Annotated in this window: 48 protein-coding genes and 1 tRNA gene (2 of these 49 cut by a window edge); 27 read left to right on the top strand and 22 right to left on the bottom strand. The window is 71.3% G+C overall.

Annotation, left to right across the window (positions count from 1 at the left end):
• From OG496_RS41505 to zapE, 5 genes are all read right to left on the bottom strand, one after another.
• A protein-coding gene (locus tag OG496_RS41505; protein WP_405974526.1) for a slipin family protein crosses the window boundary here: on the bottom strand, positions 1-202 show its start. It extends 602 nt beyond the left edge of the window; 202 of the gene's 804 nt are visible here — the first part of the coding sequence; the start codon lies at positions 200-202; its stop codon lies off the left edge, out of view.
• Between the two features lie 100 nt (positions 203-302).
• Positions 303-1,841 (bottom strand): SulP family inorganic anion transporter, encoded by a 1,539-nt coding sequence (locus OG496_RS41510; RefSeq protein ID WP_405974527.1) that lies wholly within the window; start codon positions 1,839-1,841, stop codon positions 303-305.
• An 8-nt stretch (positions 1,842-1,849) separates the two neighbouring features.
• Positions 1,850-2,431, bottom strand: coding sequence for a carbonic anhydrase (locus OG496_RS41515; RefSeq protein ID WP_366493188.1), 582 nt, complete (start codon positions 2,429-2,431; stop codon positions 1,850-1,852).
• A gap of 87 nt (positions 2,432-2,518) precedes the next feature.
• A complete protein-coding gene (locus tag OG496_RS41520; RefSeq protein ID WP_405974528.1) occupies positions 2,519-2,917 on the bottom strand; it encodes a hypothetical protein in 399 nt (132 codons plus the stop codon).
• 154 nt (positions 2,918-3,071) lie between these two features.
• Positions 3,072-4,175 carry a cell division protein ZapE gene (gene zapE / locus OG496_RS41525; protein WP_399393519.1) on the bottom strand — a complete coding sequence of 368 codons (1,104 nt, stop codon included), beginning with the start codon at positions 4,173-4,175 and terminating at the stop codon, positions 3,072-3,074.
• A gap of 37 nt (positions 4,176-4,212) precedes the next feature.
• On the opposite strand from zapE, the gene OG496_RS41530 reads away from it, so the two are divergent.
• The 4 genes from OG496_RS41530 to msrB all read left to right on the top strand — a co-directional run bounded on the left by OG496_RS41530 (position 4,213) and on the right by msrB (position 7,555).
• Positions 4,213-5,007, top strand: coding sequence for a pyrimidine reductase family protein (locus OG496_RS41530; RefSeq protein ID WP_405974529.1), 795 nt, complete (start codon positions 4,213-4,215; stop codon positions 5,005-5,007).
• 154 nt (positions 5,008-5,161) lie between these two features.
• A complete protein-coding gene (locus OG496_RS41535) occupies positions 5,162-5,635 on the top strand; it encodes an indole-3-glycerol phosphate synthase (protein WP_405974530.1) in 474 nt (157 codons plus the stop codon).
• A gap of 110 nt (positions 5,636-5,745) precedes the next feature.
• Positions 5,746-7,134 (top strand): UDP-N-acetylmuramate--L-alanine ligase, encoded by a 1,389-nt coding sequence (gene murC / locus OG496_RS41540; protein WP_405974531.1) that lies wholly within the window; start codon positions 5,746-5,748, stop codon positions 7,132-7,134.
• Between the two features lie 13 nt (positions 7,135-7,147).
• Complete coding sequence (msrB, locus tag OG496_RS41545; RefSeq protein WP_366493183.1) at positions 7,148-7,555, top strand: peptide-methionine (R)-S-oxide reductase MsrB; 408 nt, start codon at positions 7,148-7,150, stop codon at positions 7,553-7,555.
• A 120-nt stretch (positions 7,556-7,675) separates the two neighbouring features.
• Here msrB and OG496_RS41550 read toward each other — a convergent pair whose 3' ends face one another.
• Together OG496_RS41550 and OG496_RS41555 are read right to left on the bottom strand one after the other, a co-directional pair.
• Positions 7,676-8,035: a hypothetical protein gene (locus tag OG496_RS41550; RefSeq protein WP_405974532.1), complete on the bottom strand. Its 360-nt coding sequence runs from the start codon at positions 8,033-8,035 to the stop codon at positions 7,676-7,678.
• Positions 8,036-8,149: 114 nt separating this feature from the next.
• On the bottom strand, positions 8,150-9,163 hold the full coding sequence (locus tag OG496_RS41555) for a thaumatin family protein (protein ID WP_405974533.1): 1,014 nt from the start codon (positions 9,161-9,163) through the stop codon (positions 8,150-8,152).
• Positions 9,164-9,384: 221 nt separating this feature from the next.
• Between OG496_RS41555 and OG496_RS41560 the strand changes: the two genes are divergently transcribed.
• Positions 9,385-11,283, top strand: coding sequence for a sigma-70 family RNA polymerase sigma factor (locus OG496_RS41560; protein WP_405974534.1), 1,899 nt, complete (start codon positions 9,385-9,387; stop codon positions 11,281-11,283).
• Positions 11,284-11,305: 22 nt separating this feature from the next.
• Here OG496_RS41560 and OG496_RS41565 read toward each other — a convergent pair whose 3' ends face one another.
• Positions 11,306-12,343: a thaumatin family protein gene (locus OG496_RS41565; protein ID WP_405974535.1), complete on the bottom strand. Its 1,038-nt coding sequence runs from the start codon at positions 12,341-12,343 to the stop codon at positions 11,306-11,308.
• 349 nt (positions 12,344-12,692) lie between these two features.
• Between OG496_RS41565 and OG496_RS41570 the strand changes: the two genes are divergently transcribed.
• Positions 12,693-13,253 carry a DUF3455 domain-containing protein gene (locus OG496_RS41570; RefSeq protein WP_366493178.1) on the top strand — a complete coding sequence of 187 codons (561 nt, stop codon included), beginning with the start codon at positions 12,693-12,695 and terminating at the stop codon, positions 13,251-13,253.
• A 94-nt stretch (positions 13,254-13,347) separates the two neighbouring features.
• Here OG496_RS41570 and OG496_RS41575 read toward each other — a convergent pair whose 3' ends face one another.
• Positions 13,348-15,489 (bottom strand): AAA family ATPase, encoded by a 2,142-nt coding sequence (locus tag OG496_RS41575; RefSeq protein ID WP_405974536.1) that lies wholly within the window; start codon positions 15,487-15,489, stop codon positions 13,348-13,350.
• Positions 15,490-15,788: 299 nt separating this feature from the next.
• Here OG496_RS41575 and OG496_RS41580 point away from each other — a divergent pair, with 299 nt between their 5' ends.
• Positions 15,789-17,054, top strand: coding sequence for an alpha/beta hydrolase-fold protein (locus OG496_RS41580; protein WP_366493176.1), 1,266 nt, complete (start codon positions 15,789-15,791; stop codon positions 17,052-17,054).
• A gap of 21 nt (positions 17,055-17,075) precedes the next feature.
• Here OG496_RS41580 and OG496_RS41585 read toward each other — a convergent pair whose 3' ends face one another.
• Complete coding sequence (locus OG496_RS41585) at positions 17,076-19,877, bottom strand: LuxR C-terminal-related transcriptional regulator (RefSeq protein WP_405974537.1); 2,802 nt, start codon at positions 19,875-19,877, stop codon at positions 17,076-17,078.
• A gap of 218 nt (positions 19,878-20,095) precedes the next feature.
• On the opposite strand from OG496_RS41585, the gene OG496_RS41590 reads away from it, so the two are divergent.
• The 3 genes from OG496_RS41590 (at position 20,096) to OG496_RS41600 (ending at position 23,706) form a co-directional block, all read left to right on the top strand.
• Positions 20,096-20,764, top strand: coding sequence for a LuxR C-terminal-related transcriptional regulator (locus tag OG496_RS41590; RefSeq protein WP_405974538.1), 669 nt, complete (start codon positions 20,096-20,098; stop codon positions 20,762-20,764).
• Positions 20,765-20,941: 177 nt separating this feature from the next.
• On the top strand, positions 20,942-21,625 hold the full coding sequence (locus tag OG496_RS41595) for a DUF4255 domain-containing protein (protein WP_405974539.1): 684 nt from the start codon (positions 20,942-20,944) through the stop codon (positions 21,623-21,625).
• Positions 21,622-23,706, top strand: coding sequence for an ATP-binding protein (locus OG496_RS41600; protein ID WP_405974540.1), 2,085 nt, complete (start codon positions 21,622-21,624; stop codon positions 23,704-23,706). The genes OG496_RS41595 and OG496_RS41600 overlap by 4 nt, the downstream gene beginning before the upstream one ends.
• 28 nt (positions 23,707-23,734) lie before the next feature.
• Here the strand turns inward: OG496_RS41600 and OG496_RS41605 are convergent, their stop codons facing one another.
• The gene (locus OG496_RS41605; protein ID WP_366493172.1) at positions 23,735-25,162 is read right to left on the bottom strand and encodes a hydrolase; all 1,428 of its coding nucleotides are present in this window, start codon (positions 25,160-25,162) and stop codon (positions 23,735-23,737) included.
• A gap of 292 nt (positions 25,163-25,454) precedes the next feature.
• Here OG496_RS41605 and OG496_RS41610 point away from each other — a divergent pair, with 292 nt between their 5' ends.
• From OG496_RS41610 to OG496_RS41625, 4 genes are read left to right on the top strand one after another with little or no spacing between them, the layout of a single operon-like run.
• Positions 25,455-27,050 (top strand): phage tail sheath family protein, encoded by a 1,596-nt coding sequence (locus OG496_RS41610; protein WP_405974541.1) that lies wholly within the window; start codon positions 25,455-25,457, stop codon positions 27,048-27,050.
• 58 nt (positions 27,051-27,108) lie between these two features.
• A complete protein-coding gene (locus OG496_RS41615) occupies positions 27,109-27,552 on the top strand; it encodes a phage tail protein (RefSeq protein WP_327400579.1) in 444 nt (147 codons plus the stop codon).
• Positions 27,552-28,064 carry a hypothetical protein gene (locus OG496_RS41620; protein ID WP_405974542.1) on the top strand — a complete coding sequence of 171 codons (513 nt, stop codon included), beginning with the start codon at positions 27,552-27,554 and terminating at the stop codon, positions 28,062-28,064. Before OG496_RS41615 ends, OG496_RS41620 begins: the two co-directional genes overlap by 1 nt.
• Positions 28,061-28,219, top strand: a complete 159-nt coding sequence (locus OG496_RS41625; protein WP_200684736.1) for a DUF6760 family protein — start codon at positions 28,061-28,063, stop codon at positions 28,217-28,219. The genes OG496_RS41620 and OG496_RS41625 overlap by 4 nt, the downstream gene beginning before the upstream one ends.
• An 830-nt stretch (positions 28,220-29,049) precedes the next feature.
• Here OG496_RS41625 and OG496_RS41630 read toward each other — a convergent pair.
• Entirely contained in the window at positions 29,050-29,406 is a 357-nt protein-coding gene (locus OG496_RS41630) for a hypothetical protein (protein ID WP_405974543.1), read from the bottom strand.
• Positions 29,407-30,865: 1,459 nt separating this feature from the next.
• Between OG496_RS41630 and OG496_RS41635 the strand changes: the two genes are divergently transcribed.
• The 8 genes from OG496_RS41635 to OG496_RS41670 are packed head-to-tail and all read left to right on the top strand — an operon-like array spanning position 30,866 to position 39,434.
• The gene (locus OG496_RS41635) at positions 30,866-31,741 is read left to right on the top strand and encodes a hypothetical protein (RefSeq protein WP_405974544.1); all 876 of its coding nucleotides are present in this window, start codon (positions 30,866-30,868) and stop codon (positions 31,739-31,741) included.
• A 56-nt stretch (positions 31,742-31,797) separates the two neighbouring features.
• On the top strand, positions 31,798-32,220 hold the full coding sequence (locus OG496_RS41640) for a phage tail protein (RefSeq protein WP_200691099.1): 423 nt from the start codon (positions 31,798-31,800) through the stop codon (positions 32,218-32,220).
• A 20-nt stretch (positions 32,221-32,240) separates the two neighbouring features.
• The gene (locus OG496_RS41645; protein WP_366493166.1) at positions 32,241-32,960 is read left to right on the top strand and encodes a peptidase M23; all 720 of its coding nucleotides are present in this window, start codon (positions 32,241-32,243) and stop codon (positions 32,958-32,960) included.
• Entirely contained in the window at positions 32,960-34,867 is a 1,908-nt protein-coding gene (locus OG496_RS41650) for a VgrG-related protein (protein WP_405974545.1), read from the top strand. Before OG496_RS41645 ends, OG496_RS41650 begins: the two co-directional genes overlap by 1 nt.
• A gap of 37 nt (positions 34,868-34,904) precedes the next feature.
• Positions 34,905-35,348, top strand: a complete 444-nt coding sequence (locus OG496_RS41655; RefSeq protein WP_019062855.1) for a GPW/gp25 family protein — start codon at positions 34,905-34,907, stop codon at positions 35,346-35,348.
• Positions 35,349-35,351: 3 nt separating this feature from the next.
• Positions 35,352-37,310, top strand: coding sequence for a putative baseplate assembly protein (locus OG496_RS41660; protein WP_405974546.1), 1,959 nt, complete (start codon positions 35,352-35,354; stop codon positions 37,308-37,310).
• Positions 37,311-37,356: 46 nt separating this feature from the next.
• Entirely contained in the window at positions 37,357-37,923 is a 567-nt protein-coding gene (locus tag OG496_RS41665) for a phage tail protein (RefSeq protein WP_365303802.1), read from the top strand.
• A complete protein-coding gene (locus OG496_RS41670; protein ID WP_405974547.1) occupies positions 37,920-39,434 on the top strand; it encodes an NADase-type glycan-binding domain-containing protein in 1,515 nt (504 codons plus the stop codon). The genes OG496_RS41665 and OG496_RS41670 overlap by 4 nt, the downstream gene beginning before the upstream one ends.
• A gap of 27 nt (positions 39,435-39,461) precedes the next feature.
• Here the strand turns inward: OG496_RS41670 and OG496_RS41675 are convergent, their stop codons facing one another.
• The gene (locus OG496_RS41675; RefSeq protein ID WP_405974548.1) at positions 39,462-39,920 is read right to left on the bottom strand and encodes a cupin domain-containing protein; all 459 of its coding nucleotides are present in this window, start codon (positions 39,918-39,920) and stop codon (positions 39,462-39,464) included.
• 175 nt (positions 39,921-40,095) lie between these two features.
• Here OG496_RS41675 and OG496_RS41680 point away from each other — a divergent pair, with 175 nt between their 5' ends.
• Complete coding sequence (locus tag OG496_RS41680) at positions 40,096-40,713, top strand: TetR/AcrR family transcriptional regulator (protein ID WP_405974549.1); 618 nt, start codon at positions 40,096-40,098, stop codon at positions 40,711-40,713.
• Between the two features lie 22 nt (positions 40,714-40,735).
• Here the strand turns inward: OG496_RS41680 and OG496_RS41685 are convergent, their stop codons facing one another.
• The 3 genes from OG496_RS41685 to OG496_RS41695 form a co-directional block, all read right to left on the bottom strand.
• Positions 40,736-43,120, bottom strand: a complete 2,385-nt coding sequence (locus OG496_RS41685; protein ID WP_405974550.1) for a hypothetical protein — start codon at positions 43,118-43,120, stop codon at positions 40,736-40,738.
• Positions 43,121-43,123: 3 nt separating this feature from the next.
• Positions 43,124-43,195, bottom strand: a tRNA-Lys gene (locus OG496_RS41690).
• Positions 43,196-43,246: 51 nt separating this feature from the next.
• Positions 43,247-44,266, bottom strand: a complete 1,020-nt coding sequence (locus tag OG496_RS41695) for a YbhN family protein (RefSeq protein ID WP_405974551.1) — start codon at positions 44,264-44,266, stop codon at positions 43,247-43,249.
• 81 nt (positions 44,267-44,347) lie between these two features.
• Between OG496_RS41695 and OG496_RS41700 the strand changes: the two genes are divergently transcribed.
• On the top strand, positions 44,348-44,488 hold the full coding sequence (locus tag OG496_RS41700) for a hypothetical protein (protein WP_366493158.1): 141 nt from the start codon (positions 44,348-44,350) through the stop codon (positions 44,486-44,488).
• Positions 44,489-44,509: 21 nt separating this feature from the next.
• Positions 44,510-45,988, top strand: a complete 1,479-nt coding sequence (locus tag OG496_RS41705; protein ID WP_405974552.1) for a glycoside hydrolase family 3 N-terminal domain-containing protein — start codon at positions 44,510-44,512, stop codon at positions 45,986-45,988.
• A gap of 3 nt (positions 45,989-45,991) precedes the next feature.
• On the opposite strand, the gene OG496_RS41710 is transcribed toward OG496_RS41705, so the two are convergent.
• Complete coding sequence (locus tag OG496_RS41710; RefSeq protein WP_405974553.1) at positions 45,992-47,293, bottom strand: glycosyl hydrolase; 1,302 nt, start codon at positions 47,291-47,293, stop codon at positions 45,992-45,994.
• 8 nt (positions 47,294-47,301) lie between these two features.
• Between OG496_RS41710 and OG496_RS41715 the strand changes: the two genes are divergently transcribed.
• Both OG496_RS41715 and OG496_RS41720 read left to right on the top strand, forming a co-directional pair.
• Complete coding sequence (locus OG496_RS41715) at positions 47,302-48,312, top strand: N-acetylglucosamine kinase (RefSeq protein WP_405974554.1); 1,011 nt, start codon at positions 47,302-47,304, stop codon at positions 48,310-48,312.
• Complete coding sequence (locus OG496_RS41720; protein ID WP_405974555.1) at positions 48,309-50,546, top strand: glycoside hydrolase family 3 N-terminal domain-containing protein; 2,238 nt, start codon at positions 48,309-48,311, stop codon at positions 50,544-50,546. Before OG496_RS41715 ends, OG496_RS41720 begins: the two co-directional genes overlap by 4 nt.
• A 4-nt stretch (positions 50,547-50,550) precedes the next feature.
• On the opposite strand, the gene OG496_RS41725 is transcribed toward OG496_RS41720, so the two are convergent.
• The 5 genes from OG496_RS41725 to OG496_RS41745 all read right to left on the bottom strand — a co-directional run.
• Entirely contained in the window at positions 50,551-51,435 is an 885-nt protein-coding gene (locus tag OG496_RS41725; RefSeq protein WP_365985515.1) for a carbohydrate ABC transporter permease, read from the bottom strand.
• Positions 51,432-52,448 (bottom strand): sugar ABC transporter permease, encoded by a 1,017-nt coding sequence (locus tag OG496_RS41730; RefSeq protein WP_366493154.1) that lies wholly within the window; start codon positions 52,446-52,448, stop codon positions 51,432-51,434. Before OG496_RS41730 ends, OG496_RS41725 begins: the two co-directional genes overlap by 4 nt.
• On the bottom strand, positions 52,448-53,818 hold the full coding sequence (locus tag OG496_RS41735; RefSeq protein ID WP_405974556.1) for an extracellular solute-binding protein: 1,371 nt from the start codon (positions 53,816-53,818) through the stop codon (positions 52,448-52,450). Before OG496_RS41735 ends, OG496_RS41730 begins: the two co-directional genes overlap by 1 nt.
• A 129-nt stretch (positions 53,819-53,947) precedes the next feature.
• The gene (locus tag OG496_RS41740; protein WP_405974557.1) at positions 53,948-54,577 is read right to left on the bottom strand and encodes a peptidyl-prolyl cis-trans isomerase; all 630 of its coding nucleotides are present in this window, start codon (positions 54,575-54,577) and stop codon (positions 53,948-53,950) included.
• Positions 54,574-57,438 carry the 3' portion of an NEW3 domain-containing protein gene (locus tag OG496_RS41745; protein ID WP_405974558.1) on the bottom strand. It continues 1,380 nt past the right edge of the window, so only the last 2,865 of its 4,245 coding nucleotides appear in the window; the start codon falls outside the window, past its right edge — the gene reads right to left on this strand; its stop codon occupies positions 54,574-54,576. The genes OG496_RS41740 and OG496_RS41745 overlap by 4 nt, the downstream gene beginning before the upstream one ends.

Raw genomic sequence — 57,438 nt, forward strand, 5'->3', positions numbered from 1 at the left:
CGATCTGCATGTTGACCTTGCGGAGCTTGTCCACGAACGGGACGACCATGGTGAAGCCGGGTGCACGGACCTCGCCGGCCACCCGCCCCAGGCGGAAGACCACCCCGCGCTCGTACTGCTTGACGACCCTGGCCGCCGCAGCCACGTAGACCACGCACGCGGAACCGGCCGCCGCGCCCGCCACCAGCAGTTCCTGGAGCATCCTGACCCCCTCGTCGAGAGGCCGTTTTGTCTGCTCCTGTAAGGGTATGCCCGGTGCCTGCTCCGGGGCCACGATCATCCCGGAGCAGGCACCGGCACCGCTACTTCACGGCCGGGGCCGTGGCCTTGATCGCCGTGACCTTCACCGGCTCGGTACCGGCCGCGCTGTGCCGCTCGGCCCAGTTCTCCAGGGCCGTACGGCAGGCGTGGTCGAGGTGGTGCAGGCCGGAGAGGTGCAGTTCGACCGGGCGGTCCTGGGGGAGCGCCTCCAGGCTGTCGAGGATCTTCGGCAGCCGCAGGAAGGTCGCGTTGCCCGACAGATAGGCCTGGACCGGGCCCGCGCCCTTGTCGACGACCTCCAGCTTGATGTGCGAGGCCTCCCACGCCGTCTTCGCGACGGCCAGCGCGAGGCCGATGAGGACGCCCTCGAACATGCTGACCGCGACGATCGACAGCGCCGTGACGACCAGGATCAGCGCCTCGCCCCGGTGCTCGCGCCACAGCGACACGATCTCCCGGACGGGGATGAGCTTGGCGCCGGCGTGCACCAGGATGCCCGCCAGGGCCGGGATCGGGATGTACGCGAGGACGTTCGGCAGCAGCGCCGCGAACAGCAGCAGCCATACGCCGTGCAGCACCCGGGACGCCTTCGTCCGCGCGCCCGCCTGCACGTTCGCCGCGCTCCGCACGATCACCGCGGTCATCGGCAGCGCGCCGAGCATCCCGCAGAGCGCGTTGCCCGCGCCCTGCGCCACCAACTCCTTGTCGTACTCGGTACGTTGACCGGAGTGCAGCCGGTCCACGGCCGCCGCACTGAACAACGACTCGGCGGACGCGATCAGCGTGAACGCGACGATCGTGCCCAGCACCCCGACGTGCGCCAGCTCACCGAACGCACTCAGCGGCGGCGGCTGCAACGAGCCGAGCAGACCCTGCACTTCGACGGTCGCCACCGGCAGCCCGAACACGAGCGCCGCGAGCGTCGCCAGTCCTACGGCGGCCAACGGACCCGGCACCGTACGGACCTTGGCCGGCATCCGCTTCCACAGCACCAGCACGGCGATGGTCGCGGCGCCCAGCGCGAGCGAGGCCAGTGCCTTCGTGTTCCCGGCGGCGTCGACGAGCGCGCCGGGCAGCTCGGCTATCTTGTCCAGCCCCGAGGCGGGGGCCTTCGCCCCCGCCACCGAGTACAACTGCCCGGCGATCAGCACCAGTCCGATGCCGGCCAGCATGCCCTCGACGACCGAGACCGAGATGGCCCGGAAGTAGCGCCCCAACTTCAGGACGCCCATGGCGATTTGAAGGACGCCGGTGGTGAGCACGATGACTCCGAGGGCGGGCAGCCCGTACTCCCGCACCGCCTCGAAGACCAGCACCGTCAGCCCGGCGGCGGGCCCGGACACCTGGAGGCTGCTGCCCCGCATGAATCCGGTGACGAGCCCGCCCACGATGCCGGTGACCAGGCCGAGTTCGGCCGGCACACCGGAGGCGACGGCCACGCCCACGCAGAGCGGGAGCGCGACCAGGAACACCACGAGCGAGGCCGCGAAGTCCTGCCGTAGATAGGGGAACTTGGTCGTGCCGTTGTTCTTCTTCAGGTCGTTCTTCTTGTTCTTCTTGTTGTTCTTCTTCAGGTCCATGGCGCGACTCACAGGGCCTCGAACTGGTCGGTGTCCGCGCTGTGTTCGAGCACGGCACCGGTGTGCACCTCGTAGTACCAGCCGTGCACCCGCAGCCGTCCGTCCGCCAACCGCCGCTCCACACAAGGGTAGGAGCGCAGCCGCAGCAACTGGGCGAGCACGTGGTTCTGCACGGCTCCGGCGACCGTCGGGTCGGCCGTGTCGCTCGGGGCGGGTTCGTCGGCGGCGTGCGCGAGCCAGTCGCGTACGGCCGGGACGGCGGCGAGGTCGTCGCCGCGCACCAGGGCGCCGACGGCACCGCAGTGGGAGTGGCCGCAGACGACGACGTCCTGGACGCCGAGCACCTCCACGGCGTACTCGATGGTGGCTTCCTCGCTGGTGGGGCTGCCGGAGGCGTACGGCGGGACGATGTTGCCGGCGGTGCGCAGCTCGAAGAGCTGGCCGGGGCGGGCGCCCGTGATCAGGGCCGGGACGACCCTGGAGTCGGAGCAGGTGATGAACAGCACCTGCGGGGACTGGCCTTCAGCGAGTCTGGCGAACTCCTCAGGGCGTTGTCCGAACGTACGGGCGTTGTCGATGAGGGGCTGCATGGCGTGTTGGTTCCTCCTGGCGCGCCCTCTGGGCGCGTCGGGCTTGCATGACAGTGTGTGTGGGGGAAGTGACTGCCTGCTCAGCTCTCAGCAGCGGAAGACCTGAAGTGCCGCCGGAGTGTGTGCTGTCGAGGATCTCGGTGTGCGGTGCCGCGCCGTGCCGGGCGCCACAGGTGTACGTACGGCGGCCGGGTCCTCGGTGAGGAGCGGGCGCTCGGGTGTCTCGGGTCCGCAGTCCGCGGAGCGGTAACGGTCGCGCAGGCGCAGCGGGACGGTGGGAGTCCCGGAGGCGCCGCAGTCGCGGAACGTGATCGTCTCGGCGCGCAGGGCCTTGCCGCTGAGCTTGAGCCCGGGCTGTGTCTTGGCCTCCGCATGACGCGCTGTGTGCGCGGGTGCGAAGGATTCCATGGATGCGAAGAACTGGAGGGCGAACAGGACGGCGGTGAGGAGCGTTACGACGGTCCGAGCCGTCTTACCTCGGAACATGCGCCCCCCTTCAGCCCGTTCGTGTTCCTAGTACAGACCAAGGCCAGGTCAATGGCTGGTCAAGTAACACGGTAACCCGGTGAAGTTGTTTGCAGGGTTAACGCAGCGTTTCCGATGCAAGAGAGCGTGAAAAGCGCGCCTGGGCTGGCGTGAACTAAGCGGTTTTGACGAGGCTCTTGGCGTCCCGGGCCAGCGCGGTGAGGCGGGAGATCGCGCGGAAGTACTTCTTGCGGTAGCCGCCGTTCAGCATCTCCTCGCTGAACAGCTGGTCGAAGGGCAACCCCGAGGCCAGGACGGGCACTTCACGGTCGTAGAGCCGGTCCGCGAGGACGACGAGCCGCAGCGCGGTCGACTGGTCGGGTATCGGCTGGACGTCGGTGAGGCAGACGGCCCTGAGGTCGTCGGTGAGGGCGCCGTAGCGGCTGGGGTGGACCTTGGCGAGGTGGGCGAGGAGGTGCGGGAAGTCGTCGAGGGAGGCGCCCGGGGTGGCGTACGCCGCCTTCGTCACCTGCTCGTCGGAGAACGGCGCCGGGGCCTCCGGCAGGCCGCGGTGGCGGTAGTCGTCGCCGTCGATGCGCAGCGAGCGGAAGTGCGCGGACAGGCCCTGGATCTCGCGCAGGAAGTCGACGGACGCGAAGCGGCCCTCCCCGAGCTTGCCCGGCAGGGTGTTGGAGGTGGCGGCGAGCGCCACGCCCGCGTCGACCAGCTTGCCGAGCAGCGTCGACACGAGGACGGTGTCGCCCGGGTCGTCCAGCTCGAACTCGTCGATGCACAGCAGGCGGTGGCCGGAGAGCGTCTGGACCGTCTTCTGGAATCCGAGCGCGCCCACCAGGTTCGTCAGCTCGACGAAGGTGCCGAAGGCCTTGAGCGCGGGCTCGGCCGGGGTCGCGTGCCAGAGGGAGGCCAGGAGGTGGGTCTTGCCGACGCCGTAGCCGCCGTCCAGGTAGACGCCACGGGGGCCGGCCGGGGTCTTGGCCGCCTTGCCCTTGCCGAAGCCCAGGAAGCCGCGTTTGGCGCCGGCGGCATGCGCCCCGCCGAGGCCTGCGGCGAAGGTCTCCAGGACGCCGACCGCCTCGGTCTGGCTGGGCTGGTTCGGGTCCGGGATGTACGTGGCGAAGCGCACCGAGTCGAAGCGCGGCGGCGGCACCATCTCGGCGACCAGCCGGTCCGCGGGGACGTACGGCTCACGGGTGCACAGGGACAGCGGGGCCGCGTCTGCTATCGGGCTGATCCCGGAGGCGGCGGAGGAGGATGACACGGTTCATCAGTCTAGGGGGCGTGCCACACTGCACGACATGCGACGCCTGTTCCCTGTGACGGATGAAACAGCAGCCCAGGCCTCGAACGAGGCCCCCGATGCGCGTGGGGCGGACCGGGAGTGGGGGCTCACGGAGCTGGCGGAGGCGTACGCCTACCCCGCCGGGAGCGCCCCCTGGCTGCGCGCCAACATGGTGTCCACGCTCGACGGGGCCGGTCAGCACGAGGGCCGCTCGCAGCCCATCTCCGGTGACGCCGACATGCGGATCTTCGGCACCCTGCGGGCGCTGGCCGATGTCGTGGTCGTCGGTGCGGAAACGGTACGCCAGGAGGGCTATCGGCCCGCACGTGCGCGTGACGAGTTCGCGGCGGCACGCACGCGTGCCGGGCAGACGCTGGCCCCCGTGATCGCGGTCGTCACCGCGAGCCTCGACCTGGACTTCGCGCTTCCGCTTTTCACCTCACCCCTGGTGCCGACGCTGATCCTGACGGGCGCCCAGGCGGCGCCGGACCGGGTCGCGGCGGCCGAGAAGGCGGGCGCCCGGGTGGTGGTCGCCGGTGACGGCGCCGGAGTGGATCCCGCGCGGGCCGTAGAAGCTCTGGCAGCCCTGGGGTACACCCGGTTGCTGGCGGAGGGCGGGCCGCGGCTGCTGGGGCAGTTCGTGGCCGCCGGGGTGCTCGACGAGCTGTGTCTGACCCTCTCGCCGATGCTCGTGGCGGGGGACGCGCAGCGGATCTCCGGCGGGCCGTCGGTTAAGGTTCCCCAGCGCTTCGAACTGGTGTCCCTGCTGGAAGAGGCCGGGTTCCTGTTCGGTCGCTACCGTCGGTCCTGAGTACGGGCGGAATGATCCGTTCCGTTTGTCTTTCGACGGGCACACTAAATCCGGCAGTACCCGTGCGATCACGGGGCAGGATGGTTTCCGCAGGGCCTCGACGGCCCACGGAGGAGAGAGGGCCCGCGGGTCCTCGAAGGAGAAGGGGCGCCTGGTGTTCACAAGCGTACTGATGATCGAGAAGGCCCTTACGTCCGCCGACGTGGAGTTCGTCACCACCTTGCACGGTGACGAGACCGTCTCCTTCCACGTGTTGCTCCAGCCCCGCGGCGACCAGGCGGACCGCCTGCTGCGGGCCATCGACGACGTCGCCCTCGGCGAACTCGACGAAGCGGCACACGAGCGGGAGACCCCCGAGGGCAAGGACGCGGCGGAACTCGGCACGCAGGCTCTGGAGGTGTCCCTGACGGCCCTGCACGCGGCCGGCAGCGAGGCGCAGGGGCGGCTCATCGAGGACCACCCGCTGGACGCGCTGAAGACCCTCGTGGACGAGATCGGCGCGGACGAGGTGATCGTGCTGACCGATCCCCACTACGTGGAGGAGTTCTTCCACCGGGACTGGGCCTCGCGCGCCCGTCACAAGGTCGGCGTACCGGTGCTGAAGCTGTTCTCGCACAGCAAGGAGTAGCGGTCGGCGGGACGGCCGGCGGGTGTCCGTGATTGTCGGTGGCACCGCATAGGCTTGCCGCTGAACGTCCGCCGTACCCGTACAGAACCAGCACGCACAGGGAGACACGCATGGCACCCGGCCTTCCCACCGCCATGGACCGACCGCACTTCATCGGCATCGGCGGGGCCGGGATGTCGGGGATCGCCAAGATCCTCGCGCAGCGCGGGGCGAAGGTCGCGGGCAGCGACGCCAAGGACTCCCCGACCGCCGACGCCCTGCGCTCCCTGGGCGCCACCGTGCACATCGGGCACGCCGCGGAGCACCTCGCCGAAGACGCCACCTGCGTGGTCGTGTCGTCGGCGATCCGCAAGGACAACCCCGAGCTGGCCCGCGCGGCCGAGCTGGGCATCCCGGTCGTCCACCGCTCGGACGCGCTGGCCCGCCTGATGGACGGCCTGCGCCCGATCGCCGTAGCGGGCACCCACGGCAAGACCACCACGACGTCGATGCTCGCGGTGTCGCTGACCGAGCTGGGCCTCGACCCGTCGTACGCGATCGGCGGCGACCTGGACGCCCCCGGTTCGAACGCGCTGCACGGCGAAGGCGAGATCTTCGTCGCCGAGGCGGACGAATCGGACCGCAGCTTCCACAAGTACGCCCCCGAGGTCGCGATCGTCCTCAACGTGGAGCTCGACCACCACGCCAACTACGCGTCCATGGAAGAGATCTACGAGTCCTTCCAGACCTTCGCCGGCCGGATCGTGCCGGACGGCACCCTGGTGATCTCGGCGGACCACGAGGGCGCCCGGGAGCTGACGCGGCGAGTGTCCGACTCCGTGAAGACGGTGACGTACGGAGAGTCCGGGGACGCCGACGTCCGCATCCTGTCCGTCGTCGCGCAAGGCCTGAAGAGCGAGGTGACCGTCCTCCTCGGCGGTGAGGAACTCACCTTCACCGTTTCGGTCCCCGGACGCCACTACGCGGGCAACGCGGTCGCGGCCCTCGCCGCGGGCGTTGCGCTCGGCATCCCCGCCGCGGAACTGGCGCCCGCGATCGCCGCGTACACGGGCGTGAAGCGGCGCCTCCAGCTCAAGGGCGAGGCGGCCGGCGTCCAGGTGATCGACTCCTACGCCCACCACCCCACGGAGATGACGGCCGACCTGGAGGCGATGCGCGCGGCGGCCTCCTCCGCGCGGCTGCTGGTCGTCTTCCAGCCCCACCTCTTCTCCCGCACCCAGGAACTCGGCAAGGAGATGGGCCAGGCCCTCGCCCTCGCGGACGCGTCGCTGGTCCTGGACATCTACCCGGCCCGCGAGGACCCGATCCCCGGCATCACCAGCGACCTGATCATCGAGGCCGCGCGTGCCGCGGGCGCCGACGTGACCCCGGTCCACGACAAGGCGGACGTACCCGAGGCCGTCGCGGGAATGGCGAAGCCCGGTGATCTGGTTCTCACCATGGGAGCGGGCGATGTGACAGACCTCGGCCCGCGGATCCTGGACCGTCTCGCGAAGTAAGGGGCTGAGCTGCATGTCGTACGACGTCGAAAAGCCGGACGAGGAATGGCGCGCGGAGCTGAACCCGGCCGAGTACGCGGTGCTGCGGCAGGCCGGCACGGAGCCCGCCTTCGTCGGTGAGTACACCGACACCAAGACGAAGGGCGTCTACTCCTGCCGGGCCTGTGGCGCCGAACTCTTCACCTCCACCGAGAAGTTCGAGTCCCACTGCGGCTGGCCGAGCTTCTACGACCCGAAGGACACCGACGCGGTCGAACTGATCCAGGACCGCACGCACGGCATGGTGCGCACGGAGGTGCGCTGTGCGCGGTGCGGGTCGCACCTCGGTCACGTCTTCGAGGGCGAGGGGTACGCGACGCCGACCGATCAGCGGTACTGCATCAACTCCATCTCGCTGCGGCTGACGCCTGAAGAGGGCTGACGCGGGCTAGTCGCCTGGTAGCGGGGTGGTGAGAGCGCTCTGGGACAGTGAACCGGCTCCGCGCATGTGTGCGGGGCCGGCTCTTGGCGTCGGTGCGGTGTTCCTTTGCCTGCTGGTTGATCACTTCGCCTGGGCCGTCTCGGCGACGTCGCTCTCCTTGGTGAACAGGACCTGGCCCGTGAAGGAGTCCATGGTCTTCTTCGCCCATGCTGCATAGGGCGCCGGGACCAGCTCGTCCATCGAGGCGCTCGGTGACCCGTCCTCATAGTCGCCGACCTCGTCGTCGTGCCACGGCGCGTCCACGATCAGGCGGCCGCTCGGTGTGCGGATAGTGGTCATTCGCTCAACTCCCGTGACCACGACCGGTGTTGACGGATCGTCGTACACCGTCCCGAGCTGCGCGCCGGGCGTGAACGCCGTCTCCAGATACCAGGCCGCCTCCGGCCCGACGGCGAGCCGGGCATCCCCGAACCACTCCATGTCCCGTCCCTCCCCTGCCGTCCGGCTGGACGGTCAAGGGAAAAGGTACGGGGGGCCACCGACATCGACCGGTGCACCGACATAGAACCGAGTGCACCGACATAGAACCGCGTGCTACGACCCGGTCGTCCCGAAGGTGACCTTGTAATAGCAGGCCCCCTTGCACGGCATCGTCGCCCCGTCGTCGAAGGCGTACGAATAGGCGTACGGGGCGGCCCGCTTGAAGACCTGGGTGTAGTCGACCGGCCACTTCGAGGGGACGCAGTTGTCGCGGCCCGCCCAGGCGCCGCGGCAGCAGTACGTGTCGCCGCCGAACGCCGCGCAGGGCGGCTTGCAGCCGACGACCTGGCCGCCCGACACCGCCCGCATCGCGGTGGGGCAGTCGACGTCCGATGTGCAGACGCCCTTGTAGCAGCCCGAGGAACTCACCGGGTCGGCCGTCGTGGTGTGCGAGATGTTGATGTACATCGGCAGGTTCGAACCGTCGACCATGCTCACGTCGTAGAAATCCATCCCGGCGTACGCGTCGAACGTGAACTCACCCAGTGTGGTGGGCGGGTTGGCGCCCTCGCACAGGCTGGTGCAGTCGCCGGTCGCGCAGTGGCCGGCGGCCGTGGAGGTGCAGCCCGTGCGGCCCCAGATGCGGCCGCCCCAGTTGTTCGCCACGGTCACCGACAGGCTCTGGCCCGGGGCGAGTTGGCGGCCCGCCGGGTAGACGGCGGTGTTGGTGACGATCGCCCAGACCGTCTTCGGGGTGCGGTTGACGACCGTGATCAGGCGCTTGCCGACCGGGGCCGTCGAGGGGTGCGCTGTCGGTTCAACTGCCTTGGCGGTGGGCGTGCTTGTGCTCTTCTTCGAGACGGCGGTCTTGGGGGACGGAGAAGCCGAGGCGCTCCGACTGGGAGAAGGCGAAGGTGAGGGCGGGAGCGTCGCGCTTCGGGACACGGCCGGACGCGCGGCCGTGTCCTGGTGGGCCGTCGTGCGGGTGCCGCCCGTTCCGGACGGCGTCCACACGCTGTAGGCGATCAGCACGGTGGCGGCCGTGGCGAGGGCGGCCGCCGCGACGTACCACCAGCGTCGGCGGGGCCGCCGTGGGCTCGCGCCGAGTCTTCTGCGTCCTCGTGCCATGGTCCTCGCGCCTTCCTGATGCTCTTCGGATGCGGTTCAGATGTGGTCCAGATGCGGTCCTGCCTATCGGTGACCTGTTCGGCGAGGGCTCGACAACATAAATTCGGATTCGACCGGCTGATTTCTTTTGTTGTCCTGTTTTCTGTAGTCCTTGCGCGCGTCGGCGGTCTCCGAACCAGAGAGATGCCACGGCCGGACCACACGCGGAGGAACGAACGCAGATGACCGAGAAGCCCAGGAGTGGACCCGACGCGGGCGTGGTGACGGCCGCGTGCGCGGGTGACCGGCAGGCCCTGGATCACCTGCTGACGCAGTGCCTGCCGCTGGTCTACAACATCGTCGGCCGGGCCCTGAACGGTCACGCCGATGTCGATGACGTCGTACAGGAGACGCTGTTGCGCATGGTGCGGGGGCTGCCGAAGCTGCGGGATCCCGCCGCGTTCCGGTCGTGGCTGGTGGCCATCACGATCCGACAGGTACGGGACCGTGAGCAGACACGGGCCGCGGATCGCGACCGCAGGGCGCACCTGGAGGACGCGGAGGCGATCACCGACCCCGCGCTCGACTTCGCCGGACTGACCATCCTGCGGCTGGGGTTGACCGAACAGCGCCGCGAGGTCGTCGAGGCCACCCGCTGGCTCGACCCCGACGACCAGGAACTGCTGTCCCTGTGGTGGCTGGAGGAGACCGGCGAACTCGAACGGGCCGAACTCGCTGGTGCGTTGGGGCTCTCCGACCGGCACGCCTCCGTCCGCGTGCAGCGGATGAAGAAGCAGATGGAGGTCTCGCGGGTGGTGGTGCGGGCGCTGGCGGCCGCGCCGCGCTGCACGGAGCTGGAGGAGACGGCCTCGACGTGGGACGGCACGCCAAGTGCTTTGTGGCGCAAGCGGTTTGCCCGGCACATCCGCGGGTGCGGGGTGTGCCAGGGGCTCGACGCGGGGCTGCTTCCGATGGACCGGCTGTTGAGCGGGCTTCCGTTGGTGGCGGTGCCGACGGGACTTGACCCGGCGCGGGTGCTCAACGCCGTTATGGGGGAGGGCGGTTCGTCCTCACCGGCGGACCAACCCGTGCACTCCGCGCACCGGGGATCACGTCGGCGGCACGGGCGCCGGTCCGGTCGGTCCGGTCGTATGGGCAAGCAGGTGGTGGGTGGTTCGGCGGCGGTCGCCGTCGTCGTGGTGGCCGCGCTGGTCGCGCCCCGGCTGACCGGGGGTTCCTCTTCTACGACGGCTGTGGCATCGCCCGCTCCGGTGGTCAGCGTCGCCCCGAGCCCCACGCCCTCGGCCTCTCCGAGCACGTCGCCGAGTCCGTCCCCGACGCCGAAGGCCAAGCCCAGTCCGTCTCCCTCGAAGCACACCGCCGCCGCCCCCGCGCACATCGCCTCCGGTGCCAAGAAGGGGGTCGGGGTGTGGACGTTCGGCGGGGTGAGTCAGGCGCTCGCCGCGAGCGGGGCGAGCTGGTACTACACCTGGTCCACGCAGCACTCGGGTGTCACCACCCCCTCGTCGGGGTCGTTCGTGCCCATGATCTGGGGAGCGAAGTCCGTCACCGACTCCTCGCTCGCCCAGGCCCGGTCGTACGGCCCGTATCTGCTGGGGTTCAACGAGCCGGACATGGCACAGCAGTCGAACATGACCGTCGATCAGGCGCTGCAGCTGTGGCCCAAGCTCATGGCGGCGGGCAAGATCCTGGGCAGCCCGGCGGTCGCCTACGGCGGGGACACGGCGGGTGGCTGGCTGGACCGGTTCATGTCCGGGGCCGAGGCGAAGGGGTACCGGGTCGACTTCATCACGCTGCACTGGTACGGCGGCGACTTCCGCACCCCGCAGGCCGTCGATCAGCTGAAGTCGTACCTGGCCGCGGTGTACGCGCGCTACCACAAGCCGATCTGGCTCACCGAGTACGCGCTGATCGACTTCTCCCAGGGAACCCGTTTCCCGTCCGCGCAGCAACAGGCCGATTTCGTGACCGCGTCCACCAAGGCGCTGGACGGCCTGCCCTATGTGCAGCGCTACGCGTGGTTCGGGCTGGGCGCGGACGCGTCGAAGCCGAGCAGTGGGCTCTTCACGGACGGTACGACGACCACCGCGGCGGGCCGGGCCTTCCAGTCCGCCGACTGATCCGGCCCGGCCGCACGCGGAGTCAGGGGCTCACTCCCCAGGTGATGCGGTACCCGCACTCTCCCGAGCAGGTGAGCACGCTGGTCGCGTCGTCGTTGACGTAGGAGTAGGCGAAGGGCTCGGCCTTCTTGAACACGGCCGCCGAGTCGACGGGCCAGGACGACGGGACGCACTGGGGTCGTGCCGCGTAGGCGCCGGTGCAGCAGGTCTTGTCCGTCTTGAACACCAGGCAGGCGCTCAGGCAGGCCACGACACGGCCGTCCCGGATGCGCTGGAGTTCGGTGGGGCAGGTGGCGTTGGCGTCTCGGGTGCATCCTGCGGCGGAGCAGCCGTTCGCGTCGATCTTGTCGTGGGACGAGCCGCCGTAACTGTTGATCCACATCGGCAGGTTGTTGCCCTCGACCAGGCTGACGTCGTAGAAGTCCATGCCGTTCCAGGCGTTCAGGTTGAACTCGGCCAGCGTGGAGGGGAATTCGCCCCAGGTCGAGCCGCACTGGAAACGGCCGCAGTCGCCGGTCAGGCAGTGGCCGTCGCCGGACGCGTCGAAGGAGCAACCGGTCCGTGCCCACACCCGGACGTCCCAGTGGTCGGGGACCGTGAAGCTGAGGCCGGCCCCGGGCTTCAGCACCCAACCCGTCGCCTCCACAGGGTGTTTGGGGTCCGCCGCGATCGCGGGCCAGATCGTCTGGTCGAGGCGGTTGACGAGGGTGACGGTCCGTTTGCCGGGGGTCGCGGCCTTCGGCTGACCGACCGCGCGGGACGGCGAGGCGCTCGCCTTGGACGGCTTCCGTCCGGTCGGGGTGGGCGAGGGGGAGGGCGTGGCGCGCCGCGATGACGTCGTCGTGGGCGAGGGTCCGGGGCGGGACGGGGTGCCGGCCGCCGCCGTACCGTGCGTGGACGACGGGCCGGCGACCGTACGGTCTCCCGGGGTTCCTGGCTGTGCGCGGGCCAGCAGTACGCCGGTCACCACGGCGAGGCAGGTCAGGACCGCCGAGGCGGCCAGGACGGCCGGTCTGCGCCCGCGGCGGGGCGGGCGGGGCGCGCGGCGGTGGCCCGCCATGGATCGTGCGCGCCCTTGTCGGCGGATGGACAACCGGCAACGAGGCATGTCTCAACACTCCTGTCCGTTCCCACGCTCCGCCGCGCGGCGATCCGGCCGGCGGAGTCTTCCGTAGAGGAGACCGGCGCGGGTCCTGCCGGACAACGGAAACGGGGACGGCAATACGCACTTCGCCGTGGCGGTGAGCAGTGCTGGTCATAAGTCGATCAGAAGTTGGCACCTTGGCGGCGAGTAATCCCCCGTACATTGCGGCAGCGGGGCCGAAGATCATCTGATCGGCCCGGGAGTCCGGATTCCCGCGACCCCGATACCCGCGACCCTGTTCAGAAATTGCTCTGGAGACACACCGATGAAGATCGCCAAACGTCTCATCCTCACCACCGCGGCCGTCACCGCTGTGGCCGCCGGCACGCTCGTGAGCGCCACCGTCGGCCAGGCCGCCACCCCGCAGCCGCCCCTCCGCCTCGGCGTCACCGTGCCCGACGCGCTGAAGGTCCCGGACGGCAACAAGCTCACCGGCGTCTTCTCCGCCGCCGGCGTCCAGACCTACACCTGCACCAACAGCGCCTGGACGCTGCTGGAGCCGGCCGCCACCCTGTGGGCCAAGAACGACCGCACCAAGCGTCCCGTCGCCCTGCACTCCCGTGGCCCGGTGTGGGTGTCCACGGTGGACGGCAGCGCCGTCAACGGCTCCGCGATCGCCAACTCGCCCAAGACGGGCACCATCCCCGAGCTGCTGCTGAAGGCCACCGCCACCCGCGGCACCGGGATGTTCGCCGACGTCTCCTACGTCCAGCGCCTGGGCACGAGCGGTGGCGTCGCGCCCACCACGGCCTGCACCGGCACCAGCACGGACCAGGTCAGCGTGCAGTACACCGCCACGTACGCGTTCTACAAGCCCGCCAAGTAACTCGGCGGGTGGTGCAGGCAGTTGGCCCCTCGGGCAACCCTGAGGGGCCAACTGCTGGAGCAAGTCTGTGAACGGCCCCGCCGTAGACGCCCTCTCAACTCCCTTGCGGAGGCTCCTGTTCGGCCCTGATCCGGCCGTGCACCTCCCAGTCCCACACCGTCTCCCGCACCTCGTCCAGGGCGCGGGCCAGATGCCTGCGGTAGGTGCTGAACGCCAGGTTGAGCTTCCGCGCCACGGCGTCCTGCGTGGACGTCGAGTGGTACGTCAGCGTCAGCACGTCGTGCAGATGCCGGGTGCGCGGATGGGCGTTGAGCCGCTGTACGGCCTTGCCGATCAGGTCGCGGAGCGCGGTCACCGGGTCGCCCTCGCTGAGTTCCTCCACCAGCCGGCTCCGCAGCAGTGGGTTGCCGGCGAGTCCGCCCGGGTCGAGCCAGCCGCGCAGCGCCTCGCGGACGGCGGCGTCCGACTCCTCCCGACTCAGCGGTGTGACACGGGACTTGGGCTTCCCGGCCGACGCGGCCGGTGCCCCGCCGAGCAGGCGGGCATCGATGCCCTCGGCCCACTCCTCCGCCCGCGCCGCCCGCCAGTCGTGGCAGAACAGGCCGTACCCGCGATCGGCGTGGACGGCCCGGCGGGGCGGCTGGAACATGCCCATGTACGTCATCAGCGGCGCCCAGAACTTCGGTTCGGCGCTGACGAAGCAGGACCACGCGCAGTGCTTGGCACGCAGCAGCTCGAAGACGATCCGCATCCGCACCAGGTCCCATGACCGCGAGGGGCGGTGATGGTTCTCCTCGTGCACCATGAACCGTGCCACGCCCAGGTGTTCGCCCTGACGCGGGGGAGTCATCGCGGAGACCAACTCCCACGCCTCCGCCAGCACGGGGTCCGCCGCCCGGGTCTCGTCGTCGAGCGCGTCGATCCTCAACCAGGCCATGAACCCGAGGAGTTGACCCGTGTCGCAGCGCCGGTGGACGTGGAACGCCTCGGGCTGATGCCTCAACCAGTACGCGACCATGCGGGCGTTGTGCTCGCCCTCGACCTTGTGGGTCAGTTCGATCAGCGCGGGGACGTCCTCCGGGCGCATCGGCTGCTCGTGGACGTCGGGTTCGTTCCGGGTGCCCTGGAACTCCCTCAGCCACTGCGCCCTGGACACGATGTGGTTGAACTCCCGTGCCGCGCGCAGGGCTTCCTTCTCCGGTGCGTCGCGGACGCGCTCCACGAGGTGGCGGCGGATCGTGCGGTGCATGGCCTTGTAGCGTTCCGGATCGCGCCAGCGGAAGTCGCTGTCGAGGGCGTCACGGACGACGTCGTAGGGGCACACCCCGAAGGGGCCCGACTTCATGAACGACAACTGCCGTAGCCAGGCGAAGAGTTCGGTGGCGTCCTCGTCCGGGAGTGCCACGCGCAGCAACTCCTCGGTGGTGTCCGCGACATGGCCGCACACCTCCAGTGCCCGCCGGTGTGCGGGCGAGGGCGGTCTGCCGACGATGTGGGTCAGCAGGCGGTCGACGACCGTACGCAGCGGGGCCCAGAAGACCTCGTCCGTCGACGAGTTGTCGTGGGTCGCCGCCTCCGCCACCAGCCGCAGGGCCAGCGGATGGCCCGCGGCGAACCGGAGGAGGGACGCGTGCAGTGCGGGGTCGGCGCCCTGCGTGGTGAGCAGCGCCGCCGAGTCCGCGGGCCCCAACTCCCGCAGGGGCACGACCTGGAGGACCTCGCTCCACGCGAGGTCCGCCTTCCAGAGGGGGTCGGGTGCGTGCCGTCCGGCGACGACGACCAGGGCTCCGGCAGGTAACCGCGGCAGGAAGCGGTCGCGTATCCACTCCTCCATGGCGCGGTAGCGCTCGAAGTCGTCGACCAGCAGGACAGCGTTGTCGCGGGCGAAGACCTCGGCGGTCGCCTCCTCGAAGGCCGACGGCGAGAGCTCGACCGTACGGGCGTCGACGCCGACGACCGGCCGGCCCGCGGCGCGTGCCTCCGCGGCGAAGCGCTGCAGCAGGGCGCTCTTTCCCATGCCGCCCGGGCCGTGCAGCACGATGACCATCGGGGCGCCGGGTTCACCGGCCAACGCCCTCCGGAACAGGGTGAGTTCCTCGCGCCTGCCGACGAAGTTCTGCAGGCGGGCGGAGGCCAGTCTGTCGGCCAGCCGGCCGTTTCCGGCCGATCTGCCGGGCCCGTCCTGCGAGTTGGCGTCGCCGGGGCCGGACCGCAGGGCGGAATCGTCCTTCGCCATGCCGTTCCCTTCCCCGGAGTCGACCGCATCGGACCGCTGCGAAACCTACCGGGTCGGGCCGGACGACGGGGTACGGCGAGACCTTACGTATGACGGACGGACGCCTCGGCCGACCGAAGGAGAGACGCCGACTGGACGCCGAACCGGACGCCGTAAACCTGGGTGGGGGCCGTCCGTGGAAACCCGTACCGACCCGCTTCTTTGTCCTATTCGTGCTCGTTGAGGAACGCAGAAGGGTCCGTAGCCCTCCTTCTGTGTGAAGGAAACAGCACAGGCAAGGAAACCGGGGACTGAGTGGCATGGGTTTGACCAGCGAGACTACCGTTTATGTGGTGGCGGCGGTGGCTGCCGTCTGCGTGGTGCTGCTGGTCTGGGTGTGGCCGCGGCTCGCCAGTCCGGGCGTGCGGCACGTGCTCGGGCGGCTGGCAGCCATTGGAGTGACTCAGGTCACCATCATCGCGGCGTTCGCGTGCTGGCTGAACTCCTCGTACCAGTTCTTCGGATCGTGGGGCGAGCTGTTCGGCAACGTCGACACCGCCCCCGTCGGCGTGACCCAGGCGGCCGACCACAGCGGTGACGGCTCGATCGGCGGCGTCACCGTGAAGGGCGCGCTGGTGCAGCCCGCCGGCGACGAGCAGCTGAGCCGGGTCAGCGGACTGCCCACCGGCAATCCCGCGGTGAACGGCAAGGTGGAGTCCGTCAAGGTCATCGGCCGCCGTACGGGAGTGGTCGATCCGGCGTTCGTCTACCTGCCGCCGCAGTACTTCCAGAAGGCGTACGCGCGCCAGCGCTTCCCCGTCGTCGTCGCGCTCAGCGGCTACCCGGGCAGCATCTTCAACCTCGCGCAGTACCTGCGGGTCTCGCAGACCGCCGGGCAGCTGCAGAGGAGCGGGCAGATGCAGCCGACCATCATGGTGATGATCCGGCCGACGATCGCCCCGCCGCGCGACACCGAGTGCGTGAACGTTCCGGGCGGACCGCAGACCGAGACCTTCCTCGCCAAGGACCTTCCGCAGGCCCTCAAGTCCGTCTACCGGGTGGGCCATGACGCCAGCGCCTGGGGCGTCATGGGGTACTCCTCCGGCGGCACCTGCGCCCTGCAGCTGACGATGCGCAACCCGCACGTGTACACGACGGCCGCCGCGCTCTCCCCCGACTACCGGATCAAGGACGACCCCACCACCGGCAACCTCTTCGGCAGCGGTCTCGGCCGTGTGAACCGGGTCAACGGGCATGACCTGATGTGGCGGTTGAAGCACCTGCCCATCCCCCAGGTCTCCGTCCTGGTCGCCGACAGCAAGCACGGCGAGCGGGGCTATCCGCAGACCCTCGCCTTCATCAAGGCCGTCAAGGCGCCCATGCGCGTCGCGTCGATCCTGCCCGAGTCGGGCAGCCACAACTTCCCCACCTGGGTACGGGAGATGCCCGCGTCCCTGAAGTGGATGAACCAGCAACTCACCTTCCCCCAGGACGTCGTGCCCCGGCACGTCCCCAAGAAGGGCAACAGCACCGTGCGGGCGGAGGGCACCGAGCCCAAGAAGCCGACCGCCGGGGCGCGCAAGTAACTCGCGGCGGGCCACTGCCAGTTACTTGTGCCCCAGCGTCCCGGGCAGTTCGCCCCGCCGCCGGATGCCCAACTTCCGGTAGGAACTGGTGAGATGGGTCTCCACCGTGCGGCGGGCCAGATGCAGCAGATCGGCGATCTCGGTGTTCGTCCGGCCGTCGGCGGCCAGTTCGGCGATCCGCCGCTCACTGGTCGTGAGCGACCGTGAACCGGTACGCGCGGGCGCCGAGCGCCGCGCACCGCTCTCGCCCAACGCCTCCTCAGCCAGGGCCCATTGACGCGTCGCCCCCAGCCGCTCGGCACGCTCGGCGGCCTCCCGCAGACAGGCCCGGGCCCGCCCCCGGTCCCCGGCCGAGGTCAGCCCGCGGCCCCGCACGATCAGCGCCGACACCAACTCGGCCTCCGTGCCCACCGGCCCGTCCCGCAGCAGCCGTACGGCCTCCTCCGCGAGCTCCAGACCGCGCCGGCCGCCGGTCGCCGCGGCCAGGACACGCAGGGAACGGCCCACCGTGCGGGGCGTGTTCCACACCCGGGCCAGCCGCAGCTCCTCCTCGGCCAGGGCGATGGCCTCCCGGGGGCGGGCGAGCGCGAGACGGCACTGGGCGGCGGCCGTGCGCCACGGGGTGACCACCGGGCTGACCACCTCACGGGCCGACTGGCGGCGCCCGCACTCCAGGAAGTCGTGCAGCGCGCCCGCCGTGTCGCCGGTGGCGGCACGCAGCACTCCCCGCGCGTAGAGAAAGCGGTTCAACTCCCAGGAGTCGGGCGCGGACCGCAGGTCGAGGCCGTCCGCGAGCCGCAGCGCCCGCGCCTCTTCGCCGGTTGCCACGAGCGAAAGCAGCACATGGGCCTGCCGGTTGGAGGGCCCGCTGCGCGGCCGGTCACGCGGGCACGGGTCCGCCAGCAGCCGCGCGTGCTCGCCGCGCGCGGCCAGGATGTCGGCCCGTACGTTGGCCAGCGCCTCGTGCATCGGGTGCAGCAGGTCGGGACGCTGGCCCACCAGGCCGCGCTCCACCAGCCGTTCGGCTTCGGGGAGTTCGTCGGCCCACTGGGCGACGGCGGCGGCCGTGCCGATCAGGAACGGCTCGGTCAGTGGATCGGCGGGCTGCGCGAGCAGCGCCCGCAGCCGCCGCATCGCCTCAGCGGCCGAGATCAGCCCGGCCGTGGCCGCATGCCGTACGACCAGCGCGTGACCGGCCGTACCGACCAGCTCCGGCGAGTGCTCGGCGGCGTCGCACAGCCACCGGTACACCTCCTTGCGCACCGTCTGGTCCTGCTCGGACAGCAGCACCGAGGCGGTCTGGAGGGTGCGGATCAGTTGCGGCCGGTCCGTCAACTCGTCCTCCACCGTGCGCAGTACGTCCACTGCGGCCAGGGTCCTGCCCCGGCCGGCCAGCGCCGTGCCGAGGGCGACTGCCGCACGCACGGTGTCCTGCGGCGCCCCCGACAGCCCTAGCGCCTCGCTCAGGCGGGGGATACCGGCCGAGGTGGTCTGTGCCTTGTACTCCAAGGAGCCCAGTTCGGTGAGCAGCCGCTGTCTGCGGGCGTCCGCGAGCGGCTCCTCCAGGACCCGGCGCAGGAAGGCCGCCGCGTCGGACGTGCGGCCGTCGCGCAGCGCGAGCGAGGCCGCCTCCTGGAGCGCGGCCGACGTCCAGGGTTCGCCCACCGGGTCGGACAGCAGCAACTGCCGGGCGACCGTGTCGGGGGAGACGCCGTGGCGCTGCATCGTCTCGGCCGCCGCCGCGTGCGCGGCCCGCCGTCTGGCCACGGGTACGCCGGTGAGCACCGCGTCCCGCAGGAGTGGATGGGCGTAGCGCGGACGTCCGTCGGCGTCCGGGCGCAGCACCCCGAGCCCGCTCATCGCGGTGAGCCAGCCGGCCACCCGGGCCGGGTCGGCACCCGCCAACTCGGCGATCACCGCGGCCAGTTCCTCGGCGGGACAGGTGGCGTGGCCGCTCGGCAGATCCCGCGGGGTGCCCCCGTCCCACCCCTCGTCCAGCGCGGCCAGCGCCCGGGCGACCTCGCCGGTGGCCGGGCCCGCACTGTCCAACCACCAGGACACGGCGGCCGGATACGCGCCCGGGTACAGCGCGGCAGACGTCTTCGGCACGCTCACGTGCCGGCCGGCGCCGAGGTCGTCGAGCAGGGCCCGCAGCAGCAACGGGTTGCCCGCCCCCGCCCGTACGCAGTCCTCCACCCACGGCGTGGGGGCGTCCGGGTGGGCCGAACTCACCAGCTCGGCGGCCGAGTTCGCGGTCAGGGGGGCCAGCGTGAGAGTGCGGACCAGGGCGGGCGACAGGGTGTGGGTCAGGCCCGGAGCCGGTGGGTCGACGTCGTACTGGCTGCGTTCCGTGGCGACCAGCAGGATCCGTAATCGGTCGACGTGCCGGGCGGACTCGACCAGCCAGCGGTGCGAGGCCGGGTCGGCCAGATGGACGTCGTCCACGGCGATCAGCAGCGGTGCCCGGTCGGCGTACGAGTGCAGTACCCGCCGGAACAGATCGGCGCTCGCCCGCTCGTCCCCGGCGAGCCTCGCGTCCCCGAACTCCGGTACCGGAGCCATCAGTTGCAGCACGGTGGCGTACGGCACCGCCTGGTCGCGGGGCGAACAGCGGGCCCGCAGCACCCGCATGCCGTGCGCCAAGGCGTCCGTGACGGCGGCCTCCAGCACGGTGGTACGGCCCGTCCCGGTGGCCCCGCGCAGCAGTACCAGCCGGCCGGCACCGGCCCGGGCCCACGCGGCCTCCGCCGCCAACAGCCGTGTCGCGTCCCGGTGTTCGGGCGGTGTCGCGGACGCTCCGGCGTCAGACGTCGTGCCCGTCATCGCGGTCCTCCTCGTGTCCGTCGTACCCGTCGTGCCGGTCGCTTCCGCCGTCTTGGCCGCTCACTCGCCGTGGTCCGCCGTACGTCCGATCTCGTGGTGCTGCTCGTGGTGCTCCACGATTGCGCCCGCCCCACCCGCCCCGTGAGGGTGAGAAGTACACGGCCGCCACCAGCGCACCTGGGGTGGCACGTAGTTGGATGTGGATTCGAGGGAGAACGTTGCTCAGCTCATCGCGGCCCGCACACCCCGGTACCGCCGACCCCGCCGACCGGATACCCGTGGCGGTGCACGCCCCGGACCCGATCTCCCGCGAGGGAGCACTCAGCCAGCTGCGCAGATACCCGGAGATCGACCTCCGCGAGGAGAACGACACCGGGCCCGGCAGAGTGGCCCTGTTCATCGCCGACACCCTCGACGAGATCGCGCTCACCCGGCTGCGCCGGCTCGTGCGCAGCGAGGGCGGGCGGGCCGTGCTCGTCGTCGGGGCGCTGCGCGAGGCCGAGTTGCTCGATGTGATCGAGTGCGGGGTCGGCGCCATCGTGTGGCGCGGGGAGGCGACCGCACAGCGCCTGGTGCAGGCCGTGGTCGCCGCGGCGCGCGGTGACGGCGACCTGCCGGCCGATCTGATCGGCCGGCTCGTCGAACAGGTGGGGACACTGCACCGCAGCGCGGCCGGCCGGTCCGGAGGCCATCCCTCGGGGCTCTCGCCGCGAGAGGTGGACGTCCTGCGGCTGGTCGCCGAGGGGCTGGACACCGGAGAGATAGCCAGCAAGCTCTCCTATTCCGAACGCACCGTCAAAAACGTCATGCACGGGCTGACCACACGCCTTCACCTGCGCAATCGGGCGCATGCCGTGGCGCATGCCCTTCGGGAAGGCTACATCTGACCGAACGGGCACTCGAAGCCGGACACGCGGGCAACATGCCGTGCCCCGTCCCCGTCCCCAAGGTGCTTGCGGGGACGGGCGGTTGGGACGGCACGATCGGGGGACGGCCGACAGGGGCGTACCGGGCGCCGACGCGTACCGCGGGGCACGACAGCACGGCAGGGCGGGAGTTCGGCGGTGATCCACGAGGTGGACGAGGTTCTCAAGGACCTGATCGGCGGCGGCGCACTGGCCGGTTCGGGCATCGAGGTCTCCTTCGACGCTCCGACCCGCGACTGGGCGGCCCGCCGCAACACCCCCACGATCAACACCTACTTGTACGACATCCGGGAGGACGTGCACCGGCGCCAGCGCGGGCATGTCGCCGTGCGCGACGAGCGGGACGTGGTCGTCAAGCGCCGCCAGCCGCCGCGCTGGTTCCGGCTGTCGTACCTGGTGACGGCGTGGACGAAGCGCCCGCAGGACGAACACCGGCTGCTGTCTGCCGTGTTGTCGACCCTGATCCCGCGCGAGCTGCTCGCGCCCACCGAACTTCCGGGATCTCTCCGTGAGTTGGGCCTGTCGGTGCCGATCTCGGTGGCCGGCATCCAGACCGAGTCACGCTCCCTCGCGGAGATCTGGTCCGCCCTCGGCGGCGAACTCAAGCCGTCCCTCGACCTCGTGGTCACCGCGCCCTTCCCGGCCTACCCCGAGTACGACGCCGGCCCGCCCGTCACCGAGGGCGCGGCGGTCCGCGTGAGCGGCCTCGACGGCACCGGGCCGGGCGTGGAGGAACGCGCGCACCGACCGCGCCAGGTGGCGGCGGTACGGGAGGCGCGGGAGGTCGCTCGGCGCAAGAGGGCGCCGGGGACGCCGACATGACGGTGACGGACGAGGCCGGGGCCGTCGAAGTGTCAGTGGCAGAAGATGCGTCGGCCTTCGCCGCCGAGCCGGAGACCGATGCCCTCCTCGCCCGGCTCGGCCACCTCCGTGAGCGCGTCGCCCTGCTCGTCGACCGGCGTTCCGCCGCCGACCCCACGGCCGGCGACCCGATGCGCGGCCTGTACCTCCCGGAAGAGGCGGTACGGCATCTGCTGCTGCGCTCCCCGGAACCGGACCGGGAACTGGGCTCGCCCACACCGGAGTTGGCGCACAGCCCGGCCGACCGGCTCGCCGCCCTGCACCTGACCGACCTCGACACCGCCCTCCTCCTCGTCGCCCTCGCCCCCGACCTGGACCGCACCTTCGAGCCCCTCTACGGCTACCTCAACGACGACGTCAGCCGCCGCCGGGCCACCGTGGGACTCGCCCTGGACCTGTGCGGCGTACCGGCACACCAGGCGGAGGGCCGGGCCCGGTTCCTCCCGACGGCTCCGCTGTCCGCCCTCGGACTGCTCACCGTGGAGGAACCCGAACGGCCCTTCCTCAGCCGCTCGTTGCGGGTCCCCGACCGGGTCGTGGCTCGTCTCCTCGGCGACGACACCCCGGACGCGACCCTCACCGGGCACCTCCACCCGCTGCCGGTGCCGAGCGTGTCGTACGACGGGCAAGAGCCGGGCGGACAAGATACGGGCGGGCAAGAGCCGGGCAGAGACGGGGAGTTCACCGTCTTCGTGGACCGGCTGGGCGTGCTGCTCGCCGAAGGGCCGCCGCTCACCGTGTATGTGAGGGAGCGTCACGAAGGTGACGGGCTCGTGTGCGTGGCCGCCGCGCTGGACGTGGCGGGGGTGGCCGCTGTGCGGTTCTCCGGGCCCGTGGAACGGGTGCCGGAGCTGCTGCGCGAGGCACGGCTCAGCGGTCGTGCGGTCGTCGTGGGTGGGCTGTCCGACCAACCCGGCGCACTGGTAAGGGCGTTGACCGACGCCACTGATGTCTCCGTGCTGATCGCCGGTGCGCGGCCGTACGATCCGCAGTGGTGCGAGAGCGATCCGCTGATCCTGGAGGCGCCCCGGCAGCGGGCCGCGGCGGTGCGGGCCTGGACGGACGCCGTCGGCGAGCAGAGCGGCTTCGACGTGCGGGCCACGGTCGCGCCGTACCATCTCGGCGCCGACCGCATCGCGCGCGCCGCACGGGCGGCCCGGGGGCTCGCCGCGTTCGACGGCACCCCGATGAGCGCCGCCCATCTGCGGCTCGCGGCGAGGCAGCAGTCGGCGTCCGGGTTGGAACAGCATGCCCGGCGGATCCGGCCCGCCGTCGACTGGCGGGACCTGGTCCTGCCCGAGCGGTCCCTGACCCAGCTGCACGAACTCGCCCTGCGCGCCCGGCACCGCGACCGGGTCCTCGGCGACTGGCGGCTCAGCGCGGGCGGCGGCCGGGGGCGTGGCGTGCTCGGCCTGTTCGCGGGGGAGTCCGGCACCGGCAAGACGCTGTCGGCCGAGGTCGTCGCGGCCGAACTCGGCCTGGATCTCTATGTCGTTCAGCTGTCGTCGATCGTCGACAAGTATGTCGGCGAGACCGAGAAGAACCTCGAACGGATCTTCACGGAGGCCGACCGCACCGACGCCGTGCTCCTCTTCGACGAGGCCGACGCCGTCTTCGGCAAGCGCTCCGAGGTGAAGGACTCGCACGACCGGTACGCCAACATGGAGAGCGCCTATCTGCTCCAACGCCTGGAGTCCTTCGACGGGATCGCGCTGCTCACCACCAACCTGCGCGCCAACATCGACGAGGCGTTCACCCGCCGGCTGGACCTGGTCGTCGACTTCCCGTTCCCGGACCCGGCGCAGCGGCTCGCGCTGTGGCGGCACGGGCTGACCCATGTGCCGAGCGTGCCCGACCTCGAACTCGGGCCGCTGGCCGAGGAGTTCGAGCTGGCCGGCGGTTCCATCCGCAGCGCCGTCGTCACCGCCGCCTACCTCGCCGCCGGACGCGGGGACACGGTGACCGCGGCGGACCTCCTCGAAGGGGCCCGCCGCGAATACCGCAAGGCGGGGCGGCTGGTGCCGGGAGAGGGCACCTGGTAGCCGCCCCGCCAGGGTGGATCGAAAACCGTCAGTTCGGCACCGTCAGCCTGACCGCCACCAGCCAGTGGGCGTTGTCGAGGGTGCCCGAGAAGCCGTACTCGGGGCGCGGTTTGGTGCAGTTCTGCGGGCTCCAGCCCCAGCCGGAGTTGCGGACGATCCAGCAGAGCTGACCACTGCCGATGTTGTTCGCGAAGCCCGTCATGTACGCGGCGCCCGGCTTCGCGGCGCCGATGTAGTTGTCCTTGCCGTCGGCGATGATGGCCGTCCATCCCGAAGGCTGGTACTTGCCGTAGCCGTTGGTCGACGCGGGGTCGTGGATGAAGGCGTTGGCGGCCGAACCGGCGGTCCCGGAGACCGCGATGTTCACGGAGAGGATCTGCTCGTCGTCGGTGGAGGTGGCGGCCGTGGCGCCGTCGCACTCCGGGGCCTGCCAGCCCTTGCCCCCGATGTAGATCCGGTAGCAGACATGGCGTCCGGAGTCCCGCGCGGCCAGCTTGTTCACCGCGGTCGCCGCCGTCACCGGCTTCGGTTTGGCGGACGGCTTGGAGTCTCCGCCGCCGCCCGACCCGCCACCGGCCGCCGCGGCCGTCGAGGTCTCGGCCGCCGGGGGCGCGCTCGTCACGACGGGCGAGGGCGGCGGGGGAGCGGCGCTCAGGGTGGGGCTGGGCGCGAGCGTGCTGACGCCCGCGTCCTTCAACTGCTCGGTGGCGGCGGTCTGCACCTGCGGCTTGTACGCGATCCACAGCATCACGAAGGTGAGCGCGAGCGCGGTGAGGACCCCGAGGAAGGTGGCCAGCCAGCGCGGCAGAAACCCGCGCTGGAGATAAGTCCCCTCCACGGGAAGGGGGTTGGCGCCGGACCGCAACACGCTGAGCGTGTACGGCCGTTGCTCCTTCGGCCCGAACCAGATGATCTTCCGCGGCTTCAGGGACGCCTTGACGAAGGCCGCCCGGCCCGGCTCGATCTGCACATTGCCCGGATGGATGTCGTACGACAGCTGGTCGCCGTTGTCGCTGCCGCTGATCGACGCCGTCAGCTTGGTGTTGCCCAGGTTGTCCACGGCGAGTTGGGGGCGGCCCCGGAAACGTCCCTTGACCGTCGGCGGCACCAGCTCCGCCCGCACCTCCGTGAACGGGGTGATGGTCAGATTGCCCTCGGGGACGGTGACCGCCTCCGGGTGCTCGGTCGGCGTGATCCGGACCGCGTACGGGTTCGGGCCCGCCGTCGCGTCCGGGGTGCGCGGCGGCGCGAACGTCAGGTCGACCGTCCCCGTCGTGCCCGGATAGAGCCGCAGCGTCTGCGGCTCCACAGTGGTCCAGGGCGCGATGCTCCCGACCGGCTCGAAGCGGTACTCGTCCACGACGTCGCCGGTGTTGCGCAGCCGCAGCCGCACGCGGGTACTGCCACCGGGATCGACGGTCGCGGACGCTGGCTCCAGGGAGGTCCACAGACTCATGAGCCGACGCTACGACGGATGGTGAGGGCGCGTCAGGAGTCGCCGGGGCAACAGCAGTTGCCCAAAAGGGCCGCCCGTCAAACCCGGCACTGCCCCCGGGGCGACGGCGTCCACCCCGGTGGAGCGGGCCCGCAGAGGAATCGACGCGGCGGGCTGCCCGCGAACCGTGCGGCGGACTGCCCCTGAGGGCAAGGAAGTTGCCCCAAGGCAGGCACTCGGGGACGTTTCGGCGGCCGGGTCGCGCGCGTGACGCTTGAGGGCGTCCTGTCTCGTACCCCGAGGAGAGCAGAGCATGCCGTCCTATCTGTCGCCCGGCGTCTACGTCGAGGAGGTGGCCAGCGGCTCGCGCCCGATCGAGGGAGTGGGCACCTCGGTGGCGGCCTTCGTGGGCCTGGCCCCGACCGGTCCGCTGAACGAGCCGACCCTGGTGACCAACTGGACGCAGTACGTGGCTGCCTTCGGTGAGTTCACCGACGGGTACTACCTCGCCCACTCCGTCTACGGCTTCTTCAACAACGGCGGTTCGGCCGCCTATGTCGTCCGCGTCGGCGGCACCGCCGTAGGCACCTCGGCGGAGGCCAAGTCCCCGTCCGCCGTTGCCGGTTCGGCGACCCCGGCCGCGCTGACCGCGGGCGAGCCGGCCCAGCTCGGCACGTTCGCCGTGACCGCTCTGGCATCCGGCGACCTGAGCGTCGAGGTGGCCGACGCCGAGGGCGAAGGTCCCGCCGAACGGTTCCGGCTGATCGTCAAGGACGCCGGCAAGGACGTCGAGAGTTTCGACGTGACCGCCAAGAAGGGCGGCCGCAACTACGTCGTCACCCAGGTCAAGGAGCGCTCCAAGCTCATCGCCGTGGCCGAGGCCGCGCCCGCCGCGCAGCTGGCCCGCCCGGAGAACCAGACGGTCGCCCTCACCGCGCCCGCCCCCGCTGCCGCCGCCGCACCTGCCGTACCCGGCAAGGGAAGTGACACCGCGTCACATCCCGGCCCGGCCACCTACCTCGGCGACTCCGCCGACCGTACCGGCTTCGGCGGTCTGGAGGCCGTGGACGAGATCTCCATGGTCGCGGTGCCCGACCTGATGGCCGCCTACCAGCGCGGCGCGATCGACCTGGAGGCCGTCAAGGCGGTCCAGTTGGGCCTGATCGCGCACTGCGAGCTGATGGGCGACCGGGTCGCCGTCATCGACCCCCCGCCGAGCCTGAACGCCCGTCAGATCCGCGTCTGGCGGCAGGAGACGGCCGGCTACGACTCCAAGTACGCGGCCCTGTACTACCCGTGGATCAAGACCTTCGACCCGTCCAGCGGACAGTCCCGGCTGATCCCGCCGAGCGGCCACATCGCCGGTGTCTGGGCCCGCAACGACTCCGAGCGCGGTGTGCACAAGGCGCCCGCCAACGAGGTCGTACGCGGCGCGGTCGACCTGGAGACCCAGATCACCCGCGGCGAGCAGGACCTGCTCAACCCGATCGGCGTCAACTGCATCCGCGCCTTCCCGGGCCGCGGCATCCGCGTCTGGGGCGCCCGCACCATGTCCTCCGACCCGGCCTGGCGCTACCTCAACATCCGCCGGTACTTCAACTACCTGGAGGAGTCGATCCTGATCGGCACCCAGTGGGTGGTGTTCGAGCCGAACGACCACGCCCTGTGGGCGCGGATCCGGCGCAACATCTCGGCCTTCCTGGTCAACGAGTGGCGCAGCGGTGCCCTGTTCGGCCAGCGGCCGGAGGAGGCGTACTACGTCAAGTGCGACGAGGAGACCAACCCGCCGGAGTCCGTCGACGTCGGCCGCGTCGTCTGCGAGATCGGCATCGCGCCGGTCAAGCCGGCCGAGTTCGTGATCTTCCGACTGGCTCAGTTCTCCAGCGGCAGCGGGGAGTTGGAGGAGTAGCCCCCCATTCCCATCAGCCAGCAGTCAGCCGCCGTAACGCCAGAAGGAACGCGAATTCATGAGTCTCCAGCCGGGTGACGCCCTCACCTCACACAATTTCGGCCTGCAGATCGACGGCGTGATGGTCGAGTACCTCGCGGAGGTCAGCGGCCTCAGCATCGAACAGGACGTCATCACCTACCAGCAGAACACCCCCAACGGCCAGAACGTGGTCAAGAACATGCCGGGTGTGAAGAAGAACGGCACCTGCACGGTGATCCGCGGCATGACCCAGTCGGCCTCGTTCACCCAGTGGATCAACGAGTCGATCTCCGGTCAGATGACCACCGCGCGCAAGAACGCGTCGATCATCATGATGGACTTCCAGAACAACCCGGTGAAGCGCTACCACCTGCGCAACGCCTGGTGCAGCAAGATCGACGCGAGCACGGTGAAGGCGGGCGAGGCCGCCGCCCTCACCGAGTCCGTGACCATCGTGTTCGAAGAACTGGTCATCGAATAATGAGGCGTTCGGCGGCTACGGCGGTGGCCGCGTCGGGTGCGGGTGCGGGTGCGGAGACGTTGGCGGGGGTGGGGGCCGGTCCGATAGCGGCTCCGGCCCCGGCTCCGGTCGCCCCGGCGCCCGCACCGGCCGTACGGCAGTCGCTGCGGACCGAGTTCCCCTTCCAGCTGCCGCGCGGTTACGTCGACGAGTCCGGCACGGTCCACCAGGACGGTGTGATGCGACTGGCCACCGCACGCGACGAGTTGGTGCCGCTGCGGGACGTCCGGGTGCAGGAGAACCCGGCGTATCTGTCGGTGGTGCTGCTCGGCCGGGTCATCACGAGGCTGGGCACGGTCCCCATGGTCCACGACGGGATCGTGGAGAACATGTTCGCCTCCGACCTCGCCTTCCTCCAGGACTTCTACCGCCAGATCAACGCGGAAGGCCACACCCGCGCGGCAGTTCAGTGCCCGCACTGCGCGGAACCCTTCGAAGTGGAGCTCGGCGGGAGCCGCCTGGGGGAATCGTGACGTACGCGACCGACCGGCTGCACGAGGAGATCGCGTACGTCGCCTACCACTTCCACTGGAGCCTGGAGGACATCCTGGACCTCGAACACCACGACCGCCGCCGCTACACGGGCGAGATCGCGTCCCTGGTGACGCGGTCCGGGGCGGAGGGCTGAGCGGTGGGGTTCTTGGACCGGTTGCGGGGGCGGGCGAGGGCCGAGGGGTCTGCCGCCGGCGGGGACGCCAACTCCGGGGATGGGACGGGAGTTGGCGAGGTTCGGAGCTCCGGCGAGGCGGACGGCTCCGCCGGTTCTGTGAGTTCGGCTTCTACGGCTTCTACGGCTCCGGCGGTGACCCTGGCCGCCTGGCCGGGGCTGCCGCCGATCCAGCGGGCCTCCGCCGTCGGGGGGACCGGGGTTGCCGATGCCGGGTTCGGTGCGCGGCTGCCCACGTGGCAGAACCCGTCGTTCACGGGGACGGGGTTCCGTGCGGTGCTGGACGCGGAGCGGAGTGCCGGGATCGCGGGTTCGTCGCTGCCTGCGGCGCCGGTGCGGGCGGTACCGAGCCTGGGGCGGCCTGCGGGTGAACTGCCGGTGGCTGGGCGGGCGTTGGCTGCGCAGCCGGGGCCTGTGGTTCCGTTGCGGGCGACTGCGGGGCCTGTGGTGCAACGGGCTGAGCGGGCTGTGCCTCTTGCGGCGAGTGGGTCCGCGGGTGTGCGCAGTACTGCTTCGGCTCCTGTGGTTGGTTCGGTCGGAGCGGTGGGTCCGGCTTCCGGTATTCGGGTGACTGCGGTGTCGTCCTCTGAGCAACTCCGGCCGAGGCCAGGGTCGTTGACGAGGTCGAGTGCGGCTCCGGTGCAGCGGCGGTTGGTTGGTCGGCGGAACTCGGGGGCTGTGGGGGGTGGTTCGGGTGGCGAGTCACCTGTTCCGCTCGTTGTTCCGGCAGCCGGTGACGTTGTGGAGCAACTCGGTGGTGTTGCAGGCGTAGTTCGTGATGCGGGAGGCGCTCACGGCACGGGCGGGAACGTAGCCGGGCCGGTGGCGGTACAGCGTGCCGTGGCCGGGGCAGCGGGTGGCGTGGGGGAGCCGCAGGATGCGGTTCCGGTGACTCCGAGAAGCCCGGTCGTCGGCACACCGCTGATGCCACCGGCGCCCGACGTGACCGAGCCCGAAAGTCGCCCCGTCAGTCGCGGTAGCGCGGCTCCTGTTTCCCGGGGCGGGACGGACAGCGTGCAGCGGGCGGTCACCGCGCCGGGTGTCACGGCTACGGCTTCGACGGCTCCGAAGTCCACGCCGATGCCGATGCCGATGCCGATGCCGACGCCGAACTCCGCAGCGCCGTCAGCCGAGTTGCGGTCAGCCACGCCCGTCGCTCCGGCGCAGCCGACGACCCCGAACACCTCCCGCGCACCGATGCCCGTACAACGTGCCGCGAGTGCTCCTGCCCCACGCGATGGGGGCACCACCCAGCCCCAACCTCAGCTCCACACGCCGGCACCCCTCACAGAACCGACGGATTCCGCCCGCACCCGGACCGGTGACCCCGGCAACGATCCAACCCCCGGTCCTACGCCCCCTCCCGCACCCCAGATCCAACGCAGCGCCGCCCGTCGCCCGCCTCGCATCCCCCTCGGCGCCCCGCTCACCACGCGCCCGAACGAGACACAGCAGACCGCGATACCCGTACCGCCGATGCCCAGTTCGGCTACTCACCCCGCGCAGGGCGACATGCCCAACGCCCCTGCCCCACAAGGTGATTCGCCCACTGTTCCGGCGCCCACGTCCTCCCTGGCAGCAGGTTCGCCGACACCCGCCCCCGACTCTCCGGCTCCCGTGACGCCCACTCCCGTCCGGCGCCGTTCACCCCTTGGAGCTCCGGTCAGCGTCCCGCCCGCAGACGCCAGGCCCCTCATCGGTTCGCCGTTTCCGCCGGCCGGCACCGGGCACCGTACGGAACCGGGTTCGAGGCCGACAGCGGGACCCGGGCCGACGATCCAACGAAGCGTCGCCCCCAACACGTCCGCACCGCCCCCGGCCACCGCGCCCACCACCACCCCACCCGCGCCTGCCGCGTACCCAACCACCGCACATCCGCTTGCCGCGCCCTCAACTACCGTGCCCCGGCCGACCGCAGCCCGGGCCGACCCGGCGACACCGGGTCCAGGGCCGACGGCCCAGCGAAGCGTCGCGGCGAGCGCGCCTGTACCGGCTGCTCAGGCACCCTCGGCCATGGGCCCCTCACCCGCCACGCCCCCAGCCACCGGCGTCCCGGCCGACCTGGCAGCTCCGGCGACACCGGGTCCGGGTCCAGGTCCGGGGCCGCGGCCGGCGATCCAGCGAAGTGTCGCTCCGAGCACGCTTGTACCGGCCACGCAGACCCCCTCGGCCACCGCCCCCTCACCCGCCGCCGTGTCCCCGACCAGCGCAGCCCCGGCCGACCTGGGAATTCCGGCGAGGCTGGGCCAGAGGCCAGTGATCCAGCGAAGCGTCGCGCCGAGCGAGCCGGGACTGGCCCCGCAGGCCCCCTCGGCCACGGCCCCCTCGGCCACGGGCCCCTCTCTCACCGCAGCCCCGGCCAGCCTGGTAGCTCCGGCGACACCGGGTCCGGGGCCGATGGTCCAGCGAAGCGTCGCCCCGAGTACGGCTGTTCCGCCCGCGCAGGCTCCTTCGGCCACCGCCCCCTCACCCGTCACGCACCTGACCGCCGCGGACCGGCCGACCGCAGCCCAGGCCGTGAGCCCGATTCCGGCTGTGCTTCCGTCCTCGGCCGTGACTTCGTCCGAGGTTGGGCCCTGGTCATCGGCCGTGACTACACCTCCAGCCGTGATGCCGTCTCCAGCCGTGCCCTCGCTCTCGCCCCCGGCCGTGCCGCCGCCCTCAACCACGGCTCCGCTCCGCGTCACGAAGCCGACTCCGCAGAGCCCGACCACGCCCGATCCGGTCTCTCCCCGCACGGCCTCCCGTACCGCACCGCCGCTCACCGCACCCAGTCCTACGGCACAGGCACCCACCACACCTGCGCCCTCAATCGGTTCGCTCCACGCTCCACCCCCAGCGCAGCGCCCCGCACCCACATCGCCGTTCACCCCCGTACAACGTCGCCGTCGTACGACACCCGACAAGCCCGCCACACCCGTAGTACCCGGCACTCCTCCCAAAGCCCCCGCCACCCCCGGAGTACCGAGCACCCCCGCCATACCCGTAGTACCCCTACGCCTCTCCGCCCCCGCACCCCACACCCCCCTCCCGGTCTCCACCCCACCCGGACCTCTCTCCACCGCACCTCGCCCCCTCATCTCCTCCGTCCAACGCAACCCCTCCTCCGCCACCCCCCTGAACCGAGCCCGCCACACCCTCGCCAAAACCCCTACCTCCACCCCCACCGAGCCCGCCGCAGTCGCCGCCCCCGCCGCACGCCCCTCCACCCCGCCCCCGCCGTACACCGCATCCCCCTCCCAGTCACCCCCACCCCCCGACCCGCCACCCCCGTACTCCCCAACCGCAACCGCCGACGCCTCCGGCCCCCCACCCCCCGCCTACGAGGCAATCCCCGCAGGCCAGTTCGACCCCCGAGACCTCACCGACTTCCAGCTCGACGAACTCGTGCACCGGATCATCGGCCGCATCACCCGCCTGATCCGCACGGAACTGCGCCTGGACCGCGAACGGATCGGCAAGCTCCGCGACCCCCGCCACTAACCGGCACCCCGCACCCCGCACCCCGACGCAACAACAGAAAGGCAGGCCCACCCCCGATGTCCCGCCTCGACCCGGGCTCCACCATCTGGTTCACCCTCAGCATCGACGGCGAGAGCCTCGGCTACTTCAACGGGTGCGACGGGCTGTCGTCGACGGTGGAGATCGAGCACCGGCAGGAGGGCGGCAACAACGGCTTCGTCTGGCAACTCCCCACCCGTGTCACCTTCTCCACCATCCGGCTGACCCGCCCGCTCACCCCGGACACCGCGAAGGTCGCCAAGTGGATCTCCTCCGTGCAGACCGGGATCAAGCGGCCCACCGGGCAGATCGCGGCGCTGCGTGCGGACGGTTCGGAGGTCGCGCACTGGGGGCTGATCGACGTGCTGCCGGTGAGCTGGCAGGGCCCCTCCCTGGACCCGGCGGGGCCGGCCGTCGCCACCGAGGTCCTGGAGATCGCCCACCACGGATTCACGGACTGAGCGGGGGCGGGAAGCAGACCATGGCCACCAGCAGAGGCGCGGGCAAGAGCCTTGTCCGTGCCAGTCTCGCCATTCACGAGCCGCCCGTCGGAGGCAGCACCACCCCGGGCGGGCTCATCAAGACCTTTGCCTTCGACTTCAACCCGGCGCAGCTGTCCCTCACCCGTCGCGCCCAGTGGAAGACGACCCCCGCGCAGATCGAACGGGACGGCTCCCTCCCGGAGTTCATGGGTTCGCAGCCGCGCGAGATGGGCGTGGAGATCTTCCTCGACTCCTCCGACGAACCGACCAGCAACTCGGTGCTGAAGAAGGTCGAGTCCCTGCTCGCGTGCTGCGACGTGACCACCAAGTCCATTGCCGCCAAACAGCCTTCACCGCCGTGGGTGGTGTTCCAGTGGGGGTCGTTCTCCACCGCCCGGTTCACCGCCTACGTCTCCTCCGTCGAGGCCGCCTACTCGCTCTTCGGCACCACCGGCGTACCCATCCGTGCCACCTGCCGGCTCCAACTGCACGAGATCCCGAGCAACACCAAGGGCCAGAACCCGACTTCGGGCGCGCTCACCGCGCAGCGCGTCCACCGGGTCGTAGCAGGGGACTCCTTGCAGTCGCTGGCCTGGCGGGAGTACGGCGACTCCGCCGCGTGGCGGGCGATCGCCGAGGCCAACGGGATCGACGACCCGACGCGGCTCGCGAACGGTGTCGAACTCGTGCTGCCCGCCGCCGAGGAGGTGCGTTCCTGATGGTGAAGGCCGCGTTCTCGAACGTCGTCGAGGTGAAGATCGGCGGCGCCAAGATCCCTTCCGAGTACGCCCGTTACCTCGTCGACAGCTACGTCGACCAGGGCGTCGGCGTGCCCGCCGCGTTCCGGCTCACCTTCCGGGACCCGTACCGCCTGATCCTCGGCAAGCTCGGAGTCACCTTCGGCACGAAGGTCGTCATCGCGCCGGTCGCCGACGGACAGGGTGCCTCCGATCCGCTGCTCACCGGTGAAGTCACCGGACTTGAGGCGGACTACGACGGCACCGGCACCTTCACCGTCGTGCGCGGCTACGACTTCGGGCACCGGCTGCTGCGCCAGCGCCGCGTCGCCGCCTACCGCAACCAGAGCGCGTCCGACATCGCCCGCAAACTCGCCGCCCAGGACGGGGTGCCGATCGGGAAGATCACGTCGACGCGGACCGTGTACGAGTTCATCTCCCAGTCCAATGTCACTGACTGGGACTTTCTCGCGCGGCTCGCCGACGAGAACGAGATGGTCATGTCGGTCGACGCGGACGGCAGGTTCCAGTTCGTGGAGCCGAAACCGTCGTCCGGTGCGCCGTCCCCCGAAACCGACGGCGACAAGAGCCCGTTCGTGCTCCAGGCCGGGCACGACATCCTGCGGCTGCGGGCCGCCGTGACCGCCGCCGACCAGGTCGGCACCGTCGAGGCGCGCGGCTGGGACGTCACCACGAAGAAGAAGCTCACCGCCACCTCGCCCGGGGCCTCGAATCCGTCCATCGGTATCGGGACCACCCCGGGCGCGGCGGCCGGGAAGTTCAAGACGGCCAAGCTGGTGGAGACGGGCACGCCCTACGACAAGCAGACCGAGGTGAAGTTCGCCGCCGCCGCCCTCGCCGACGACGTGACGTCCTCCTTCGCCGAACTGGAGGTCGTCGCGCGCGGAAACCCCAAGCTGCGCCCGGGAGTTCCGGTCGCGCTCGCGGACGTGGGCTCGCCCTTCGAGGGCAAGTACACGGCCACCTCCGTACGGCACGTCTTCGGCGACGGCAAGCACTACGAGACGTGGGTGACGGTCAGCGGACGGCAGTGGCGTTCGCTGTACGGGCTCGCCTCGGGCGGCTCGGAGACCGCGCCCCGGCTGCCCGGCGTCGCCAACGCCCTTGTCACGGACGTCAACGACCCGCTCAAGCAGGGGCGGGTGCGGTTGCAGTTCCCGTGGCTGGACGACACGTACGTCAGCGACTGGACGCGGACCGTGCAGTGGGGCGGGCTCGGCGGTGGCGGGATCTTCCCCATGGACGTCAATGACGAGGTGCTGGTCGCCTTCGACCGGGGGGCACTTGACCATCCGTTCGTGATCGGCGGGCTCTACAACGGCAAGGACAAGCCGACCGTCGTCGGTGACGTTCCGCTGCATGACGCCGTACGGAAGAAGGCGAGCCGGCACACCGTCTCCGACCGGGACGGCAACCGGATGGACCTGCTCAGCCAGAAGACCGGCAGCCGCAAGCAAGGTGTCCGACTGGCCTCCGGGGACAAGCAGTTGACCATCACCCTGGACCGCACGAACACCGAGATCGTGGTGGACAGCAAGGGCGAGGTCACCATCAAGGGCAGCCGCTCGGTGTCGGTCGAGGCCGGTACCGATCTCACCCTCAGCGCCCGGCGCAGTCTCACGATCAAGAGCGGCGGGCCGCTGAACATCGAGGGGCGCGGGCTGGTCAACGTCAAGTCGACCACCGGAGCGATCACGCTGGACGCGATGGGCGCCCTCAACATGAAGGCGCTCGGCAACGCGATGCTCACCGCGGGCGCGAGCGTGCAGGTCAACTCCATCGGCAACGTGGGTATTCGGGCCGTCACCGTGCCGATCATGGGCGTGGTCACCCTCAACGGCCTTGTCCCGATGGTGATTCCGGCATGAGTGGCCCAACGGGCGAGGAACGGGCGGGTGTTGTCTGATGGCCGAACAATTCGTGGGCTCTGGTTGGTCGTTCCCGCTGCGTATCGGGCCGACCGGCGGCATCGCGCTGGTCAGCGGGGAACGCGAGGTCGAGGAGGCGATCCGGCTCGTGCTGTCCACCGCGCCGGGCGAGCGGCCGATGCGGCCCGACTTCGGCTGCGCGATCCACGACCTGGTGTTCGCACCGGTCAACGAGCAGACCGCGGGCCGGATCCAGCACGAGGTGCACGTCAGCCTCGACCGCTGGGAGCCGCGCATCGAGGTCGACGACGTCGAGGTCACCGCGGGCACCGAGCAGAGCGTGCTGTACATCGACGTCCGCTACTCGATCCGCGGCACCAACAACCCGCGCAGCCTCGTCTTCCCCTTCTACGTCATCCCGTCCCACGACGAGCCGGACACCTCCGGTACGCCCGGCACGGCTGCTGAAAGCGACAACTGACCGATGGCCCTGCCCTCCCCGAACCTCGACGACCGCCGCTTCCAGCAGTTCGTCGACGACGCCAAGCGCTACATCCAGCAGCGCGCCCCGGAGTGGACCGACCACAACGTCTCCGACCCCGGCGTCACCCTCGTCGAGACGGTCGCGCACATGGCCGACCAGATCGTCTACCGCCTCAACCGGGTACCGGACAAGAACCACTTGGCCTTCCTCGACCTGGTCGGCATCACGCTCTTCCCGCCGTCCGCGGCCCGCACCGACGTCACGTTCTGGCTGTCGGCGCCCCAGGAGGAAGCGGTGCAGGTGCCGCTGGGCACCGAGGTGGCGACCATGCGCACCGAGGGCGAGGAGGCGGTGGTCTTCGCCACCGAGCGCGAACTCGCCGTAGTACCAAGCGCGTTGCGGCATCTTGTCGTGCAGCACCGGGGCAAGCAGGTCGTCGACCGCACTCACGACCTGGCCGAGGGCAACCACGTGATGTGCTTCGCCGAGTCGCCCGACCCCGGTGACTCGATGCTGTTCGGCCTCACCGCCGCCGTCCCGCACTGCGCCCTCGCCCTCGAACTCGACAGCCGTGTCGACGGAGTTGGCGTCGATCCCCGCCAACCGCCCCTGGTGTGGGAGGCGTGGACCGCCGACGGCTGGCAGGCATGCGAGGTGGACCGCGACGGCACCGGCGGCCTCAACCGCCCCGGCGCGGTCGTCCTGCACGTCCCCGGCGGCCACACCCTGTCCCGCAACGGCGGCCAGGAAGCGGGCTGGTTGCGCTGCCGCGTCACCGAACCCCACTCCGACCAGCCCTTCTACACCACCTCGCCGACCGTCCGCTCCGCCGAGGCCTTCACCATCGGCGGCACCACCACCGTCGTCCACGCCGACACCGTCTACGACGAGGCGCTCGGCGAGTCCACCGGCCTCCCCGGGCAGCGGCTGCGGCTCTCCCACACACCCGTCGTCGGCGACGCCACGCCCCTGCTCCTCCAGACCGCCGAGCACGACGGCTGGACGGACTGGCAGGTCGTCCCGCACTTCGCCGCCTCCGGCCCCGACGACCGCCACATCACCCTGGACGCGGCCACCGGCGAACTCGCCTTCGGACCCGCCGTCCGCGAACCCGACGGCTCGCTGCGCCAGTACGGCGGGGTCGCCCCCAAGGGCTCGGTGATCCGCGCCCGCCGCTACCGCACCGGTGGCGGCCGGGCCGGCAACGTGGCGCGCGGCGCGGTACAGATCCTGCGCAGCTCCATCCCGTACGTCTCCGAAGTCGTCAACCGTGAGGCGGCACGCGGGGGAGTGGACGGCGAGACCGTCCAGGAGGCCAAGACCCGCGCGCCGATCACCCTGCGCGCCCAAGAGCGGGCGGTCACCCTCCGGGACTACGAGGAACTGTCGCGCCGGGCCGCCCCCGAGACCGCGCGCATCACCTGCCTGGAGGGCGACGAGGAGGAGCACGGGGCCTACGCGGTACGGGTGTTGGTCGTCCCGCAGGCCGTGCCCGACCCCGGCGGACGGCTGCGCTTCGAGCAACTGGTGCCCGGGGACGCCCTGTTGGACCGCATCACCCGGCATCTCGACGAACGGCGGCTGATCGGGACCCGGTTGGCGGTCGGCCCGCCGTTCTACCAGGGCATCACCGTCGTCGCCACGGTCCACGCCTTCCGCGGCGTCGACACCGACCGGGTGCGCCGCCAGGCCCATGACGCGCTGTACGGCCACCTCGACCCGCTCACCGGCGGATCGGACGGAAAGGGCTGGCCGTTCGGACGTCCAGTGCAGTCCGGCGAGGTGTTCGCGGTGCTCCAGCGGGTGCCCGGCGTCGAGTTGGTCGACGAGGTCGTCCTGCACCCGGCCGACCCGCTCACCGGCAAGCGCGGCGACCCCACGGACCGTATCGACCTGGAGCGGCCGTCGCTGGTGTTCTCCTTCGACCACCGCGTCCGCGTGATCGGAGACGGCGCGTGAACATCACCAGCGTGAAGGTCGCCAACTCCGTGCAGGGAGGCATGCGTTGAGGGGATCAGTTGACGGCCTCGGCTCCTCCGCGCCGATCGGGGCGATGCTGCCCGCCGTGTTCGCGGACGACGACCTCGCCCAGCGTTTCGTCGCCGGGCTCGACGAGGTCGTAGCGCCGATCCTGAGTGTGCTGGACTGCCTCGACACGTACTTCAGGCCGTCGCTGGCACCGCTCGACTTCGTTCAGTGGCTGGGGAGTTGGGTCGGGGCCGAGACCGACGGCAGCGAACCGGAGGAGCGGCTGCGGGCCGCCGTAGCCGCCGCCACGTACCTCCACCGTATTCGCGGCACCCGGCGTGGACTGGCCGAGGCCGTGCGGCTGGCCTTCGGTGCCGAACCGGAGATCACCGAGAGCGGCGCCGCCGACTGGAACGCCCGCCCGCTCGGCCCGGTGCCCGGCGAGCGCAGCCCGCGGCTGCACGTCCACCTGCGGCTGCCCGCGCCGACCACCCTGGACACCCACCGCCTGGACGCCCTCGTGGCGGCCGCCCGCCCCGCCCACATGCCGTACACGGTCCAGGTGACCGCCACCGTGCTCCCCGAAAGGAACCCCGAGAGATGACGACCACCCAGAGCTGCGCCGAATGCGGAACCCGCGCGGAACCGGGCCAGTCGTTCTGCGACGCCTGCGGCGCCGTCCTGAGCTGGACGGACCGCGCGGGCGCCCGCACCGGGGCCCCGGCCGAACGCGGCGAGAGCGCCGGGGGAGCCCCGGCCGCCCATGGTGACCCCGGCTGGGACGCCTTCCCCCAGTCCGACGACGCGGGACTGCCGCGCACGCACCGGGACACGCTGAGCACGAACGACCCGGGCGACAACCAGCAGTCTGCGCAAGGGAGTTCGGGCTCGGACGACCCCGCCGCCCGACTCGACGCCCTGTCCCTGCGCCTGGACGCCCTCGCCGCCGGCGGTTCGTACGACTCGGTCGGCGCGGGCTCCCGGCAGGAGCCGGCGAGAGGCGAGGCGTCCGGCGGCGCTACGACTCCCCATCCCTCCGGGGCTTCTACGACTCCTCACGCATCCGGCGCCGCCACGACCCACCCCACGCCCCACCCGACCACGGCCCCCGCGCCCGACGCGCCGTACGTGAACCACGACGGCACCACCGCCCGCACCCCCTCCACGACCGACACCGCCCCCACCCAACCGGTCCCCGCCACCTCCCCGGAACCGGAGTCCGAGGCCGAGCGCGCCCGGCGGCTCCTCGTCCCGGTCTCCGACCCGGAGCCCCGCCAGGCGCCCTCCGTGGCCCCGGTCCTGCCCGGCCGCCCGGTCGCCGCGCGCCCGCAGGCCGTGCGGGCACCCGGTGTCGAACCCGGTGCCGCCGGCGGGGTGCCCTGCCCCTGGTGCGCCACGGCCAACCGGCCCGACCGGCACTACTGCGCCCGCTGCGCGATGCCCATGGCCGGCGAGGAGCACGCCCCCGGGCGACTGCCCTGGTGGCGGCGGCTGCTCGCGTTCCGGAACGGTGAGATCCCGTGGGCGGGCGACCGGCCCCGGCTGCGCCGTACCTTCGACCGGGTGCTGACCTGGGTGGGCGCGGCGCTCGTGCTGACCCTGCTGATCGTGCTGGCCGTCAACATCCCACGTGCCGTGGACGCGACCAAGGACCACTTCGCCAAGCGGGCCCCCGTCTACCCGGACCGTGTCAGCGCCTCCCGTTCCTTCCCGGGGCACAAGCCGGAGCTGGCCTTCGACCGGCTGAACAACACCTGGTGGGGGCCGGGGGTGAGCCAGGCGGGCAAGGGGCAGTGGCTGGAGGCACAGTTCGACGAGCCGACGCGGCTGCTGGACCTGATGATCACCCCGGGCGTCTCCACCCGCCCCGACCAGCTCAGCCAGTCGGCGCTCCCGCACCGGATCGAGGCGGTGATCACCACGGCCAAGGGCAAGACGATCACCCGCCAGATCACCCTGGACCAGGGGGCGGGAGCCCAGCGCCGTTCCTTCCGCGTCGGCACGGTCACGTCGGTCCGCTTCACCATCGAGTCCGCCTACGGAGCCTCCGGGAGCAAGCAAGTGGCCATCGCCGAGATCGAGTTCTTCGGCCCGTCGAACGCAGGCGGTTCCTGACGGGCGGTCCCTACGGCGCCGGGTGCCTCAGGCGTAGTCGGTCGCGGGGACGGTGCCGTAGCGGCTCATCGTCTCGATCGTCGACTCGGTGTTGAACTCCCGGCCGCCGGCGATCATGTCCCGCAGGTCGCGGAAGTACTGCACGAACAGGTCGGGCGTGAAGGTGTTGACCATCACCGCGGGCTCGTCGCCGGGGTTGGCGAAGGTGTGCGGGGCGCCCGGCGGGATCATCGCGAGGGTGCCCGCCGGGGCGATGTGGACGGTCTCGCCGATGGTGAAGTGCACGGTGCCGGAGACGACGTAGAAACCCTCGTCGTGCTGGGCGTGGCGGTGCTGCGGCGGGCCCTGGGTGTGCGGGGCGAGGGTGATCTCGCCGATCCCGAGACGGTGGCCGGTGGTGCCGCCGTCCTCCAGGATGCGCATCGTGACCGGGCCCAGCTGGATCGACTCGCCGTCGTCCGGACCGACCACGGAAACCTCGTTCATCGCCGACTCCCTTGTGTGTGGCGCGAGTTGAGCGTTCGTCGCGCTGTGGCGCGCCCTCAGAACAGTAGGCGGGCATCTCTCGTTATGCAAGCAGACTCTCACAATGAGAGCTTGTCGTGATAACGTAAGGGGGACGGACGGCAACGACGAGCGAATACGGGGAAGTGACGCACCGATGGCGACAGCACAGACGGACACGGGCCGCAGCAACCAGAAGAAGCGCACCCGTACGGCGATCGTCGAAGCGGCCCGCGGGCTGATCGGCACGGGCAGTGAGGTGACGATGCCCGAGGTCGCCCGCGTCGCCCTGGTCTCCGAGGCCACCGCCTACCGCTATTTCCCCGACCTGCCGTCCCTGATCGGCGAGGCCCTGGCCGGTGTCTGGCCCGACCCCGTCGACGCGCTCGGCCCGGTCGCCGACTCCCGCGATCCGGTCGAACGGATCGCGTTCGCCTGCGATTTCCTGCTCCGCGGCACCCTGGCCCGGCAGGGCGGGGTGCGCGCGATGATGGCCGCGACCATCGTCCGCCCCGACGCGGCGAACATGCGCCCCGGCATCCGCTTCGGCCTCATCGACCACGCCCTCGCCCCTCTGGCGGCCACCCTCGGGGAGTCCGACCCGGACGCGTTCACCCAGCTCAAGCGGGGCCTCGCGGTGGTCATGGCCGCGGACGCCCTGTTTACCCTCACCGACCAGTGCGGCCTCACCCCCGACGAGGCGATCACCAGCGCCGTACGTACCGCGAAGACCCTGACGGAGGCGGCGGTGCGGACGGTGGCCGACGGGTCCTAGCGACTGCCGGCGCGCGGGACCCTCAACTGCCGTGCGGCGCACCGGTTGTCGGGTCGGACGCCAGCCAGTGGCCGTCCGTGGTCCAGCCGAGGAGGCGGCGGGTGCGACCCCCGTCCGCCGTGCCGTCGGCGCCGAAGGCACCGCCGTCGGCGACCAGACGTAGTCCCGCCAGGGCGGGGCCGAGGCGGATGAGGACGTGGGCCGGGTGGCGGGCCGCCTCCGCCTCCAGGTCGTCGAGCACGCGGCGCTGTTCGGCGGGCGGGCAGAGGGACAGGTGGAACACCAACTGCCGCCAGGCGTACGCCGCGTCCTTGATCGCGGAGTACGGCCACGGGTTGCGGTGCACCCGGGCCGTCAGCCGGCAGACGGTGCCGAAGCAGCGGCGCGCCAGGTCGGCCCAGCCCGGCTCGGGGGTGATGCCGACCCGGTGGACCAGCGTGGCCAGGTTGTGCGTGGTGAGGATCTGGGACTGCTCGATCACCTTGCCGTTGGCCGCCACCCAGGACCCGGACGAGGAACTGGACTTCGACCGGCCCGGAGCCGAGGACGCCGCAGCGGCCCGCTCCGCGCACAGCCGCGCGAACCCCGGGGACGTACGGGGCCCTGCCCCGGATTTGTCCGACCGGCCCGTCAACTCGCCTGCGTGGACGGTCCCTTCGGCGATCGCCAGGTCGCGGATCGCCGCGTAGTCGATGCCGTAGTACCGCTCGTACAGCGAACCGGCGAGCAACTCGCCCGCGATCCCGGCCGCCACAAGGAACTTGGGGCCGAAGGCGTCCATGAAGATGTCCGCGGCCAGCTCCTCCACCAGCGGGGCGCCCAGCTCCGACTGGCGGGCGAGCACGCCGAGTTCGCGCACGAGCGGGTTGGGCAGGATCGTGCCCGGGAACCCGAGCACGGCCAGCTCGCCCAACTGCCGTAGCAGCAGGGCCGCTTCGGCTGTGCCGTCGCCGCGCTGCGCGGCCACCGCCCGGACCCAGGGCAGTTCCTCGATCCGGACCTGCCGCTCCAGGTTGAGCAGGAGCAGCGAACGGCGGTTGCGGAACGCGCGGTAGTCCGCGGCCATCAGCGTTCGCAACGCCGGGTCGTCGTAGCTCCGCGCGGTGGCGACGGCGACCAACCGCGGTACCAGTCCGGCCAGTACCTCGGCCGAGGGGACGACTCCCCGGTCCACGAGGGTGGCCACCGGTGCGCTGAGCGCGTCCTCGACCACCCGGCTTACGGCGGGCGGGAGTTGGGCGCCGGCGGGCAGGCCGGTCTCCCGCTCCTCCGGTCCGGTCACGGGGGCGAGTACGGGGGTGAGGTCGGTGATGCCCGACTCCTGGGGCAGCCCGGCGAGGCGGCCCACCACCACTTGCGCCAGGGCGTGGTGGGAGGGGAGCGCGGCCTGGGCCCGCTGTACGCGGCGCAGTTCCGTGTGCGGGGCCGAGCCCGGCACACCGCGCCGCCGCACCATCGACGCGACGGCGTGCCGCAGCAGCCCGAGCCGCCGCGCGTCCAACAGACGCCCGGCGACGGTCTCTTCGAGCGCGCCGCGCAGAATGCCCAGGTTCTCCTTGGGGCTACGGTGCTTCCCGCAGTGGGTGTGCTCCTCGGCCAGCTGCCGGTACCGGCTCAACAGGGCGGAACCGCGCTCCAACCAGTCGGCGTCCGGGGCGAGTTCGAGCACCCGCGCGTCCTCCGCGCCCGCCGTCTCCAGCCAGTGGACGAGCAACTCGTCCCCGAACGGCTGCCATACGGCGAGTGCCTCGCGCTGTGTCTCCACGGCCGCGTTCGGGCGCCGCCGGACCAGCCGGTCCACGGTGTCGGAGACGCTGCGGCGGTACAGCGCGTCGGTGACGTCCGACGCGGGCCGGCCGGTCGACGGGCGTGGCAGGAACCGGAGTTGATCCGCGAACGGCTCCAGCTCCGCGACCAGATCCAGCGCGGCGGCCGTCTCCCCGTGCCGCACCAGCCAGGCCATGGTGAGCAGCGCGCCCTCCTCGGGCACGCTCACCTCGTACCGCCCGCTGTTCAACTGCCCCCACAGCCAGGCGAGTCCGGCGTCGGTGAGGCAGTGCGCGAACAGCGCCCGCCGGTCCGCGGGCACGCCGAACCGCTCCGCGAGCCGTGTCTCGTACGGCTGGAGCGGGCCGCCCGCGCTCGGGGTGCCCGTGGCGAAGCCGCCGTGCACCACCTCGGGGGTGACCCAGGCCGGGAGTCCGGCCACCGGGGTGCGCGAACCGATCGACAGCAGGCCGCCGGACATCCCCGCGAGCACGGCACGCCAGCGCGTCACGCGGCTCTCCGCGCGACGGCGGGTGTCGGCGTCCTCGTGGGTCAGCGCGGTCGTGAAGGCCTTGGCCAACTGGCCCCGGGCATAGCCGGGGGCCGCGGTGAGGTGCTGCTGGTCAGCGTCGTCATTCATAAGCCGACGTGGCAGGTCCTGCCCCTGCGCCCTCCGGGATAAGAGCCCGGTGCTCTGCTGCTGAGCTACACGCCGATGAGCAGCGACGCTAGACGCGGAACGGGCCGCCGTACAAGGGGATTTCGGTCATAGCACCTTCCGGTGGACCAGCGCCGACAGCATCAACGCGCCAGGCAGCAACGGCACCCACACCGTGAGGACGCGGTAGCCGATGACGCTCGCCGTGGCCAGGTCCATGGGGGCGCCGAACGCGACCATCGTGAACACCGTCGCCGCGTCCACGGGACCGATCCCGCCGGGTGCGGGAACGGCGCCGACCGCGGTGCTGGCGGCGAGGAACGCGAGGACGACCTGGGCCCAGGACAGCGGCATGCCCAGCGAGGCGCCGACCGAGAAGATCACGGTCGCCTGCAGTACCGGCGCGGCGGCCGCCCCGCCCCACAGGGCGAGGATCCGGCTGGGCATGGTGTGCAGCTGCCGTACGTCGGTCAGCGCGGTGCGGAAGCAGCGCAGGACCGGGCGGCGCAGCGGAGGGACGACGGCCAGGAGCAGGCCGGCCGTGCCGAGCGCGAAGCCCAGCCCGCCGAAGGCGAGGACCAACGACCAGCCCCGCGGGACGAGTTGGCCGAACCTCAGCATCTCGGGGAAGGCGATGAGGAAGGCGATGAGCACGATGGTCTTCGCGATCGGCCGGACGAGCGAGTACAGGGCGAGCGAGGCGGTGGCGCGGGCGAGGGGGATGCCGCGGCCCTGGAGGAAGCGCAGCGTCACGGCGTGGGCGCCGATGCTGGCCGGCAGTGCGTGGTTGGCGGCGCCGGCGGCGAACTGCGAGGCGATCAGCAGCCCGGTCGGCAGCCGCTCGGGCACGGCGCCCTGGCGGACGAGGGCGGCGGTGCCCCAGCCGAGGCAGGTGAAGAAGAACGCGGCGAGCAGCCACCAGGGGTCGGCGGAGGCGAGCCGGGCCGTGCCGTCGTACATGGCACGCCAGTCGACCGCCGCCCACACCGCGATCAGCAGCAGGGGCAGCAGGGTCAGGATCCTGGTGGCGAGGCGTGCCGCGGAGGGGAGGCGGAAGGGGACGGGGGCGGGGCCGGGAGTGGAGACGGGGAGCGGCCCGGGGATCTCTTCGAGCGGAAGCAGGGACACGTTGCGAAACGTTCCCGTCCGGTATGACGTCGTGGTGTCCGTCAGCGGAAGGGGCGCGGGCGGCTGGGCGACGCGGACGGCATGAATGGCCTGAAGGGCCCGGGTGAACGCACCGGGCGCACCATCGGCATCATCTGTGCCATCGCCCACTCCACCACCCACGCCACCACCCCAGATCATTGCCTGAATCAACAATCCATCGGTTTGTTGACTTTAGGTTGAGCGAGCCATTTCAATTCCAGTATGACCCACGCCGAGCGTACGTCCGCCGCCGTCACCGCCCTGCCCGTCGACCTCGACGAGGCGGCCCACCGCTGTCTGGTCGCCGGGTTCGACGGCGCGACGACCGTGCCGGACACGCTCAAGCGGCTCATCGACCGGGGCCTCGGCGGCGTCATCCTGTTCACCCGCAATGTCCGCGACGCCGAGCAGGTGCGCCGGCTCACCGACCAACTCCGCTCCATCCGCCCCGACCTGCTCGTGGCCATCGACAACGAGGGCGGCGGAATCGGCCACTTGGTGAGCGCCGGAGCCCCGGACGTTCCCGGCTCCTACGCCCTCGGAGTCGTCGACGACCCGGCCCTGACCGCCCGTTGCGCCGACGCGCTCGCCGGTCACCTCGCCACACTGGGCATCACCGCCTCGTACGCACCCGTCGCCGACCTTCAGCACCAACCGCGCAACCCGATCGTGCGCACCCGCTCCTTCGGCGCCGATCCCGCCCTGGCCGCCCGCCATCTGCGCGCCTGGATCACCGCCACCGACGTCCGCGGCATCGCCTCCTGTGCCAAGCATTTCCCGGGCCACGGCGGCACAATCACCGACAGCCATCACGGTGTCGCCACAGACCCGCGCCCGTACGACGAACTCCTCGTCGACCTCGCACCGTTCCGCGCCGCCATAGCCGCGGGCGTGCCGATGCTGATGAGCGCCCACGTCGTCTTCCCGGCCCTGGACGCCAACCGCCCCGCCACCCTCAGCCGCCGCATCCTCGGCGATCTGCTCCGCCTCGAACTCGGCTTCGACGGCGTCCTCGTCAGCGACGCCCTGGAGATGAAGGCGATCGCCGACGCGTACGGCGAAGCCGCCGGGGCCAGGATCGCCCTCGCCGCCGGAGCGGACCAAGTCATCGTCGCCGTACCGGACTTGGACGTCACCCTGGCCTGCCGGGACGCGGTGCTCGACGCGCTCCACTCGCGCGTGCTGCCCGAGGAGCGGGTGTGGGAGGCGGCCGGACGGGTGCGACGGCTCGCCGAGCGGTACGCGACCCCGCGCCGGACCGTCGTCGCCTGGGACGCGGACGCCGGCCTGGAGGCGGCCCGCCGCGCCGTACGCACCCGGACCCTGCCCCCGCCGATACGCGGCGCCCACCTCGTCGACCTGTTCCCGGCCCCGCACCCCGCCCTGAACTGGGGTGGCGAGGACCTCCTCACCGAACTCCGCACGATCGACCCCACGGCCACTGGCACCGCTCTGAACACGGAGCCGGCCGACTCCGCCGCCTTGGTCGACGAGATCGTCCGGACGGGCGCCCCGCTGGTCGTCGCCACCTCCGACGCCGGCCTCCACCCCTGGCAGGCCCGGCTGCGCGACATCCTCGCGGCCCGGCGGCCCGACGCTGTACTGGTCGACACGGGACTGCCGGAGGGCGGCGCCCTCTGCTCCTACGGGCGGGGGCGGGTCAACCTGCGGGCGGTCGCGGAGGTACTGACAGGCAGTTGACCTTCACCGCGGGTGTACGACCTCCTTGATGCCCCGTGCCGCCAAGTACCCCTCGTCCTCCGTCCGTTCGGCCAGCACCACCGCAGGGCGGACGCCCTCCGTGCGCAGCCGCATCCACTCCTCGAAGTACGCTCCGCCCGGTCCCGACACCGAGCGGCTGCCCGGGGTGCAGTCCAACACCAGCGCGGTGTCCCGGAGTTGGACGGTGTGCGGCTCCGCGATGGCTTCGGCGAAGGCCTCGGCGATCGGCTTGGGACGGCCCGAGGAGTCGAACAGGCCCAGCGTGTATTCGAGTTCGGGGTAGTCGGCGAGCGAGCGGTCCACGTCGTGCGAGCACCACCAGGTCACACCCCAGAGGCCCTCACACTCGGCCGCGTTGCGCACGGTCGCGCGCGCGAACTCCGGGGCGTCGCCCGCCGGGATGTGCGGCTCGGGCGCGCCGGTCTCCTGGACCCAGACCGGCCGGGCCGGGTCGGTGGCGTACGCCTTGGCCAACTCCGTCCCGTACTCGGCGAGATGGAGCACCTGCGGGGAGCGCGGCCCGTACCGGCGGGCGCAGTCGCCCGAGAACACCCACGGGTGGACGGTGGTCAGATCACCCTTGCGGGCCGAGGCCTCCGGGGTGAACGGGTGGTCGTCGCCGTACCAGGCGGCGTCGTACGCGGAGTGCGTGACCAGGCGGTCCGGCGGCAGGTGCTCGCGGGCGGCGGCCAGCAGGGTGTCGAGATAGTGGTCCACCTCGGCCACCGTCACCGGGTTGTGCTCCACCAAGTTGTTGAGCTCGTTGCCGAGTTGGAGCCCGATCAGGTTCGGGCGGTCGGCCAGGGCGCTGCCCAGCGTGCGCATCAGCTCAGCCTGGGCCGTGATGGTCTCCGGGTCGGTGAAGACGTTGCGGTGGTGCCAGCTGCGGGTCCACTCCGGGTAGAAGTCGAAGCTCGACAGATGACCCTGGACGCCGTCCACGAGGACGTCGAGGCCCGCCTCGCCCGCCAGATCGACCAGGTGCACCAGCTGGTCCACGGCGGTCCGGCGGATCAGCGTGCGGTTGGGCTGGAGCAGCGGCCAGAGGTGGAAGATCCGGATGTGGTCCAGGCCGAGCCCGGCTATCTGGGCCAGATCCTCGCGGGCGTGTGCCGGGTCGAAGTCGTGCCAGGAGTGGAACCAACCGCGGCGCGGCGTGTAGTTGACGCCGAAGCGGAGCGTAGGAATGGGATCCTCCCCAGGTCCGGTCTTGCCCTGTCTGTGTCTTTGGCTCTTGTTCTGCGGTCTTCGGCTCTTGTTCTGCGCGAATGTATCAACCACCATAGTCAGTGATGAGCAATGATTTGAACCAAGAATTCGCCGGTGACTTCGTCGTCGGCCTGGATGCCGGCGGCACCCGCACCCGCGTCGTCCTCGCCGCCGCCGAGGACGGCCGCCCCCTCGGCGAGGGCGCGGCCGGGCCCGGCAACGCCCTGACCGTCCCGGTACCGCGCCTCACCGACCACCTGGTCGAGGCGATCGGGCAGGCCGCCCCGGAGCAGGCACGCTTGCGTGTGGTCGCCGTGTCCGGCGGCTTCGCGGGCGCCACGGCCGCCTCCACCGAGGAGCCGGGACACGTCAACGCCCGCACCGCCCTCACCGCCGCGCTGCGGCGCCTCGGCATCCCCGCCGACCGCATCCGCGTCTGCAGCGACATCGAGGCGGCCTTCGCCTCCGCCCCCGGCACCCCCGCCGACGGCCTCGCCCTGGTCGCCGGCACCGGCGCGGTCGCCCTGCGCATCACCGACCGCCGCACCACGACCAGCGTGGACGGCGACGGCTGGCTCCTCGGCGACGACGGCAGCGGCTTCTGGATCGGCCGGAGCGCGGTACGCGCGGCCCTGCGCATGGCGGACGGACGCGGCCCTACGACCGCGCTGGCCGGGTCCGTCGGACAGGCGCTCGGGGTGCCGGCCGAGGAACTGCCCGGCGACGGCGACTGGTCCTGCGCCCACCGCGAGGCCTACCGCATGCACGTACTCCCCGCCGTGATGGCCGAACTCCCCATCCGCCTCGCCCGGTTCGCCCCCCTGGTGGTCGAGGCGGCGGGGGAGAAGGACACCGTGGCGGAAGGCATCCTCGACGAGGCGGCAGACCAACTGACCGACACGGTAAGAGCATTGGAGCCGGGCCCCGGCGAGCGGATCGTCGCTACCGGCGGCCTGCTCGGCCCCGAGGGCCCGCTGACGCCCCCCCTCACCGCCCGCCTCCACACCCTCGGCCTCACCCTCGACTGGGTACCGGACGGCTGCCGGGGCGCGGTCGCCCTGGCCCGAATCGCGTACGACGGTGACACCCGATGACCGACACCACCACCCCCGTCTACCGCGACCCCGACGCCCCCGTGGACACCCGGGTTCGCGACCTCCTCGCCCGGATGACCCTGCGCGAGAAGGTCGGCCAGCTCAACCAGCGGATGTACGGCTGGAACGCCTACCGCCGCACCCCCGACAGTCCCGACGGGTTCGAACTCACCGACGCCCTCCGCGCCGAGACCGACCGCTTCGCCGGACTCGGCGCGCTGTACGGCCTGTTCCGCGCCGACGCCTGGTCCGGCGTCGACCACACCAACGGCCCCAGCGTCCAAGACAGCGCCGCCCTGGCCGAGTTGGTGCAACGCCATGTCATCGCGAGCAGCCGACTCGGCATCCCGGCGCTGTTCGTCGAGGAGGTGCCGCACGGCCACATGGCCCTGGACGGCACGGTCCTCCCGGTCAACCTGGCCATCGGCGCCACCTGGGACCCCGGCCTGTACGAGCGGGCCGCCGCCCACGCCGCCGCCGAACTCCGCGCCCGCGGCGGCCACATGGCCCTCGTCTCCGCCCTGGACATCGCCCGCGACCCGCGCTGGGGCCGCACGGAGGAGTGCTTCGGCGAGGACCCGCACCTCGCCGCCCGCCTCACCGAGGCGCTGGTGCGCGGGATGCAGGGCGAGCCCGGTGACGGCTTCGCTCCCGACAAAGCCCCCGTCGTCCTCAAGCACTTCGCCGGCCAGGGCGCCACGGTCGGCGGCCGCAACTCGGCCGAGTCGGAGCTGGGCCTCCGGGAACTCCACGAGATCCACCTCCCCGCCGCCCGCGCCGGAGTCCGCGCAGGTGCCGCCGCCCTCATGTCGGCGTACAACGAGGTCGACGGCCTGCCGTGCTCCGGCAACCGCGCCCTGCTGACCCAACTCCTGCGCGAGGACTGGGGTTTCGAGGGCCTGGTCATGGCCGACGGCCTCGCCGTGGACCGGCTGGCCCGCATCACCGGCGACAAGGTCTCGGCGGGCGCGCTCGCACTCAACGCAGGTGTCGACCTGAGCCTGTGGGACGAGGGCTTCACGCATCTGGAGGAGGCGGTCGAGCGGGGGTTGGTGAGCGAGGAGACCCTCGACACGGCCGTGGCGCGCGTACTCCGCCTGAAGTTCCAACTCGGCCTGTTCGAACAGCCCTACGCCACAACCGAGTCGCCGCTCCCGAACCAAGGCCGGGAACTGAGCACCGCGCTCGCCCGAGCCGCCGTCACCCTCCTCCACAACGACAGCGGAGTCCTGCCCATCCCGGCGACCGTCTCCCGTATCGCGGTCATCGGACCCCAATCGGCAACCACTGCCCACCAGTTGGGCGACTACACGGCACCCCAACGCCCCGGTACGGGGACCAGCGTCCTCGAAGGCCTACGGCGACTCGCCCCGCCCGGCACCGACATCCGCCACGCCCCCGGCTGCGCCCTCACCGGCGACGACCTCTCCGGCATCCCCGAGGCGGTCGCCGCAGCCGCTGCCTCCGACCTGGCCGTCCTGGTGCTGGGCGGCAGCAGCGCCCGTACCCCCGACACGGACTTCGACGCCAACGGGGCCGCACGGAACGCCGTTTCGGAGATGACGTGCGGCGAGGGCGTCGACCTCGCGGGCCTGAGCCTCGGCCGGGCCCAACTCGCCCTGCTGAGCGCGGTCACCGCCACCGGCACACCCACGGCGGTCGTCCTGATCCAGGGCCGCCCGCACGTCGTCCCCGAACACGCCGGCGCCCTGCTCACCGCCTGGTACCCCGGACCGTGGGGCGGCGAGGCCATCGCCGAGGTACTGCTCGGCCACGCCGAACCGACCGGCCGCCTGCCCGTTTCCATCTCTCACTCGGTGGCCCAACTCCCCGTCTACTACAACCACAAGGACACCGAGTACGGCGGCTACGTGGATGCCGACGCCGAGCCGCTCTACTCCTTCGGGCACGGGCTGTCGTACACGAGCTTCGAGTACGGTCCGCCGCGCGTCGCGGGAGACGTGATCGAGGTCGACGTCACCAACACCGGTAAGCGAAACGGGCGTTCGGTCGTCCAGGTGTACATGCGGCGGCTGCTCACCCCGGTGTGGCCGCGCACGCTCGAACTGCACGCCTTCCAGGCAGTCGAGTTGGTCCCCGGGGAGCGCCGTAGAGTCGAAGTCCCCTTCGGCACCGACCAGTTGGAGCAGGTCGGTGCCGTGGAGGTTCGGGTCGCTGAGTCCGCTCGGGCCGCGCTTGCCGTCGAGCCCGTCGTCGTACGGTTCAAAGCCTGACGGTTCAGAGTTTGACGGCTCCGGCCGACACGCCTTTGTAGAACCAGCGTTGGGTGATGACGAACAGCACGAGCACCGGGATCACGGAGATCACCGAACCGGCCATCACCACCCGCTGGTCGTAGCCGAACGACGAACTCTGCAACCGTGAAAGGCCCAGCGTCAGGGTCATGTGGTCCTCGGAGCGGAGGACGATCAGGGGCCAGAGGAAGTCGTCCCAGGCGCTGATGAAGGTGTTGATGGTGACCACCATGATCGCGCCCCACGCGGACGGGAGGTAGAGGTAGCGGAAGCGTTGCCACTCGCTCGCGCCGTCGAGCATCCCCGAATCCTCGATCTCGCGCGGTACCGCGAGGAACGCGCCGCGCATCAGCAGGACGTTGATCGCGCCGACGAAGCCGGGCAGCCACACGCCCACCACGTTGTCGACCAGGCCGAGGTCGCGGATGCTCAGGAAGAGCGACACCATGATCGACTCGAAGGGGAACATCATGGAGGCGATCAAGAGGATCCAGACCGCTCTGCGGCCCTTCCAGGCGGGCTTGGAGAGCATGTAGCCGGCGGTGGTGGAGAACAGCAACTGGCTGCCGACCGACAGGAGTACGACGATCAGGCTGTTCCTGATGTATGTCACCACCGGGACCTGGCTGAAGACCTCGCGGTAGGCGTGCAGGGTCGGGTGGTGGGGCAGCAGTGAGGCGTTCGCGCCGAAGACGTCCTCGCCGGTGCCCTTGAGCGAAGCCAGGAGCTGCCAGATGAGTGGCCCTACGGTGAGGCCGAGCACCAGCAGCAACAGGAGGTAGCGGACGAGGAGTTCGCGGGGGCGGCCGTAGTCACGCCAACGGGGCGTCAGGCGGCGGGACTTGGGCCGCACTGCGGTCGTCGTCATGACTCGTCCTCCTTGGTGAGGCGCTGCGCCAGCAGGGTCAGGCCCAGGGTCAGGACGAACAGCGCCACGCTCACCGCCGAGCCGTAACCGGCGTTTCCGGTGATGGGGTCCAGGCCGACGTCCCGGATGTAGAAGGGCAGCGTGCGGTCGGCGCCGCCGGGGCCGCCGGTGGAGCTGCCCAGCATGTAGATCTCGGTGAACACGCGCAGCGAACCGATGCCGGTGAGGGTGCCGACCAGCATCATCGCCTGGCGTACGCCGGGCACGGTTATGTGCCAGAAGCGGCGGGCGGCACCGGCGCCGTCCATGGAGGCGGCCTCGTGCAGTTCTTTTGGAACGTTCCCGAGGGCGGCCAGGTAGAAGACCATGTACCAGCCGAGGCCCTTCCACAGGGTGAGGCCCATCGCGGAGAGCAGGATCAGCCACGAGTCGGAGAGGAAGGGGATCGCCGACCGGATCAAGTGGGCTTTCTCCAGCCAGGTGTTGACCAGTCCGTCGTCCGCGAGCAGCCACTGCCAGCTGAGGCCGACGACCACGCTGGAGGCGAGCACCGGGGTGTAGAAGGCGGAGCGGAAGAAGCCGATGCCGGGGAGGTTCTTCTCCACCAGGACGGCGAGCAGGAGCGGCAGCAGCACCATCAGGGGGACGACGATCACCGCGTACAGGACGCTGTTGCGGGTCGCCAGCCAGAAGTCCGAATCACCCAGCATCCGGGTGTAGTTGGCGAGCCCGACGAAGCCCGCGGCGCCGCCGAGCGGCTTGGCGTTCGTGAACGACAGCAGCAGGGTGTTGAGGAACGGGAACACCCCGAACACCGCCGCGCAGACGATCGCTGGAGCGGTCCAAAGCCAGGGCAGCCACCAACGGCGGTACAGGGCCGCACCGTTGGCGCCGGGGGCGGGACCGGGCAGGACGGCGCGGGCGAACTTACGTATGCGGGACGTGCCCGGTGCGGAGGCGGCGGCCTCCGCACCGGGCACGGTCACCGGCTTCGCGGTCTGCGTCGCCACCATCAACCAGCCTGCTTCAGCAGCTCGTCGGCCTTCGCCTGGGCGTCCTTCACGGCCTGCGCCGCGCTCTTCTTGCCCTGCATCGCCAACTGCACCTGGGACACGATCGCGTTCTGCACGGCCGGCGAGAGGTTGGTCTGGTAGGCCGTGGTCGTCTTGAGCTGGTCGGCGACGAGCTTGCGGGCCTGCGCGAACTGGTCGCTGCCGCTGACCTTCTGGAAGAACGGGTCGTTGAGCGAGGTGGTCGTGGTCGGGAAGATCACCACGTCCGGGTCCTTGGCCCAGGCCGTCTGGTTCTCGGCGTTGGTGAGGTACTCCGCGAACGCCAGTGCCACGGGGGCGTGTTTGCTGGTCGCGGCGACCGAGACGTACTGCGGGGCGCCGGTGGTGTGGCCCAGCGCGTCGAAGGGCTGCTGCCCGACCGCCGTCTTGGCGTAGATCGAGGGGCTGTTCTGCTTCACGAACCGCACATAGCTCGGGTTCGTCGAGCCGTAGGCGACCTTGCCCTGCGTGTACGGCGTGGACGGGTCGTTGCTGGAGGACAGCGAGTCCTTCGGCATCGCGCCCTCCTTGTACAGCTTCGCCATCCAGGCGACCCACTGGGTGGTGCGCGGATCGTCGGCGAACACGGCCGACTTGCCGTCGCTGGAGAGGGTCTTGATGTTCATCTGGTCGAAGTCCGCCGGGATGCGCCAGATCGGGTTGGCCATCGTCGCGTAGTACTTGCCCCTGGCCGACTTGGCGATCTTCTCGTAGTCGGCGAACAGCCCGAAGATCGTCGTCGGCGGCTTCGCGGGATCGATCCCGGCCTTCTTCAACAGGTCGGTGTTGTACGTCAGGACGATGCCGCCGGTGTACCAGGGGAGCACGGTGTGCAGCGCGGCGCCCGAGGCGTCCTTGAAGGTGCTGGACTTCCAGAACGCGGGGACGAACGGCTTGCCGGCGTCGGGGTCCTTCACGCCCAGGTTGAGCAGATAACCGGCCTTCGTGAGTGCCGTCGCCGTCTCCGCGTTGAGGTTGATGACGTCCGGCAGCGTGCAGGCCTGGGCGTCGGCGACATTGCGCTGGGTGAAGGTGCTGTCGCCCGGATCGTCGATCCACTTGACCGACGTACCGGGGTGCGCCTTCTCGAAGGACTTGATGACCCCGTTGAAGAAACTCCCGAAGTCCTTCTTCAAGTTGGTGGTCTGGAAGGTGATGTTGCCCTTCACCTCGCCGGTGAGCTTCCCGGACCCGACGTTGCCCTTGTCCACATCGCAGCCGCCCGCGGTGGAGTCGCTGTCGCCCGAACTGCCGGACAGCCCGCAGCCGGCGGCCGTCAGGGTCAGGACGATGATCCCCACCATCGATCCGGTCAGTCTTCCTGTGCGCATCGCTGCCCTCCTGAGCATCAGCCAACAGCTGGTTCAATTAACCAACTTCGACTCCGATTGATGAAAAGGTGGACCAGAATTCATCGGAGGTCAATGGGTTCCCGTGTTGCTTTTAGGTTCCGGGAGTGATCAGTGCCGGTGCTCGTGGTCCGGGTGCGCCGGATCGCCGGGGTGCTCATGACCCACGGCATACACGACGCCGGCCTTGGCCTGGTCCAACCAGCCGAAGAAGGCCCGCCGCCCCGCGGCCCGCCGCAACTCCCGCGCGACCCCCTCACGGACCTGCCCGTACGACAGGAAGTCCTCCGATGACGCCCCGCCGAACGGGTCGACACCCCGCCGCAGCGCCTCCGTGGTGAGGAAGCGGTCCCGGTTCCGGTCGTAGTAGTCCCGTACGGCCGCCTCCGCGACCTCCTGCTCGCCCTCCAGCTCGGCCAGCAGCACCCGGGCGGCCGGGGAGTGCGCGAGGGCCGCCGCGACGATACTGCCGAGATCCGCTACGTCCGTCTCGGCGACGGCGAGCACCCGGTCCGGCGACACCTCTGCGGGAGGCTTCAACCCCCGCTCGGCGCAAGCCCGTTGGGCCAGCTCGTCGATGACCACCACCTGCGTCGCCCACCGCCGCCGCTGCCGCTCGGCCCGCGCGAGCGCCTCGGGCCGGGTGCTCTCCCGATCCCGGACCGGTACGGCCGCAAGCAGCGTGTCCACCCGCCTCTTTGGAACGGTCCTGCCGCGCACCACGGCCGCGTGCTCCGTCACGGCGTCACCTCCAGCGCGACGGCCTCCGTGTAGGCGACACACCCGTGCCAGGCGACCTTCGCGAGCAGCCAGTACGACCCCGGCTCCACCGCCGAGCCGTCCACGTCGATGAAGCACTGCTCTTCCGCGCCCCCTGTGACCGTGAACCCCTGGCAGCCTGGCCCGACCCCGGCCCAGGTGCCCCACGAGGAGATGGCCCAGAGGGCGCCGTGGACCGGTCCACGGGTGGTGTTGCGGAGGTTCACGGGTACCTGGACCCGCTCGCCGCCGCGCACGCTGATCCGTTCAACGCCCAGACTGGAGAGCAGAGTTGGCCCGTACTGCCCGTTCGCCACGTCCAGCGCCACGACGTCCTCGTACGTCTGCCCGCCGTACTCCAGCTGTGCCGCGAGCCAGTGCCGGCCGGGTTCCGGTTCAGCCGGAGGTGTCACGGTCACCTCGGCCAGCGTGAAGCCGCCGGGGCCCAACGCGTAGGGCAGTTCGGCGGGTTCGGCGGTCCAGCCGGGCGGGACCTCGACCCGCACGGTGCCCGACACCGGCGCGTCGGTGAGTTCCGAGCCGACCCGGACGGTCGCGGTGACGGGGCCGGAGACGGTGAGCGTGCCGGGGGAGAGATAGACCGACACCGGCATGTTCCCCCGGGGCGCGGGGCCGGAGTTGTGGAGCCAGTAGCGGGTGTGGACGGGTTGCGCGGGCTCATCTGCCGCTGTTCCGGGACTGGTTGAGGGCTCGGAGGCTTCGGCGGGAGTCGCCAACACCGTGGCGACCTCGAAGCCGGTCAGGTCGACGGCGAGCCCACCGTCCCGCTCCGGCGTCAACTCCTCACCGGGCGCCTCCAGTACGTCGGCCCGCGCACCCTCGGTCCAGTCAAGCGGCCCGCGTATCCGGGCCCGCACCGGCCGACCGTTCACCTCGTGCATCCGTACGACGACACCGCGCCCCGGGTCGACCGGTATCGCGCTGCCCCGAGCCAGCGGGGAGCCGAGCGGCTTGAGGGCGTCGAGTACGACCTCGCCCGCCGGTTCCAGGCCGAGCAGGGCCAACTTCCTGGGCAGGACTCCCTGTTGGGTAGCAGTGGAGGCGGAGGTGCGGAGGCGAGCTGTGAGCGGGTGGTTGAACTCATGTCCGGCCTGAGGCAGGCGCGCCTCCCTCCAGTCACCCGCGCCCGCGACCACCGCGTACTCGAACTCATGGGTCCAGCGCTGGAGTTGGAAGGCGGAACCGTCGGGTGCCGTGCGGCGGGGCGGGTCGACCCAGATGCCGGAGGGCCAGCCGGTGCAGGAGCGCATGAGGGACATGTAGAGGTCGCCGGAGGAGGTGACCACGCAGCCGGGCGTGCCCCGGTTGAGGACGGCGAAGCTCCGGCCGTCCCAGGCGTCGCCCGGCGGCAGGGCCTCGCAGCCGCCCGCCGCCGTGGCGGTGAGGACCGCGTCGTCGAGGTCGGCGATCAGCGCGTCCACCGCCTTCGCGTCGTCCTCGGGGCGGGCGCCCGCCACCACGAGCAGCGGCAGCCGTTCGAGGTCGCGCAGGTCGGCCCCGGGGACCCATTCCTCGCGCAGTCCGGCACGCGGCGCGACCCACACCGTCGCCACACCCCGCTCGGCCAGCTGCCGACGCACCTCGCGCCCAGCGGCCGGGTCCCAGCCGAGGGCCTCGGCGACCACGGAGTTGCGCTCGGGCGCGCCCACGGCGATCCGGAAGTCGGGGAGATTGGAGTCGACTTCGAGGTCGCCGTAGCGCGGGCCGCCCGCGATCGTCGAGGTCGCGGTGACCCCGGCGCGGACCAGGGCCGCCGCGAGCGGCGTACCGAGTTCACCGGCGTCGTCCCAGTCGGCGTAGACGAGTTCGGCGACACCGATCGACCGGTGCCCGAGCAACCGCCCCGACTCGTCCCGCACCGCGACCCGCGCGGTGGACCCCAGCCCGAACCACGTGTTCGCCGGGTTGTCGAGCGTCCACGGGAACTCCTCGCTGTCCACCTCGACGAACCCGAACCCGCGCCCGATCACCGCGTCCGCCACCTCGTGCACCGGCAGCCCGCCGGTCACGTCGGACGGCCAGCGCACCCGGATCAGCCGGTCGGCGCCGTCGTACCCGTCGATGGTCGTCGTCACGTCGAGGCGCGGGACTCCCGCCCACAGCGTCAACTGCTGCGTGTACCGGAACAGTCCGAGGTCGGCGGTGACGGTGATCTGCGATCCGGCGGGGGAGTGCCGGACATCGATGTCGGCGGTGACATCCCGGCTGCGTGCGGCGGTGGTCCCGGTCGGCGTGAGATGCCACGGCCCCTCACCGAAGCGCGGGTGCCGCGCGTACTCCTCCTGTACGACGAGTTCGTTGCCGATGTCACCGGTGCGCAGCAACTCCCGGCCGTCCTCGGCCAGTTCACGCAGGCTGCTGACGCCACCGCCTCGCGCGGGGTCGACCGTGACCTCGTAGAACTCGTTGCGGATGGTGAGGCCCTCGCCGGGCGTCCACTCGGGTACCGAACCCTCGGCGAGCGGGAGGGCCTTGAGGCCCATGCCGGGTACGTCCGGTACGACGACACGGAGTTGGTCGCCCTCGCGTACGGCGGGCAGGGGAAGCCCGGTGTCGTCGAGAGGCACGAGTCCCGGGTCCCCGACGGTCAGCACATCCCGGCGCTCCCAGGTCGCCGCGTTGAACACGACCAAGTCGTCCGTGCCGCCCGGTAGTCGGGCAACTCTCCCGGCCAGGGCGTCCGTCGCGTCGGCGTGCACCGTCTCGGCCAGGTCGTACAGCTCGCGCCAGCCGGTCATCAGGTCGATGTACACCTGGTCCGACTCGGAGCCGGTGATGGCGTCGTGGTGGGCGCCGTAGATGAGCTGCCGCCAGGCCTTGTC

This window comes from Streptomyces sp. NBC_00988 (genome assembly GCF_045162645.1).
Classification (GTDB): domain Bacteria; phylum Actinomycetota; class Actinomycetes; order Streptomycetales; family Streptomycetaceae; genus Streptomyces.

Bases quoted from the DNA above. Each gene is read 5' to 3' on its own strand.
- OG496_RS41510 (WP_405974527.1), bottom strand. From the start codon at position 1,841: ATGGACCTGAAGAAGAACAACAAGAAGAACAAGAAGAACGACCTGAAG.
- OG496_RS41515 (WP_366493188.1), bottom strand. From the start codon at position 2,431: ATGCAGCCCCTCATCGACAACGCCCGTACGTTCGGACAACGCCCTGAG.
- OG496_RS41520 (WP_405974528.1), bottom strand. From the start codon at position 2,917: ATGTTCCGAGGTAAGACGGCTCGGACCGTCGTAACGCTCCTCACCGCC.
- OG496_RS41530 (WP_405974529.1), top strand. From the start codon at position 4,213: ATGCGACGCCTGTTCCCTGTGACGGATGAAACAGCAGCCCAGGCCTCG.
- murC (WP_405974531.1), top strand. From the start codon at position 5,746: ATGGCACCCGGCCTTCCCACCGCCATGGACCGACCGCACTTCATCGGC.
- msrB (WP_366493183.1), top strand. From the start codon at position 7,148: ATGTCGTACGACGTCGAAAAGCCGGACGAGGAATGGCGCGCGGAGCTG.
- OG496_RS41550 (WP_405974532.1), bottom strand. From the start codon at position 8,035: ATGGAGTGGTTCGGGGATGCCCGGCTCGCCGTCGGGCCGGAGGCGGCC.
- OG496_RS41555 (WP_405974533.1), bottom strand. From the start codon at position 9,163: ATGGCACGAGGACGCAGAAGACTCGGCGCGAGCCCACGGCGGCCCCGC.
- OG496_RS41560 (WP_405974534.1), top strand. From the start codon at position 9,385: ATGACCGAGAAGCCCAGGAGTGGACCCGACGCGGGCGTGGTGACGGCC.
- OG496_RS41565 (WP_405974535.1), bottom strand. From the start codon at position 12,343: ATGGCGGGCCACCGCCGCGCGCCCCGCCCGCCCCGCCGCGGGCGCAGA.
- OG496_RS41570 (WP_366493178.1), top strand. From the start codon at position 12,693: ATGAAGATCGCCAAACGTCTCATCCTCACCACCGCGGCCGTCACCGCT.
- OG496_RS41575 (WP_405974536.1), bottom strand. From the start codon at position 15,489: ATGGCGAAGGACGATTCCGCCCTGCGGTCCGGCCCCGGCGACGCCAAC.
- OG496_RS41580 (WP_366493176.1), top strand. From the start codon at position 15,789: ATGGGTTTGACCAGCGAGACTACCGTTTATGTGGTGGCGGCGGTGGCT.
- OG496_RS41585 (WP_405974537.1), bottom strand. From the start codon at position 19,877: ATGACGGGCACGACGTCTGACGCCGGAGCGTCCGCGACACCGCCCGAA.
- OG496_RS41600 (WP_405974540.1), top strand. From the start codon at position 21,622: ATGACGGTGACGGACGAGGCCGGGGCCGTCGAAGTGTCAGTGGCAGAA.
- OG496_RS41605 (WP_366493172.1), bottom strand. From the start codon at position 25,162: ATGAGTCTGTGGACCTCCCTGGAGCCAGCGTCCGCGACCGTCGATCCC.
- OG496_RS41610 (WP_405974541.1), top strand. From the start codon at position 25,455: ATGCCGTCCTATCTGTCGCCCGGCGTCTACGTCGAGGAGGTGGCCAGC.
- OG496_RS41615 (WP_327400579.1), top strand. From the start codon at position 27,109: ATGAGTCTCCAGCCGGGTGACGCCCTCACCTCACACAATTTCGGCCTG.
- OG496_RS41620 (WP_405974542.1), top strand. From the start codon at position 27,552: ATGAGGCGTTCGGCGGCTACGGCGGTGGCCGCGTCGGGTGCGGGTGCG.
- OG496_RS41640 (WP_200691099.1), top strand. From the start codon at position 31,798: ATGTCCCGCCTCGACCCGGGCTCCACCATCTGGTTCACCCTCAGCATC.
- OG496_RS41645 (WP_366493166.1), top strand. From the start codon at position 32,241: ATGGCCACCAGCAGAGGCGCGGGCAAGAGCCTTGTCCGTGCCAGTCTC.
- OG496_RS41650 (WP_405974545.1), top strand. From the start codon at position 32,960: ATGGTGAAGGCCGCGTTCTCGAACGTCGTCGAGGTGAAGATCGGCGGC.
- OG496_RS41655 (WP_019062855.1), top strand. From the start codon at position 34,905: ATGGCCGAACAATTCGTGGGCTCTGGTTGGTCGTTCCCGCTGCGTATC.
- OG496_RS41660 (WP_405974546.1), top strand. From the start codon at position 35,352: ATGGCCCTGCCCTCCCCGAACCTCGACGACCGCCGCTTCCAGCAGTTC.
- OG496_RS41670 (WP_405974547.1), top strand. From the start codon at position 37,920: ATGACGACCACCCAGAGCTGCGCCGAATGCGGAACCCGCGCGGAACCG.
- OG496_RS41675 (WP_405974548.1), bottom strand. From the start codon at position 39,920: ATGAACGAGGTTTCCGTGGTCGGTCCGGACGACGGCGAGTCGATCCAG.
- OG496_RS41680 (WP_405974549.1), top strand. From the start codon at position 40,096: ATGGCGACAGCACAGACGGACACGGGCCGCAGCAACCAGAAGAAGCGC.
- OG496_RS41685 (WP_405974550.1), bottom strand. From the start codon at position 43,120: ATGAATGACGACGCTGACCAGCAGCACCTCACCGCGGCCCCCGGCTAT.
- OG496_RS41700 (WP_366493158.1), top strand. From the start codon at position 44,348: ATGAATGGCCTGAAGGGCCCGGGTGAACGCACCGGGCGCACCATCGGC.
- OG496_RS41705 (WP_405974552.1), top strand. From the start codon at position 44,510: ATGACCCACGCCGAGCGTACGTCCGCCGCCGTCACCGCCCTGCCCGTC.
- OG496_RS41710 (WP_405974553.1), bottom strand. From the start codon at position 47,293: ATGGTGGTTGATACATTCGCGCAGAACAAGAGCCGAAGACCGCAGAAC.
- OG496_RS41715 (WP_405974554.1), top strand. From the start codon at position 47,302: ATGAGCAATGATTTGAACCAAGAATTCGCCGGTGACTTCGTCGTCGGC.
- OG496_RS41720 (WP_405974555.1), top strand. From the start codon at position 48,309: ATGACCGACACCACCACCCCCGTCTACCGCGACCCCGACGCCCCCGTG.
- OG496_RS41725 (WP_365985515.1), bottom strand. From the start codon at position 51,435: ATGACGACGACCGCAGTGCGGCCCAAGTCCCGCCGCCTGACGCCCCGT.
- OG496_RS41730 (WP_366493154.1), bottom strand. From the start codon at position 52,448: ATGGTGGCGACGCAGACCGCGAAGCCGGTGACCGTGCCCGGTGCGGAG.
- OG496_RS41735 (WP_405974556.1), bottom strand. From the start codon at position 53,818: ATGCGCACAGGAAGACTGACCGGATCGATGGTGGGGATCATCGTCCTG.